This window comes from Streptomyces sp. NPDC005925, assembly GCF_040638805.1.
GTDB lineage: Bacteria > Actinomycetota > Actinomycetes > Streptomycetales > Streptomycetaceae > Streptomyces.
This window is the reverse complement of record NZ_JBEXVL010000027.1, coordinates 1-56,670: the sequence shown is the minus strand read 5'-3', so window position 1 is coordinate 56,670 and position 56,670 is coordinate 1. Positions and strand designations below refer to the sequence as shown.

Below are 56,670 nucleotides of genomic sequence, written 5' to 3'. Positions count from 1 at the left end.
GGCACTCCGGCCGGGTGTCGGAGTCGTAGGTGACGACCTTGATGTCGTTGCTCATGGCCTGCTTGAGGGCGGTGCACAGGGCGCCGGGGTCCTGCGCGGAGACGGCCATCGCGTCGACCTGCTGCTGGGTGAGCGTGTTGACGTAGGACACCTGGCCGGAGGTGTCGGTGCCGCTGGACGGGCCGACCTCCTTGAAGCGGGAGCCGAGTTCTCTCAGGGCTTTCTCGCCTCCCTTGTCGGCGGTGGTGAAGTACGGGTTGTTGACCTGCTTGGGCAGGAAGCCGACGGTCAGGTCCTTCTTCAGCGCGGTGTCGGGGTCGGCCTTGCCGCCCGGCGCGTTCGCGGCGCTCTCGTTGTCCACGTCGTCCTTGGTGGTGCCGGAACAGGCGGTCGCGGCGAGGGCGAGGGCGGTGACGGCGGCGAGGGCCGCGCCGGTCCGGCGGGGGGTCCGGCGGAGGGATGACTTGCGCATCACGGCGTCCTTTACGAGGAGGAGAGCGGGGGCGGAGACGGGCGGGGAGGGCGGCTTGCGGCTACGGCGCCGGGGCGGGCCGCTCGGCCGGTGGTGCCGGGGCGGCTCCGCGTCCGGCCCGCGCCACCGCGACCTGGCGGGCGACGCGCGGACCGAGCACCGACAGGACGAGGAGCACGCCCGTGACGACGATCTGCGACTGCGCGGAGACGTCCTCGAGGCTCATCACGTTCTGCAGGGCGCCCAGCAGGAACACCCCCGCGATCGCGCCGCCGAGCGTACCCCTGCCCCCGTCGAAGTCGATGCCGCCCAGCAACACCGCGGCCACGACGGACAGTTCGAGGCCGGTGGCGTTGTCGTAGCGGGCGCTGGCGTAGTGCAGCGCCCACAGGACACCGGTGAGGGAGGCCGTCAGACCGGTCAGGGTGAACAGGAGCAGCTTCTGCCGCCTGACACGGATGCCGGCGAACCGCGCCGCCTCCACGTTCGCGCCGATCGCGAACAGCGACCGCCCGAACGGCGTGGCGTGCAGCGTCACGACGGCGACGGCGAGCAGGACGAGGAAGGGCAGGAAGGCGTACGGAACGAAGGTGTCGCCGAGGCGTCCTGCCGCGAAGTCCAGGTACGGGGCGGGGAAGTCGGTCACCGCGTCGGAGCCGAGCACGATCTGCGCGACGCCCCGGTAGGCGGCCAGGGTGCCGATGGTGACCGCGAGGGACGGCAGCCCGAGCCGGGTCACCAGCAGCCCGTTGACCAGGCCGCACACCACACCGAGCAGCAGGCAGAGCGGGATGATCGTCTCGATGGCCATGCCCTGGTTCCACAGGGCGCCCATCACGGCGCCCGACAGGCCGGCCGTCGACGCCACCGACAGGTCGATCTCCCCGGCCACCACGAGCATCGTCATGGGCAGGGCGATCAGCGCGATCGGCAGGGTGTTGCCGATCAGGAACGACAGGTTGAGCGCGTTGCCGAAGCCGTCGACGAAACCGAAGGAGGACAGCAGGACCACGACGAGCAGGGAGCCGACGACCGTGTCCCAGCGGACGGCACGCGCGAGTGCGGAGTCAGCCATGGCGGGCGTTCCTCTTCTTCAGGGCGGCGGCCACGCGCACCGCGACGATCCGGTCGGCCGAGATGGCGAGGAGGAGCAGAATGCCATTGATCGCGAGCACCCACACGGAGCTGACGCCGAGTGCGGGCAGCACACTGTTGACGGAGGTCAGCAGCAGCGCGCCGAGCGCGGCGCCGTAGACGCTGCCGGAGCCGCCGGTGAAGACGACGCCGCCGACCACGACCGCGCTGACGACGGTGAGTTCGTAGCCGGTGCCGGTGCCGGAGTCGACGTTGCCGAACCGGGCCAGGTACAGGGCGCCCGCGAGCCCGGCGAGCGCGCCGCAGAAGGTGTACGCGGCGAGGATCCGTCTGCGGACGGGGATGCCGGCGAGCCGGGCGGCCTCGGGGTGGGAGCCGAGCGCGTACAGCTCGCGTCCGCTGCCGTAGTGCTTGAGGTGGTACGCGGTCGCCACCAGCACGGCCAGGGCGATGAGGGCCGGCCAGGGCACGGCCGAGATGCCGTCGGAGCCGAAGTCGACGAAGCCGCCGGGCAGGTCGGCCGCGGTGATCTGACGTGCGCCGACCCAGAGGGAGTCGATGCCGCGGATGATGTAGAGCGTGCCGAGGGTGACCACGAGCGCGGGCACCTGGCCGACGCTGACCAGCAGGCCGTTGAGCAGCCCGGAGCCGACGCCCGTCAGTACGGCGAGCAGCACGGCCACGACGGGGTTGCCGCCGCCCTGGAGGTGGACACCGGCGGCGAAGGCGCTGATGCCGAGGGTGGAGCCGACGGACAGGTCGACGTTGCGGGTGATGACGACCAGGGACTGACCGGTGGCGACCAGGACCAGGATCGTCGCGTTCAGCAGCAGGTCCTTGACGCCCTGCTCGGACAGGAACGCGCTGTTGCGGGCCTGAGTGACGGCGATCATCACCAGGAACACGGTCGCGATGGCGAGTTCACGCATCCTGAAGACCCGGTCGACCAGCCGCGTGCCGCTGGACCGGGGCACCTCGCCGACCGGGGCTTTGCCGGGGGCGGTCACCATCATGCTGCGGCCCTCCGAAGGGGTCTCGTGTTCACGTTCGTACGGTCGGCGCGGCGCTGCGCGGGTCACGCGGCGGCCCCCGGGGGCTTCGCGGCCCTGCGGCCGGTCACCCGGCGGACCCCTCCCGGAGCCGGCCCGGGGGTCGTACGGCCTGTCATGCGGCCCTCCCGGTGGCGGCGGCCATCACCGTCTCCTCGGTGGCCTCGGCGCGCGGGATCTCGGCGGTGAGCCGCCCCTCGTGCATCACCAGCACCCGGTCCGCCATGCCGAGGACCTCGGGCAGGTCGGAGGAGATCATCAGGACGGCCACGCCGTCGGCGGCCAGCTCGCTCAGCAGCCGGTGCACCTCGGCCTTGGTGCCGACGTCGATGCCGCGGGTGGGCTCGTCCACGATCAGTACCTTGGGGCGGGTCGCCAGCCATTTCGCGAGGACGACCTTCTGCTGGTTGCCGCCGGACAGCGTGGAGACGGCGTCCGCGATCCGGGCGTACTTGACGTGCAGTCTCACGGCCCAGTCCAGGGAGCGGTCGCGCTCGGCGCCGCGGTCCATCAGCCCGGCCCGCGCGGTCGTCCGCAGTCCGGTGAGCCCGATGTTGCGCTCGACGGACATGCCCATCACCAGGCCCTGGGCGCGCCGGTCCTCGGGAACGAGGGCCAGCCCGGCGGCCATCGCCTGGGAGGGGGCGCCGCCCACGAGGGTCCTGCCGTCCACGGTGACCTCGCCGGCGTCGTGGCGGTCGATCCCGAACACGGCACGGGCCACCTCGGTGCGACCGGCGCCGACGAGTCCGGCGAGGCCGACGATCTCACCGCGCCGCACGTCGAAGGAGACGTCGGTGAACACGCCCTCCCGGGTCAGCCGCCGGACGCTGAGGGCGACCCCGCCCGGAGTGACCGCCCGCTCGGGGTACAGCTCGGCGAGGTCGCGGCCGACCATGCGGCGTACCAGGTCGTCCTCGGTCATGCCGTCGAGCGGTTCGCCGGCGATCCGGGCGCCGTCCCGCAGGGTGGTGACCCGCCCGCAGATCCGGAAGATCTCCTCGATGCGGTGCGAGACGAACAGCACCGCGGCGCCCTGGTCGCGCAGGGTGCGGACGACGCCGAAGAGGCGGGCGACCTCACTGCCGGTGAGGGCGGCGGTCGGCTCGTCCATGATCAGGACGCGCGCGTCGAAGGACAGGGCCTTGGCGATCTCCACGATCTGCTGGTCGGCGATGGACAGGCCGCGCGCGGGGCGGCCCGGGTCGAGTTCGACGCCGAGCCGCTCCGTCAGGGCGAGGGTGGCACGGTGGGTGGCCCGGTGGTCGATGCGCCCCAGGGTCCGCCGGGGCTGCCGGCCCATGAAGATGTTCTCGGCGATCGACAGGTCGGGGAAGAGCGTCGGCTCCTGGTGGATGACGGCGACACCGGCGTCGCGCGCGTCGCCGGGGCCGTGGAAGACGACCGGTGCGCCGTCGAGCAGCACCTGGCCCGCGTCCGGCCGGTGCACCCCGGCGAGGGTCTTGATGAGGGTGGATTTTCCGGCGCCGTTCTCGCCCGCCAGGGCGTGCACCTCGCCGGGGAGCAGCTCCAGGGAGACGTTCCGCAGGGCGCGGACCGCGCCGAAGGACTTGGAGACGTCCCTGAGCGCCAGGGCCGGGGCCGGGGCCGGGGCCGGACCCGTGTCGGACGGGTGGGTCATGGGGGCTCCTCGACAACGCCGTCCGGAGGGCCGTCCCGACGTCGTGAAAGGTTTCAACTCGATGGCCGGGACGTTAGGCAGCCGGGCCGCACCGCGTCAATGGCCCTGGTCGAAAAACGTCCGGCGGGTCATGCAACGCCCAACGGTGTGATAGCGGCTGGGGCAGTGACCTCGTCCCCACAGCTTGACACCTCGGGGAGCGGATCGTACTTTCCGGTTCTGAATCGTTTCACGTTGGTCGTCAGGACCCGACGTCACAGGAGCCCCACAGTGACCGAGCTCAGCGCGGTGACGGCCGTGAAGGCCGCCCTCACGTCCCAGGCAGTGGAGACGCCGTCGTGGGCGTACGGGAACTCGGGGACCCGCTTCAAGGTGTTCGCCCAGCAGGGCGTCCCCCGCGACCCGTTCGAGAAGCTGGCGGACGCCGCGAAGGTCCACGAGTTCACCGGCGTCGCCCCGACGGTCGCCCTCCACATCCCGTGGGACGAGGTCGAGGACTACGCGGCGCTCGCCGCGTACGCCGGGGAGCGCGGCCTGCGGCTGGGCACGATCAACTCCAACACCTTCCAGGACGACGACTACAGGCTGGGCAGCATCTGCCACCCGGACGCCGCGGTGCGCCGCAAGGCCGTCGGTCATCTGCTGGAGTGCGTCGACATCATGGACGCGACCGGCTCGAAGGACCTCAAGCTGTGGTTCGCGGACGGCACGAACTATCCCGGCCAGGACGACCTCCGCGCCCGTCAGGACCGGCTGGCCGAGGCCCTCACCGAGGTCTACGAACGGCTCGGCGACGGGCAGCGGATGCTGCTGGAGTACAAGTTCTTCGAGCCGGCGTTCTACGCGACCGACGTCCCGGACTGGGGCACGGCGTACGCGCACTGCCTGAAGCTGGGCCCGAAGGCGCAGGTCGTCGTGGACACCGGGCACCACGCCCCGGGTACGAACATCGAGTTCATCGTGGCCACGCTGCTGCGCGAGAACAAGCTCGGCGGGTTCGACTTCAACTCCCGCTTCTACGCCGACGACGACCTGATGGTCGGTGCCGCCGATCCCTTCCAGCTGTTCCGGATCATGTACGAGGTGATCCGCGGCGGCGGCTTCACGCCGGACGTGGCGTTCATGCTCGACCAGTGCCACAACATCGAGGCGAAGATCCCGGCGATCATCCGGTCGGTGATGAACGTGCAGGAGGCGACGGCGAAGGCGCTGCTCGTGGACCGCGACGCGTTGGCCGCCGCGCAGGCTTCCGGGGATGTGCTGGAGGCCAACGGGGTGCTGATGGACGCGTACAACACGGATGTGCGGCCGCTGTTGGCGCAGGTGCGGGGGGAGATGGGCTTGGACCCCGACCCCCTGGGGGCGTATCGCCGGTCCGGGTGGGCCGAACGGATCGTCGCCGAGCGGGCCGGGGGCCGGCAGGCGGGGTGGGGCGCGTAGGCGTCCGCCCGGCTCTGTTTCCCCGCGGGCCGCGGGTCCGTCGTGGCCGATCGCGACGAGCGGCGGAGCCGCACACCGAGACAGTCCCGCGCGCCGTCGGGGCGCTTCCCCTCACCCCTCGTCCGAAAGGAACCGTCACGCCATGTCACCCCACCCCGAGGCCGAGGCCCTCCTCGCCCGTTCGCACCGGCTCGGTTCCGATCCCCGTAACACCAACTACGCCGGGGGCAACACGTCCGCGAAGGGTACCGGCGTCGATCCCGTCACCGGTGGTGACGTCGAGCTGATGTGGGTGAAGGGGTCCGGGGGAGATCTCGGCACGCTGACCGGGGCGGGGCTGGCCGTGCTGCGGCTGGACCGGCTGCGGGCGCTCAGGGGCGTGTACCCGGGCGTGGAGCGCGAGGACGAGATGGTCGCCGCGTTCGACTACTGCCTGCACGGCAGGGGCGGTGCCGCGCCCTCCATCGACACCGCCATGCACGGGCTGGTGGAGGCCGCGCACGTCGACCACCTGCACCCCGATTCGGGGATCGCGCTGGCCTGCGCGGCGGACGGCGAGGAGCTGACCGCCGAGTGCTTCGGCGACTCGGTGGTGTGGGTGCCGTGGCGGCGGCCCGGTTTCCAGCTGGGGCTGGACATCGCCGCGGTGAAGGAGGCCAACCCGGGCGCCGTCGGATGTGTTCTGGGCGGGCACGGCATCACCGCCTGGGGCGAGACCTCCGAGGAGTGCGAGCGCAACTCGCTGCACATCGTCCGTACCGCCGAGAGGTTCCTCGCCGAGCGCGGCAGGCCCGAGCCGTTCGGGCCGGTGATCGAGGGGTACGAGCCGCTGCCCGGGGCGGAGCGCCGGGAGCGGGCCGCCGCGCTCGCGCCGTACATCCGGGCCGTCGCCTCCCAGGACCGGCCTCAGGTGGGGCACTTCACCGACTCCGGCGTGATCCTGGACTTCGTGGCGCGGGCCGAGCACCCGCGGCTGGCCGCGCTCGGCACGTCCTGCCCGGACCACTTCCTGCGGACGAAGGTACGGCCACTGGTGCTGGACCTGCCGCCGACGGCGCCGCTGGACGAGGCCGTGGCCCGTCTGAGGGAACTGCACGCCGCCTACCGCGAGGAGTACGCCGCCTACTACGCGCGGCACGCCGGGCCCGACTCCCCCGCGATGCGCGGCGCCGACCCGGCGATCGTGCTGGTCCCGGGCGTGGGCATGTTCAGCTTCGGCAGGGACAAACAGACGGCGCGGGTGGCGGGCGAGTTCTACGTCAACGCGGTCCATGTGATGCGGGGTGCCGAGGCCGTCTCCCGTTACGCGCCGATCGAGGAGTCGGAGAAGTTCCGCATCGAGTACTGGGCGCTGGAGGAGGCCAAGCTCCAGCGGATGCCGAAGCCGAAGGCACTGGCCACACGCGTGGCGCTGGTGACCGGCGCGGGCAGCGGCATCGGGAAGGCGGTCGCGCGGCGGCTGGTGGCGGAGGGCGCGTGCGTGGTCGTCGCCGACCTGGACGGGGACAGGGCCGCGGCCGTGGCGGCGGAACTGGGCGGCTGCGACAGGGCCGTCGCCGTGACCGCGGACGTCACGAGCGAGGAGCAGATCGCCGGCGCGTTCCGGGCGGCTGTGCTGGCGTTCGGCGGGGTGGACCTGGTGGTGAACAACGCCGGTGTCTCGATCTCCAAGCCGCTGCTGGAGACCGGCGCGGAGGACTGGGACCTCCAGCACGACATCATGGCGCGCGGCTCCTTCCTCGTCTCGCGCGAGGCGGCCCGCGTGATGACGGCCCAGGGCCGGGGCGGCGACATCGTGTACATCGTGTCGAAGAACGCGGTGTTCGCCGGCCCGGACAACATCGCGTACTCCGCGGCCAAGGCCGATCAGGCACACCAAGTACGGCTGCTGGCCGCCGAGTTGGGCGAGCACGGCATCCGCGTCAACGGCGTCAACCCGGACGGTGTGGTGCGTGGTTCGGGGATCTTCGCGGGCGGCTGGGGTGCGCAGCGCGCGGCCGTGTACGGGGTGCCGGAGGAGAAGCTGGGCGAGTTCTACGCTCAGCGGACCCTGCTGAAGCGGGAGGTACTGCCGGAACACGTGGCGAACGCGGTGTTCGTGCTGACGGGTGGAGAGCTGAGCCACACGACCGGGCTGCACGTGCCGGTGGACGCGGGCGTCGCGGCCGCCTTCCTCCGGTGAGCGCGCTCGTGAGGGCGTACGCCGCGGTCGATCTCGGCGCGTCCGGCGGGCGCGTCATGGTCGGCCGCGTCGGCCCCGGCACCCTGGAGCTGACCGAGGCGCACCGCTTCCCGAACCGGCCGGTCCGGCTGCCCGAGGGTCTGCGCTGGGACGTCCTCGGGCTGTACGCCGGGGTGCTCGACGGACTGCGGGCGGCCGGGGAGCTGTGCGGCGGGCGGCTGGACTCGGCCGGCGTCGACAGCTGGGCCGTGGACTACGGCCTGCTCGACGCGGACGGGGCGCTGCTCGGCAACCCGGTGCACTACCGCGACGCCCGGACGGAGGGCCTCGCGGAGCAGGTGTGGGCGACCGTGCCCGCGGCGGAGCTGTACGCGGCGACCGGGGTGCAGTACGCGCCGTTCAACACCCTGTACCAGCTGACGGCCGCCCGCTCCACCGCGCACTTCGCGGGCGCGCGGCGCCTGTTGCTGATGCCGGACCTGCTGGTGTACTGGCTGACGGGCACGCAGGGCACCGAGCTGACGAACGCCTCCACGACGCAGCTGATCGACCCACGCACCCGTGACTGGGCGTACGGCGTCGCGGACCGGCTCGGGATCGACCTCGGCCTGTTCGCGCCGCTGCGGCGGCCCGGTGATCCGGCCGGTGAGCTGCGGCCGGAGGTGCTGGAGGAGACGGGGCTCGCCGGGCCCGTGCCGGTGACGACGGTCGGTTCGCACGACACGGCGTCGGCGGTGGCCGCCGTACCGGCCACGGGCGAGCGGTTCGCGTACATCTGCACGGGTACCTGGTCGCTGGCCGGTCTGGAGCTGGACACGCCGGTGCTCACGGAGGAGAGCCGGGCCGCGAACTTCACCAATGAGCTGGGGCTGGACGGCACGGTCCGTTTTCTGCGCAACATCATGGGCCTGTGGCTGCTCCAGGAGTGCGTACGGGTCTGGGGCGAGCCTGATCTCGGCGAACTGCTGAGGGCGGCGGCGCGGGTGCCGGCGCTGCGGTCCGTGGTGGACGCGGGCGACGCGGCGTTCCTCGCGCCGGGGCGGATGCCGGAGCGGATCGCCGGGGCCTGCCGCGCGTCGGGGCAGCCGGTGCCGCACTCCCCCGCCGAGGTCACCCGGTGCATTCTCGACTCCCTGGCGCTCGCACACCGCAGGGCAGTCGAGGACGCGCAGCGGCTCGCCGGCCGGGAGGTGGACGTCGTGCATGTGGTGGGCGGCGGCACGCGCAACGCCCTGCTGTGCCGGCTGACCGCCGACGCCTGCGGGCTGCCGGTGGTGGCGGGCCCGACGGAGGCCGCCGCGCTGGGCAACGTCCTGGTGCAGGCGCGGACCGGCGGGCAGGTCGGTGATGTGGCCGGGATGCGTGAGCTGTCCGCCCGGACGCAGCCGCTCACGCGGTACGAGCCGCGCGGCGGAACCGCCCGCTGGCGGGCCGCGCAGGCCCGGCTCACCGGGACGTGACGCCAGACTCCCGGCATCGCGGCGGCCCCTCCTGGCCGAGATGCCCTCTCGTCGCCGGGGCCGGTACTACTCTGCACCCGTCCGACGATCGCCCGACCGAGGAGCCGCGATGCGTGTCGCCCTGTTCCTGACCTGCGTCAACGACACGCTCTATCCGGACACCGGGCGCGCGGTGGTGAGACTGCTGAACCGGCTGGGGGTCGAGGTCGACTTCCCGATGGCGCAGACCTGCTGCGGCCAGGCCCACTACAACACCGGGTACCGGCACGAGACCGAACCGATGGCCCGGCACTTCGCCGAGGTGTTCCGCGACTACGAGGCGGTCGTGACGCCGTCCGGGTCGTGCGCGGCGATGGTCCGGGAGCTGTATCCGCGGCTGGGCGAGCGGGCCCGCGCCGAGGGCCGTGGGCAGTCGTTGGCGGCGGCGCTGGCGCCGGTGGTGCCGAAGACGTACGAGCTGACGGAGTTGTTGGTGGACGTGCTGGGGGTGACCGAGGTGGGCGCGTACTACCCGCACCGGGTGACGTACCACCCGACCTGTCACGGGCTGCGTGGGCTCGGCCTGGGCGAGCGCCCGCGGCGGCTGCTCCAGGCAGTGGAGGGTCTGGAGCTGGTGGAGTTGCCGGGTGCCGAGGAGTGCTGCGGCTTCGGCGGCACCTTCGCCCTGAAGAACGCGGACGTCTCGGCGGCGATGGGCACGGACAAGGTGCGCAACGCCGAGTCGACCGGCGCCGACGTGCTGTGCGCGGCCGACAACTCGTGCCTCATGCACATCGGCGGGACGATGACCCGCCTCAAGACCGGCATGCGGCCGGTGCACCTGGCGGAGATCCTGGCCAGTACCAAGGAGGAGCCGGCCCCATGAGCGGAACGCGCCCGAAGGGCCCGAGGGGAAGGGCAGGAACCGGCTCATGAGCGGAACGCGCCACGGAGCACCCGGCGCCGCCGGCGGAACGTTCCTCGGCATGCCGGCCTTCCCGAAGGCCGCGCACGAGGCCGTCCACGACGCGACGCTGCGCGCCAACCTGCGGCACGCCACCCACACCATCCGCGCCAAGCGGGCCGCGGCCGTCGCGGAACTGTCCGACTGGGCGACGCTGCGGGAAGCCGGCAAACGCATCAAGGACCACACGCTGCGCCATCTCGACCGCTATCTGGTGCAGTTGGAGGAGTCGGTGACGGCGGCCGGTGGCGTCGTCCACTGGGCCGCCGACGCCGCCGAGGCCAACCGGATCGTCACCGAGCTCGTCAAGGAGACCGGCGAGTCGGAGGTCGTCAAGGTCAAGTCGATGGCCACGCAGGAGACCGGCCTGAACGAGGCGCTGGAGGCCGAGGGCATCCGCGCCTACGAGACCGACCTCGCCGAGCTGATCGTGCAGTTGGGCAAGGACCGGCCCTCGCACATCCTGGTCCCGGCCATCCACCGCAACCGCGGCGAGATCCGCGACATCTTCACGCGCGAGATGAGCGCGTGGGGCCGCCCGGCTCCCGAGGGCCTGACCGACACGCCCGCCGCACTCGCCGAGGCGGCCCGCCTGCACCTGCGGGAGAAGTTCCTGCGCGCCAAGGTCGGTGTCTCGGGCGCCAACTTCATGGTCGCCGAGACCGGCACCCTCGTCGTCGTGGAGTCCGAGGGCAACGGCCGGATGTGCCTGACCCTGCCGGAGACGCTGATCTCGGTGGTCGGCATCGAGAAGATCGTGCCGGCCTGGCGGGACCTGGGGGTGTTCCTGCAGACCCTGCCCCGCTCCTCCACGGCCGAGCGCATGAACCCGTACACGTCGATGTGGACCGGTACCACGGACGGCGACGGCCCGAAGGCCTTCCACCTGGTGCTGCTGGACAACGGCCGCACCGACACCCTCGCCGACGACGTCGGCCGCCAGGCCCTGCGCTGCATCCGCTGCTCGGCCTGCCTCAACGTCTGCCCGGTGTACGAGCGGGCGGGCGGGCACGCCTACGGCTCGGTCTACCCCGGCCCCATCGGCGCGATCCTCAGCCCTCAGCTACGGGGCACGCAGAGCGAGATCGACGCCTCCCTGCCGTACGCGTCGTCGTTGTGCGGCGCCTGCTACGAGGTGTGCCCGGTCGCCATCGACATCCCCGAGGTACTGGTCCACCTGCGGGAACGCGTCGCGCAGGGCGGCCGGGTCACCCGCGAGGGCGAGAAAGTCGTGTTGAAGCCCGCCAGGGGCCACGCGGCGGAACGGGCCGCGATCAGGGCGACGCGCTGGGCACTCACCCGCCCGGGCGTGCTGCGCGCCGGCCAGCGCCTCGCCTCCCGCGGCCGTCGGCTCGTACCGCGCACACTGCCGGGCCCGGGCCGGGCATGGACCGACACCCGCGATGTTCCGGCACTGCCGGCGGAGCCGTTCCGGGACTGGTGGCTGCGGACGGACGGCGGAAAGAAGGACGTGACGTGAGCGGGCGTGGAGTGAGCGGGCGTGGAGTGAGCGGGCGTGGAGTGAGCAGCAGGGAACGCGTCCTGGGCCGGGTGCGACGCGCGCTCGCGGACGTGCCGGTCGAGGAGGCCCCGGTCGGGCGGGACCGTCCGCGGGAGCACGGCGCGCGCACGACGGCGCAGACGGTCGACCTGCTCGCCGAGAACCTGGCGGACTACCGGGCGATCGTGCACCGCTGCACGGCGGCCGGGCTGCCCGCTTGCCTCGCGGGACTGCTGACCGCGCGGTCGGCGCGGACGGTACTCGTCCCGCCGGGCCTCGACCCCGCCTGGACGGCGGAGGCCGACGCCGAGCGGGTGACGGACCGGACCGGGACCACCCCGCACGAACTGGACCGCGTGGACAGCGTGATCACCGGCTGCGCGGTGGCGATCGCCGAGACCGGCACGATCGTGCTGGACGGCGGCCCGGCCCAGGGCCGGCGCCGCATCACGCTGATCCCCGACCACCACATCTGTGTCGTCCGCGTCCCGGACCAGGTCGTCTCCTCCGTCCCCCTGGCCCTGGAACGCCTCGATGCGACCCGGCCCCTGACCTGGATTTCGGGCCCGTCGGCCACCAGCGACATCGAGCTGAACCGCGTCGAGGGGGTGCACGGCCCCCGTACCCTCGAGGTGGTGCTGGTGAGCGGGCCGGTGTCCTGAACCTCGACGGGACGTCCGCCCCTCCCCGGGCCGCCGAGGTGACCCGGGGGAGGGGTCCGACGCGTGACAGACCAGGTGAACAAGCGCTTAGATAGGCCGGGATATCGCGCAGACCTGGAGGCCCCGTTGCTGTTCACGTCCGTCGACGACGTCTCCGCCCGTCTGGCGGAGGCCGGCTACCTGGCGTCCCCCGCCGTCGCCACGACCGTCTTCCTGGCCGACCGCCTCGGCAAGCCGCTGCTGGTGGAGGGCCCCGCCGGCGTCGGCAAGACGGAACTCGCCAAGGCCGTCGCGCAGGTCGCCGGCGCCCGTCTCGTACGGCTCCAGTGCTACGAGGGCGTCGACGAGTCCCGCGCGCTCTACGAGTGGAACCACGCCAAGCAACTGCTGCGCATCAGCGCGGGCGGCGACGAGACGTGGGACGAGGCGCGCACGGACATCTTCAGCGAGGAGTTCCTGCTCTCCCGCCCCCTGCTGACCGCCATCCGCGGCGACGACCCGAAGGTCCTCCTCATCGACGAGACCGACAAGGCGGACGTCGAGGTCGAGGGCCTGCTGCTGGAGGTCCTCAGCGACTTCCAGGTCACCGTCCCCGAACTGGGCACGATCACCGCGGCGCGCCGCCCGTTCGTCGTGCTCACCTCCAACGCGAGCCGTGAACTGTCGGAGGCGCTGCGCCGCCGCTGCCTCTTCCTCCACATCGGTTTCCCCGAGGAGGCGCTGGAACGCAGGATCGTACGGCTGAAGGTGCCGGACCTGGAGGAGGCGCTGGCGGCGTCGGTGGTCCGGGTGATCGGCGCTCTGCGGGCCATGGATCTGCGCAAGGCGCCCTCGGTCGCCGAGACCGTCGACTGGGCGCGCACCCTGCTCGCGCTCGGTGCCGACCGGCTCGACGAGTCCGTGGTACGCGACAGCCTCGGCGTCGTCCTCAAGCACCAGGACGACGTGCTGAAGGCGGCCGCCAAGCTCGACCTGGACGCCGTGTGACCGGGCCCGCGCCCGGCGGCACCGGTCCTCTCCGAGACACCGGTCCCCTCCGCGACGGCAGTGGCGGCGGCGGTAAGGGCAATGGTGGTCGTGAGGGCGGCGGTGTCGGCGGTGTCGGTGAGCGGCTGACGTCGCTGGTCGGGGCGCTGCGCGCGCACGGCGTCCGCGTCGGCACGGGTGAGACCGTGGACGCGGCGCGCGCGGTGACGGCCCTGGGGCTGGCGGACCGCGAGCTGCTGCGCGAAGGGCTGGCCGCGACACTGCTGCACACGCCGGACCAGCGGCGCCTGTTCGACCCGGTCTTCGACCTGTACTTCCCGCGGGCCGTCGGCGGCCCGGACGGCGAACCGGCGGGACGCGAGGAACTGCGGGACCGGCTCGCGGCGGCGCTCGCCGACGACGACCGGGCACAGATGGAACGGCTCGCCGCCGAGGCGGTCGACGGGTACGGCGGGTACGGCTCCTCGCCCGGCTCGGACGGCTGGTCGGCGTACCAGACGCTGGACCGGATGCGTCCGCAGACGCTGATGGCCCGCGTCCGGGACGCGGTCCGGGGCTCGGGGACCACGGGTGCCGGGTTCACCGACCGGCTGCTGGAGGACGAGATCCGGCGCCGCATCGAGGCGTTCCGGCAGATGGTGGGTACGGAGGCTCGCAGGCGGGTCGCGGAACGGCGTGGCCGGGACGAACTCGCCCGGCGCGCCGTGGGCACGACCCCGGACCGGATCGACTTCCTGCTCGCCGGAAAGGCCCAGCTGGCGGAGTTGCGCAGGACGGTCCAGCCGCTGGCCCGCAAGCTCGCGACGCGGCTGGCGGCACGCCGTCGGCGGGCGTCGCGCGGCTCGATCGACCTGCGGCGCACCCTGCGCGGGTCGCTGTCGACGGGCGGGGTGCCGATGCGTCCGGTACTGCGCCGTCGGCGTCCCGCCCGGCCCGAACTGGTGCTGCTGTGCGACGTGTCCGGCTCCGTGTCCGGTTTCTCGGACTTCACGATGCTGCTGGTCCAGGCACTGCACGACCAGTTCAGCAAGGTGCGGGTGTTCGCCTTCGTCAACCGCGTCGACGAGGTCACCGGCCTCCTCGTGCACGGCACGGCCGACCCGGAAGGGCTCGGCGCCCGCATCCGGGACGAGGCGACCCTGACGGGCTGGCACGGCAGCAGCGACTACGGCACGGCGCTGGGTGAGTTCGCCGAGCGGTACGGCGATGCCGTCGGCCCGCGTACGACGGTGTTCGTCCTGGGCGACGCCCGCACGAACCAGAGCGACCCGAATCTGCCGGCCGTCCGGCAGATCACCGCACGCGCCCGCCATGTCCACTGGTTGAACCCCGAGCCGGTCTCCCTGTGGGGCACGGGGGACTCCGCCGCCCCGGACTACGCCGAACTGGTCGGGATGCACGAGTGCCGCACCACCCGCCAGCTCGGCGCCCTGGTGTCCCGACTGCTGCCGGTGTGAGACCGGCCGGGCTCACACGCCGGCCGGTGTCACGCCGGTATCACTGCCGTCGGCGTCCCGAATAACGGCGCCCTCCCCGGGGAGCCCGTGAGCCCGAGGCGGCCAGGCTCTCAGGGGCCGCGGAAACCGCTGTAGCCCGTGGGCGCCGCGTCGCGCCTACGCCTTCGCGTAGTCCGTCGCCATGCCTCCCGCGAAGTCGTAGAGGACCACCTGTTCGTCGCCGGCCACCCAGGCGTCGTGACCCGGGGTGCAGACGAACGCGTCGCCGGGTCCGACCTCGCCCTCGGCGCCGTCGTCCATCCGGATGTGCATGCGGCCCTGGACGACGTACCCGTTGTGATGGACCTGGCAGCTGTCGGTGCCCGCGATCGGTGCCACGGACTCGGACCAGCGCCAGCCCGGCTCGAACGTCGCGACGGCGAAGTCGAGCCCGGACATGTGAACGGCCTCGAGGTGACCTCTGGGGAAGTCCCGCCGTTCGTCCGGCTTGTCGAGCGTCTTCATCTCCAGCATGACGCTCCTCCTTTCCGGCTGTGTTCCATGCGGCCGGGGCCGGTCTCCGTCTGCCTGGAGGGGCCGGCGGTTCCACCGCCCCACCACTTCATCCTCCGCCCGGCAACCCGGGACTGCCAAACGGGGGAACCGGGGCGATACGGGGACCGTGGCGATACGGGAATCCACGGCGCGATCCGGCGGCCCGGGGCCCAGCTGTTGCCCAGGTGCTGGTCGCGGACGCGCACGCCGGCGCAGTCACGGACACGGAAGCGGACGCAGCCGTGGAAACAGTCGCAGTCGCGCAGCACACGCAGTCACGCGTCGGGGCCGCAGAGCCGGGCGAAGCGTTCCGCGTCGATGTTGCCGCCGGACAGGATGAGACCGATGCGGCGCGGCAGCGGGCCCGCGCGACCGCTGAGCAGCGCCGCCAGGGGGCTGGCACCGCTCGGCTCCAGGGCGATCTTCAGGCGTTCGAAGGCGAAGCGCATGGCGGCGCGGATCTCGTCGTCCGTAACGAGGGCGATCGCGTCGACGAGACGCCGGTTGACCGAGAACGTCAGCTCGCCGGGGATGTGCAGTGCCTGGCCGTCGGCGATCGTGCGCGGGACGGGGATGCCGACGCGGTGTCCCGCCTCCAGCGACCGCTTGGTGTCGTCCCCGGCCTCCGGCTCGACGCCGATGACGCGGATACCGGCGTGGATGCCCTTCGCCGCCGTGGCACTTCCGGCGATCAGTCCGCCGCCGCCGACCGGTACGAGCAGGGCGTCCAACTCGCCGGTCTCTTCCAGGAGTTCGAGGGCGGCGGTGCCCTGTCCGGCCATGACGTCCGGGTGGTCGTACGGCGGGATGAGGCTGAGGCCGCGTTCGGCGGCGAGGGCTTCGGCGAGCGCGACGCGGTCGCCTGTGTAGCGGTCGTAGGTGACGATCTCGGCGCCGTAACCCGCGGTGGCGTTCCGCTTGGACGGCGGTGCGTCCTCGGGCATGACGATGACGGCGGTGCTGCCGAGTTCACGGGCGGCCAGGGCCACGGCCTGGGCGTGATTGCCGGACGAGTAGGCGGCGATGCCCCTGGCCCGTTGTTCCGGGGTCAGCCGGGAGGCGGCGTGGTAGGCGCCGCGGAACTTGAACGCCCCCACCCGCTGGAAGTTCTCGCACTTCAGGTGGACCTCGGCGCCGACCAGCGCGTTCAGGGTGCGGGAGCGCAGGACGGGAGTGCGGTGTACGACGCCCTCGAGCCGGGCGGCCGCGTCACGGACGTCGTCGAGGGTGACGGGCGGGGTGGTGGTCGTCACGCATGTCCTCCGGCAGGGGTGTGAGGGCTCGCACTGGCGGCTTTACGGTCGGTGTCGGGGTACTGGTCACGGTACTTGTCACCGTCCGTTCCCGGAACGCGGTCCGGGTCTGCTTCCGGGTCCGCGATCTGGTCGTTTTCCCGGCCCCGCTCACTCGCCCGTGCCCGGCACAGGTAGCTGTACGCGCAGGCGCGGGAGATGCCGAGCCGGGCCGCGACCTGCTCGACGGAGCGGCGAGCGGCGAAGACCCCGCGCGCGTCCACGCCCGACGAACCGGCCGACAAACCAACGGACCGACCGACGGACCGGCCGACGGATCGGTCGACGAACCGGCCGACGGATCGGTCGGCGGACCGGCTGGCGGACCGGCCGACGAACCGGCCGGCGCCGGGCCCACGCCGGGCCACCCGGCGCTACACGCTGGTCAGCAGCTGCGGTGACAGCTCCTTGATCATGGTGTTGGACCAGCGCATCTGCCGCAACGTCCGCGGATGGCAGGCGGTGGCCAGGGCGAGGAGTCGGTCGTCCCGGGTGGCCTGCGCGGCCTGGGCGAGCATTTCCCAGTGCAGGGAGTTGCGCGCGGCGGCCAGGTGCAGGTCCGTCAGGTCGCGCAGGAGCAGCAGGCCCGTCTGCGGGCGTCGCCCGAACACGTCGGCCGCCTTCTCCCGCAGCGCGCCGAGGACCCCGGATGACGGGTCGTGCCGGGCGCCGCCGAGGTCGAGGTCGTACGCGCGTCCCGTCTCGGCCAGCCGGGTGCCGTGCTCGTGGGACCACCGGGCGAGGTCGGTCAGCACGTGGTGGATCTCGTGGTCGGCGCGGTGCCGTTCGGCGGCTGTCACCAGGTCGCGTTCCAGGTCGAGTTCGCCGTCGTGCAGGGCGCGCAGGGTGAGGCTGATGCCCGTCATGCCGTACTCCCCTCGCGCGCGCCCCGGGCGTCCCGGCCCGCGACCCTGCCCGCGTCGGCACCGGCCTCGGCAGTGCCCCGGCTCGCGACGAGGGTGACGCGGGCCGCGCACGTCTTGAACAGGGGCTGTTTGGACACCGGGTCCCAGTCGGTGATGGTGCCCTCGTTCGCCGCCCGGCCGTCCCCGTGCCCGGGCGGGCCGCTGCCCTCGGGCGTGTCCCAGTAGCCGTAGTGGAACGGCAGGAAGACCATGCCGTCGCGGATCGCGGTGAGTTTCAGCCGGGCCCGTACCGCTCCGCGCGGGGTGCCGATCCGGACCAGGTCCCCGTCCGCGAGCCCCTGTCGGGCGGCCTCCGCGGGGGACATCTCGGCCCACACGTCGGGTGCGGCGGCGTTCAGTTCGGGGGCGCGGCCGGTCTTGGTGCGGGTGTGGAAGTGGTACACGGTACGACCGGTGATCATCTGGATGGGGTACTCCCGGCTGGTGTCCTCGTGGAGCGGCACGTACTCCGCCGCCTTGAGGACCGCCTTCCCGTCGGGGTTCAGGGACCGGTACTCGACCACGTCCATGGACGCCCCGGTGACCAGGTCCTTGCCGTAGGTCTCGCAGACGTGGGAATCGGCGAAGGCGAAACCGTCCGTGTAGAGGCGCTCGGTGCCGTCGGGGGCGTCGTCGGTGCAGGGCCACTGGATGCCGCCCACGTCGCGCAGCCGGTCGTGGCTCAGGCCGGTGTAGTCGCAGGGGCGTCCGGCGCTGCACCTCTGCCACGCGCGGAACGCCGACTCGGGGTCGCGCCAGCCGATGAGCGGGCCGCCGTCCTTGTCACGGAAGTCCATGCGGGCGGCGTAGTCGAGGAAGATGTCGAGGTCGGGGCGGGCCTCGCCGGGCGGTTCGACGGCCTTCTCGGACAGGTGCACGGTGCGGTCGGCGTTGGTGAGGGTGCCGGTCTTCTCGCCCCAGGTCGCCGCGGGCAGCACCACGTCGGCGAGCTGGGCGGTCTCGGTGCAGAACAGGTCCTGGACGACCACGAACAGCCGCTCCTGCCGGAGGATCGAGCGGATGCGGCGCAGTTCCGGCAGGGACACGGCCGGGTTGGTCCCGGTGATCCACAGCATGCGGATCGAGCCCTGCTCGGCGTAGCGGAACATCTGCATCGCGTGGGTGGGCGGCCCGTAGTGCGGGATGGTCTCCGGGGCGACGTTCCACACGTCGGCCAGGTCGGCGACGTGCGCGTCGTTCTGCCAGTTGCGGAAGCCGGGCAGGTCGCCGTTGGCGCCGCACTCGCGGGTGTTCTGCGCGCTGGGCTGGCCGTTCATCTGGAGCAGGCCGCGGCCGGGGCGGCCGAGCATGCCGCGGATCAGGTGCAGGTTGTTCACCTGGACGGCGGCGGCGGTGGCCTGGTGGGACTGGTAGACGCCCTGCAGGACGGTCGACAGCAGTCGCCGCGCGCCGCCGAGCAGGTCCGCCGCCCGCTCGATCTGGGCGGCGGGAACATCGCAGATGGCCGCGGCCCAGCGCGGTGTGCACGGCTCGACGGCTGCGGCGAGTTCGTCGTAGCCGACCGTGTGGGCGTCGATGTAGTCGCGGTCGGTCCGGCCGGTGCGGATGATCTCGTGCAGCAGCGCGTTGAGCAGGGCGACGTTCGTGCCCGCGCGGGGGGCGAGATGGACGTCGGCGCGTTGCGCCACGGGCGTGTGCCTCGGATCCACGCACAGCAGCGCGGGTGGGTCGTCACCGGCGAGGCGGTCCAGGACGCGCATCCACAGCACGGTCTGGGTCGCGGCCATGTTGTGTCCGAAGAGGGCGATCGTGTCGGCGTGGTCGATGTCCGTGTAGGAGCCGGGCTGTCCGTCGGAGCCGAAGGTCTGCTTCAGCGCCTCGGCGGCGGTCGCGGTGCACAGCCGGGTGTTGCCGTCGAGGTGGCTGGTGCCGATTCCGGCGCGGGCGAGAACGGTGAGGGTGTAGTACTCCTCCAGGAACAGCTGGCCGGTGGTGTAGAAGCCGATCGAGCCGGGGCCTCGCTCGTCCAGCAGGTCCCGTGAGCGGTCCACGATCCGGTTCATGGCCGTGTCCCAGTCGCACTCCACCAGGCGCCCGCCGTCGCGCACGAGCGGGCTGGTCAGCCGGTCCGGGGAGTGGTTCGCCTGCCAGCCGTAGAGGTCCTTCGGGCCGAGCCGCCCCCGGTTCACGCGGTCCGTCGCCCGGCCGCGTACGCCGACGATGCGGCCCTGCCGTACGGCGATGTCCATGGCGTCGCCGTTGGAGTGCAGCAGCGAGGCCGACGGCACCCAGCGCTCCACCCCCGCCTCGGTGATCCCGGCCGCGAGATGGGTGTCGGTGCGGGTCGGCCAGTCCGTGCCGGGGCCGTAGGGCGTGCGCTCCCCCCACGGGTCGTCGATACGTGCATCAGCCACGGGGCACCACTCCTCCGTCGGACGGGTAGCGCCCCCGGGTACCCCGTCGCGCCGGTCCCGCACCCGGGCACACGGCGTGGCCTCGCACGACGAGCCGTTGTCAGTGCCCCGCGCTACGGTTTTCCGAACGCTGGTTCGTGTCCGATTTCTGGAGGTTCCCATGGCCTCGCGCCTCAACCCGTACCTCAGCTTCGACGGCGACGCCCGCCAGGCTATGGGGTTCTACAAGGACGTCTTCGGCGGCACGCTCGCCCTCCACAGCTACGGCGACTACGGCCAGGCGGACGCGCCGAACGCCGACAAGGTCATGCACGCGATGCTGGAGACACCCACCGGTTTCACCCTGATGGGGTCCGATGCCCCTCCCGGTGTGGAGCACAGCGCGGGCAACAACTTCTCCGTCAGTCTCAGCGGCGACGACGAGTCCGAGCTGCGCGGCTACTGGGAGAAGCTCTCCGAGCGCGGCACGGTGAACGTACCGCTGGAGAAGCAGATGTGGGGCGACGTGTTCGGCATGTGCGTCGACCGCTTCGGCGTCCCGTGGATGGTCAACGTCGTACAGCCCAAGAGCTGACCGGCCGACCGGCGGGGGGACGGGGACGAAGGCGGGGTCCGGGAGACGGGAGCGGGAGACAGCGGGCTGGGGACGGAAGGGAGCGCCGCGCACGACGGCACGGCGCTCCCGGCCCCGCTTGCGTGCCCGTACGAGCACGGGCTCACGGCCTCCACCATGCCGTGTGGTGCCGTTGCGTCACAGAGCTACGGCGTCACACAACCGACCGTACCGACGGGCCCGTTGTTGCCCGACGACGAGGAGGCGGTGAAGCCGAAGGTCGTCGTGCCGTCGGGGGCGATGGTGCGGTTGTGGTCGACGTTCCTGACCGTGACCGTGCCGTCCGACGCCGTACCCGACGCACCGTTCCAGACACTCGTGAGCCTGGTGCCGTCGCCGGGCTTCCACTGGACGGCCCAGCCGTTCAGCGGTGAGGTGCCGTGGTTCATGACCTCGGCGGAGCCCTGGAAGCCGCCGTCCCAGGAGTTCACGACCTCGTAGACGGCCATGCAGGACCCGGTGTGCGTCGGGTCGGGGTCGGGCGTGCTGGGGTCCGGGTCCGGGTCGGTACCGCTGTCCCGGATGCCCGTGACCTCGCCGTGGCCGCCGTCGAAGACGACGTCGGAGCAGGAGAAGAAGTTCTCCTGACTGTCCGAGCGCACCCACTGGATGAAGATCACCGCATCCCCGGTGCGGGCCGACGGCAGCGTCAGGTCCCAGTAGTAGTGGCCGCCGTCGGTGCCGGGCGAACCGGACTGGGGCGGGTCGGTGACCGTCTGGATCAGCTCCAGGTCGTCCCAGCCCAGCTCGGTGCTCGACGAGTAGCCCGGCTTGGAGACGTAGACGCGGAAGGCGCCCGGGTGCGCGGCCCAGTTGCTGTACTCGACCTTCATCGTCGCGCCGGACGTCAGATGGGTCCGCGGCCAGTCGGAACGGGCCATGTTGTAGGCACGGAAGTCGTACGGCGACCGGTCACCGGCGCTGCACAGCTTCCCGTCCGGCACATAACCGGCGCCGCGTCCGCCCGCGTTGGAGTCCAGCACGGCGAACCAGTTGTAGAGCGCCGAGGCGCCGCTCTGGTTGAGGGCGTCCCGGCAGGCCGGGTTGGTCGGGTCGAGGGCGCCGGTGCCGGTGACGGCGTCCAGCCGGCACAGGTAGGTGCGCGAGCCGGGCATCATCGCCACCCCGTGCGCCTCGGCCCTTCCCTGGCCGAGCAGGGTCAGTCCGAGCGCACCGAGCAGGGTGGCCAGCACCGCCCCCAAGGAGATCACTTTCGTACGTAATGACATGGGCTCTCCTGTCCGGAATGATCATTCGTGCGTACGTGGATCTGCGGTCTTCCGTGCTCACGTGCTCACGTGCTTCCGTGCTTCCGCGTTTCGTGCGCACGCGGTTCTGCTGTGCTGTCGTTCCGCGTTACCCGCCCGCGCAGGCGGTTCCGTCGAGGCTGAAGCCGCTCGGTTTCACGAAGGTTCCGCTGTACGTGCCCTCGAAGCCGAAGGTCTGGCTGCCGTCGGCGGCGATCAGCTTGTTGTGGGAGAGCGGACTCGCCGTGACCGCGCCCGAGGAGGGGCTCACGGTGGCGTTCCAGGCGTTGGTGACGCGCTGCCCGGAAGGCAGGGCGAACGCGAGCTCCCAGCCGTCGACCGGCGCGGACCCGTTGTTCTCGACGGTGACGTCGGCCGTGTAGCCGCCCGGCCAGACGGTCGTCGCGACCGCCACCTCGCAGGCCGCCGCCGGGCCGCCCGGGGTGGTGCCGCCGGTGTTGACGGTGGACGAGAAGGAGTTCACGGCCAGGCCCGCGCCGCCCTGCCAGGGCTCGAAACCGGCCTGGACGCTCGTCAGGTACCAGGTGTCCTGGGCCATGCCCCGCGCCACGGTCGCGTCGACGAAGTCCATGACGTCGAAGTTCCAGCTGTCGATCGCCGACGGGGCGACGAAGGACAGCACGTCGTTGGAACCGTTGCTGCCCTGCCACACCTGCCAGCTGCGCCCGCCCACCCCGGCCGTGCCCACCTGCGAGCCGATCGGCTGGATCGAGCCGACCTTGTTGAACCAGATCATGATCTCGGTGCGGTTCACCCCGTCGGTCTTGGGCGTCGGGTCGAGCCAGATGTCGTACGAGGCGTTGTACACGGCGTCGCCGACATAGCCGTAGGAGATGCTGGAGGGAGCGCTGGAGATGCCGCTGAGCCGCGCCGGGAGGTTGGTGCCCGGCGAACAGTTGGTGTAGTGGCAGCCGTTGTAGACCGAGGGGTACGACTTCGGCGCGCCGTTGGTGGGTACCGAGCCGTCGGCCCGAGCGAGCCGGAAGCCGGTGGAGGTGGCGGTGACGCACTGGGTCTCGCCGGTGCCCCAGCGGTTGTTCTGGACGACGTAGCGTCCCTGGATGGTGGTCGATCCGAACTGCTCGCAGATCGTGGTGTCCGCCTGCGCGGGTGCCGTCGTGGTGAGCACGGCCGCGACGGTGGCGAGAGCGGTGAGGAGCGTTGCCGGCAGTCCGCGAAGCGGGCGGATGTGACGTGGTGACAGTCGCATGCGGGGCCTCTCCCGGGGTCGGGGTCACGAGTGAGCGGGAGCGCTCCCAACTCCCCACGGATGGGAGCGCTCCCATTTCCCATTCGGTGGGGACTGTAGAAGCGGTCCATGTCCCTGACAACCCCGCGCGTCGCCATCGCGTCGAAGCAATTCCGTACCCGCAGGTCGACGAGCGTGACGCAGTACGCCGTCGCGACGACTGGGAGCGCTCCCCGAATATCCGGGGTCACGCGGAGGCGCGCCGCACCAGCTCCGTACGGAGGATGACGTGCCGCCAGGCGACCGCCGGATCCTCCATCTCCTCCAGCAGCAACCGCACCATGGTCCGGCCGATCTCCTCCACCGGCTGACGGACCGTCGTCAACTGCGGATCGGTGTGGCGGGCCAGCCGGAAGTCGTCGAATCCGATCACCGCGACGTCCTCGGGCACCCGCCGGCCCGCCGCGCGCAGCGCGCTCAGCGCCCCCGCTGCCATGGTGTCCGACGCGGCGAGTACCGCGTCGGTCTCCGGTGCCCGCGCGAGGAGTTCGGCGGTGGCCAGGCGACCGCTCCGCTCCGTGAAGTCACCCTCCACGATCCGGGACGGCCGGATCTCGACACCCGCGCGTTCCAGGGCCTCGCGGTATCCGCGCAGCCTGCACTGGGCGACGTACATGTCGAGAGGTCCGGTGATGGTGCCGACGGCCCGGCGTCCCGTGCGCAGCAGGTGGGTGACCGCGCCGCGGGCTCCGCCGGTGTTGTCCGCGTCGACGTAGGTGACGCTCTCGTCGCCCGAGCGCCGGCCCAGCAGGACGGTGGGGAGGCCGGCCTCCGAGAGCATGTCGGGCAGCTGGTCCTTGGCGTGCACCGACATCATCAGGACACCGTCGACGCGGCCGCCGCGCGCGTACTCCACGAACCGCTGCCGTTCGGTGTCCGTGCGGACCAGGGTGAGCAGCAGTTGCACGCCGGTGTCGGTCAGGGCGTCGCCGACCGCGCCGACGACGGCGGAGAAGAACGGTTCGCCGAACTGCCGCCAGTCGGGCTCGGTCATGACCAGCGCGACGGCGTCGGCGCGCCGGCCGGCCAGGGAGCGCGCCGCGAGATTGGGCACGTAGCCCAGTTGGGCGATGGCGCGTTCCACGGCGGCGCGTGTCGAATCGCGCACGCCCGCCGCGTTGTTGATCACGCGGGAGACGGTTCCCCTGCCGACTCCGGCGAGAGCGGCGACCTCTTCCAGCGTCGGTGCGCCGGGGCGCTGCCTGCTGCCCATGTCGACCTCCCCCAAGAGATCATCCGATAGTACGGCCAGGAGAGGCCGCGAACGGGTCCGTCGAGGTCGGCGAGGGGCTCCACGAGCCTCTCCCCGGGTGCTCACCAGGCGGGTCGGCCTCTCAGCCCGGTGGGGCGAGGAGGGTGGGTCGAGCGGGGTGGGGGGTGAGGGCCGGGGCGCCGGTGGCCGCAGTCGTGTGGACTTCGAGAAGGTCGGTCGACATAGTTGACTCCCGGCGCGGCCGACCGCACATTACCTAGCGGTAGAACCAAGCGGTAACTCCGTACGCGTGGTTCGCCCGAGCCGCCCGTTCCAGCGGTCCGGGCCCACGGCTGGGCCGTCCGAGCCGATCCCGCGACCGCTGGAGCCGACGATTCGCCCGCCCGAGCCGACGACGCGCCTGCTCGGACCGTTGTTTTCCGTACCCGGCACACCGGGGGCACGGCCCTGCCCGCCCCCGGTGTGGCGCGGTCCGGAGCCGAGAAGAGAGAGCAGACGCCGATGCCACCCACCCTCCGTAATGTCATGACGGCGACAGCCACCGCCGTGGCGTCCGTGGCCGCGCTCGCGCTGACGGCTCCCGCCACGCACGCCGCCGACACGACCCTCGACTACGTGGCTCTCGGCGACAGTTACAGCGCGGGTTCGGGCGTGCTGCCCGTCGACCTGTCCTCGCCGCTGTGCCTGCGGTCCACGGCGAACTACCCGAAGGTCCTCGCCTCCCGCACCGGTGCCCGTCTCACCGACGTCACCTGCGGTGCCGCGCAGACGAAGGACTTCACCGAGTCGCAGTACCCGGGGGTCGCGCCGCAGATCGAGGCGGTGGGCCAGGACACCGACCTGGTGACGCTCACGATCGGCGGCAACGACAACAACACCTTCGTCGGCGCCATGCTCGCCTGCGGCACCGCCGGGCTCGTCAGCGGCGGCCAGGGCAGCCCGTGCAAGACCCTGTACGGCAGCTCCTTCGACGACAAGATCGACAGCCACACGTATCCGGCGCTCAGGGCGGCTCTGGGGAAGGTGCGGGCGGCGGCGCCGAACGCCCGCCTGGCGGTGCTGGGTTACCCCTGGATCGTGCCGGCCACCGCCGACCCGTCCTGCTTCCTGAAGCTGCCGATCGCCTCGGGCGACGTGCCGTACCTGCGCGCGCTGCAGGCGCACCTCAACGCCGTGGTGGAACGCGCCGCCGTCGAGTCCGGCGCCACCTACGTCGACTTCGCCCGTACGTCGGACGGCCACGACGCGTGCAAGGCGAGCGGCACCCGATGGGTGGAGCCGCTGCTGTTCGGCCGGAACGTCGTGCCGGTCCACCCCAACGCGCTCGGCGAGTCCCGGATGGCCGAGCAGACGATGGGCACGCTCGGCCTGGGCTGACCCGCCGTCTGCCGGGGCGCGGTGACGGCCGAGGTCGGTGCCCGGCGGGAAACCGCCGGCCCGGCCGGCCCCTGCGCCGCGGGGCGGCCCCGTCGCCCGCGGGCAGGGCCGTCCCGCGTTTCCGGTGTTCCTCTTCGTCCGAAACATGTGGGTGCGAACTCCGGTCCCGCGTCGTTGGGTCCGGTATCCGCAGCGCACGCGCACGCGTGGACGACGAAGGAGCCCCGTTGGCCTCATCAGACACCACCCCGCAGCAGCAGGCCGGTCCCGTCCCTCCCCCACCGCCCGCCGAGATCACGTACACGGGCGAGTACTCCGTGAACCCGCTCGGCGACGTCACCTTCCGCACCCTGTGCTCCCGCCTCCCGAAGGTGCTGCGCCGCATCGTCGGCATGTCCTGGCACATCGACCGCCGGGCCGTGCTGCTCCTGCTGGCCTGCCCCCTGGCCACCGGCGTCGCCGCCGCCGTACTGCTGGCCGCGACCGCCCGCGCGATGCGACCGCTGCTCGGCGGCGGGGCCGTCACCGACCGGCTGCACGACGCCCTGCCCGCGCTGGTGGCCGTCGGGATCGCCGCCGGGGTGGCCCGCGTCGCCGACACCCTCGCCGTCTACGCGCAGCGCCGCATCACCCCCCGCCTCATCACCGCGACGGACTCGGCGCTCGTGGAGGCGGTGTGCCGCGTCGAGGCGTCCGCGTACGCCGTGGACGGGTTCGCCGACCGGCAGGAGGCGGCCGAGGTGGGGGTCGTCCGGGCCCATGTGATGGTCACGGACGCCCAGCGTTTCCTGTCGGCGCTGATCCGCATGATCACGGCGGCCGGCGCGCTGTCCGTCCTCAACCCGCTGCTCCTGCCGCTCCTGCTGCTGGCCGTGCTCCCGGCCGGGGCCGGCGCGGTGCTCACCGCCCGCGTGGACTACGAGATCCACTACGCCAACGTCTGCGACCGCAACGTCCGCGGCATGATGCGCTATTGGGCCACCAGCCCCCGGTACGGGGACGAGGTGCGCGCCAACTCCATGACGGACTACCTCACCTACTGGTACCGCACGCTGTCCGACCGCTGCGACCGGCGCACGCTGGCCGCCGCGCCCCGTACTCTGCGCATCGACCTGCTCGCCTCGCTGGTCGCCGGGGTGTTCCTCGTCGCGACGTGGGGAGCGCTCGCCCGGCTGGCCGCGACCGGCCGGATCGAGCCGGCCCTCGCCGCGACCGCGGTGGTGGCCGTCCAGACCACGCTCGCGGCTCTCGCCCAGGTGATCATGAATGGCGCGGCGTTGTTCCACACCAGTCTCTACCTCACCGACATGCAGGCGTTCCTGGACGACGCCCGGGAGCGGGCGCCGAAGCGCGGCACCCGGCAGGTCACCGCGCCGGTGGAGGAGATCCGGCTGGAGGAGGTCGTCTACCAGTACCCGGGCAAGGACCGGCCGGCCGTCGACCGGGTCTCGCTCACCCTGCGGCGCGGGGACGTCCTCGCGATCGTCGGCGCCAACGGCTCGGGCAAGTCGACGCTGACCCGGCTCATCACCGGGATCCACCTCGCCGACAAGGGCCGGGTCACCTGGAACGGCACGGACCTCGCCGGGACGACACCCGAGAGCGTCTGGCGGCACACCGGTCTCGTGCCGCAGATCTTCGCGCAGTGGCCGCTGCGGGCCCGGGAGAACGTCACCCTCGGCCAGCCCCGCGACTACGACGACGACCAGGTGTGGGAGGCGGTGGACGCGGTCGGCATGCGGCAGGCGGTCGAGGAGTTGTCCGCAGGGCTCGACACGCTGCTCGCCCGTGAGGTGTTCGGCGGCGCGGAACTGTCCGGCGGGCAGTGGCAGCGCATGGCCTGTTCCCGCGCCCTGTACCGGCGGCCCGCCCTGCTGATCCTGGACGAGCCCACGTCCCAGATGGACCCGCGGGGCGAGCACCGCATCTTCGAGCGCATCAGGGCCCTCGCCCCGGACCGCATCACGATCGTCATCACGCACCGCCTGGAGAACACGCGGATCGCGGACCACATCGTCGTCATGGAACAGGGCCGCATCACGGAACAGGGCCGCTACGACGACCTGGTGCACGCCGGCGGCACCTTCGCCGAGCTGCTGGAGCTGTCACGGGACCGGTAGGCCCCGCGGCGGGCTCAACCGGGGCCGGACGCGGCGGCCATCGTCGTCACAGGACCGCTGCCGCGCGGGACCGGTGAGCCCCCGGCCGCCGCCCACCCGGGGCCGGACGGCAGGCCCGCCGCCGTCGCGGCCGGGGCGGGCCCGCCGCCGTCGGGTCACGGTGCGTCAGCCGGCTGCCCGTGCGGCCCGCGTGCACGGCAGTCGGGCGGGTGCCGACACGCACAGGACCGTCCACCCGCTCTGGGTGCGGACGGGCCGGAACGTCGCCGGGGCCGCCCGCCCCAGAGCCCTGCGGCCGGGGTCGGGAGGGCGGTCAGCCTGCCTGCGTCCCTGACGTGCTGCCCCGTACGACCAGTCGATGCGGGATCGTCAGATCGGAGGCGGGCACCTCGTTGTCCGGGCTGTAGATGCGGTCCGCCAGACACTGCAGGGCACGCGCGGCGATCTGCCGCTTGTCGGGACAGACGGTGGTCAGCGTCGGGTGGCTGAACCGGCCGTCCTCGATGTCGTCGAAGCCGACGATCGCCAGTTCCTCCGGCATGCGGACTCCCCGCGTGTGCGCCAGGTGCATGGCCCCCAGCGCCAGTTCGTCCGTGAAGGCGAACACGGCGTCAGGAACGGTGCCCCCGTCCAGCAGTTCCGCCATGGCCCGCGCACCTTCCCTCCGGTGCAGCGAGTCGACCGTCCGCTCCCACTCCGGCCGGCGTGGGACCCCCGCGCGTCGCAGCGCCCTGCGGTACCCCTCGGCACGCTGCTCGGCCGTGCCGTTCTGCAGGTGCGGCTGCAGTCCGATGGCGGCTATGTTGCGGCGCCCCAGTGCCAGGAGATGGGTGGTCGCCTCGTCCGCGGCGGCCACGTTGTCCACCGCGACGCGGTCTGCCATGCCCTGAGGGCTGCGCTCTCCGAGCAGCACCATGGGCACCGGGCGCCCGGTGGTCGCCAGATCCTGCGCCTCCAGCGCCCACGGGCTGATGATGAGCCCGTCCATCACCCGGCCCCCGTCGCCGGTCAGCAGCCGCCGTTCCGCCTCCGCGTCCCCGTGCGTCTGGTCGATGATCACCGTCCACGAGCGGCGCCGCGCCTCGTCGACCAGGAGACCGGCGAGCTCGCCGAAGTAGGGCGAGTGCAGCTCCGGGACGGCGAGACCGATGATGCCGGTGCGGCCCGCCCTCAGACTGCGGGCGGCCAGATTGGGCCGGTACCCCAGCTCGTCGATCGCCTCCTGCACCCGCTGCCGGGTCTGCGCCGAGACCCGGGCGGAACCGTTGACCACATTCGACACGGTGCGCGCCGACACGCCGGCGCGGGCGGCTACTTCTTTCAGGCTGCTGCTCACCCGCACATCGTGGCACGCCCGGCCCGGTGCGGACCAAGATCCGCACGAGAGGGTATTGCCACGTTGAATTCATCGATGCAATATGGCTGGGAAGTACCGCTTGCACGTGTAAGGAGGCACGCATGAGCCCGCACGCCTACCCCGGCACCGCCCCTGCCGACCTGGACCTGGACGTGACGGCCGACGTCCAGGCCCTGTACTCGGACGGCATCACGGCCCGCAAGGGTGCCTTCACCCCCGACTGGGCCGACCGGCTCCGCGAGGACATCGAGGTGGCCTTCCGGGAAGCGCTGGCACGGCCGGGCGGAGCCGTCGGACGCGGACCGCACCGCTACTACGTGGAGATCCACCCCGAGCAGCTGCGCGGCTTCGTCGACCTCGTCGACCACCCCTGGGTGCGCTCCGTGTGCACCGCCGCCCTCGGGCCCGACTACCGCATCGTCGAGCTCGGCTTCGACGTGCCGCTCGAGGGCGCCGTCAACCAGCCCTGGCACCGGGACTTCCCCATACCCGAGGAGACCCGCGCCGAGCGGCGGCTGACCTCCCTGGCCTTCAACGTGACGGCCGTCGACACGGAGGAGGACATGGGCCCCTTCGAGATAGCGCCGGGCACCCAGTGGGACGACAGCCCGGAGTTCGCCCACGGCATGTTCCCGCCCCGGTCGCACTACCCGCGCTATGAGGAGCGGGCCGTGCGCAAGTACCCGCAGCGCGGTGACATCTCGGCGCGCACCGCGCTGACCATCCACCGCGGCACCAGGAACAACTCCTCGAAATCCCGGCCCGTCCTGGTCCTGGGCGTGGACGGCCCCGAAGCCACCAACGGCGACCGGCACGACACGGCAGTGACCCGTGCCTACTGGGAGTCCCTGCCCGAGCGGGTCCGGCGCCACCTGGACTGCCCGGTCGTCGACGTGCTGGAACCCATCACGCAGAAGCACACCATCGAGGGTCTGGTCATGGGCGATGCCTGAGCTGACCACGGGGCGCGGACCGGCCGAGGCGCCCGTCGACGACCGGAACAAGGCGCCGGCCATGGTGTACGCGGTCGCGGCGGTGTCCGCGCTGGGCGGCCTGCTCTTCGGATACGACACCGGCATCATCTCCGGTGCCCTGCTGCATCTGCGCGAGGACCTGGACCTGAGCTCCCGCGAGCAGGAGGTCGTCGTCAGCGTGATCCTGCTCGGCGCGATGGCCGGAGCCCTGCTCGCGGGCCGGCTGGCCGTACGTCACGGACGCCGCAAGGTCGTCATCGCGGTCGCGGTCGTCTTCGCCGCAGGGGCCGCGGCGGCGGCGCTGGCACCCGGGGTGGGCAGCCTCATCGCCGCGCGCTTCGTCCTCGGACTCGCCGTCGGCGGCGCCTCGAACATGGTGCCGGTCTACATCGCCGAAGCCGCCCCCGCCAGGATCCGCGGCCGGCTCATGGTGCTGTTCCAGCTGATGGTCGCCTGCGGGCAGCTCATCGCGTACCTGTGCGGCTGGGCGCTGTCGGGCAGTGGTGGCTGGCGCACGATGTTCGCCCTGGCGGTCCTGCCCGCCGTGGCCCTGGGTGCGGGCATGCTGTTCCTGCCGGAGAGCCCGCGCTGGCTCGTGGAGCGCGGCCGGCGGGAGGAGGCGGTGAGCGTGCTGGCCCGGCTCCGACCGGCCGGTACGGACGTGGGCCGGGAGATCGACGAGATCACCGAGGTGGCCACCGCCACCCCGACCGGCGGCTGGCGCGATCTGCGGCAGCGCTGGATGCGCCCCGCCCTGCTGGTCGCCGTGGGCATCGCGGCCTTCTCCCAGCTGACCGGCATCAACGCCGTGGTCTACTACGCGCCGACGATTCTCGTCGACGCGGGCTTCGGCGACTCGGCCGCGCTGCTCACCGGTGTGGGCATCGGCGTGATGCTGGTGGTCGCCGGGGTGGTCGGTGCCATCGCCGTGGACCGGGTGGGCCGCCGGCGGACGATGCTGTGGTTCCTGCCGGGCTCCGGCCTGGCCATGGCGGTCATGGCGATCGCCTTCCTCGGCCCCGAGGGCTCCGCGGCGCAACGCTGGACCGTCATCGTCGCCCTGTTCGCGTACATCCTGTTCAACGGCGTCGGAATCCAGGCCGTGGTCTGGCTCGTCGGCCCGGAGATCCTGCCGCTGAGGGTGCGTGGTCCGGCCACCAGTCTGGCCACCGTCACCGTGTGGGGTGTCGACCTGCTGATCGCGATGACGGCCCTGACCGCGATCCACGCCATCGGCCGCTCCGGCACGTTCTTCGTCTACGCCCTGATGAACGCCGCGTGCATCGCGTTCGTGGCGGCGAAGGTACCGGAAACCCGGGGGAAGTCCCTGGAGAGCATCGAACGCGCCTTGCACCGCGGCGGCTCCTTCCGGAAGGCGCTGGACGGCTCCTGAGCGCAAGGACGGGACCGGCCGGCGGCACGGCCGGCCAGTCCCCCGGGCCGGGGCCTCTTGTGCGGGCCCCGGCCGCGTGCTGGTGAGCGCGCACGATCGTGGGGTCCACGAAACACCCCGGGACACGTCCTCAGCGGCGTGGGTCCGGGCGGTCGGCTCGGTGAGGACCCGCCCCCGGCTGCCGCCCACGGGGCCACCTCCGCAGCCGGTTGCAGACGCCTCCCCGTGGCCGCATGTCTCCGTCGGGTGGACCGGCCGTGTTCCGGTCCGGATGCGCTGGCCTCATACCCCCAGGGGGTATAACCTGGGCGTCGTGCGGGCCGGACGGGCCGGGCCCGCGACGCCGAGCGAGGAGAAGGCCATGGACCCCAGCGCCCACGACCACGGCGGACACGACGCCCATTCCGGCAGCGCCCCCCGCGAAGCCCCCGCCCCCTGGTCCATGGCGGCTAAGGCGACACTCCACTGCCTCACCGGATGCGCCGTCGGCGAGATCCTGGGCATGGCCGTCGGCACGGCACTGGAATGGGGCAACCTGCGCACCATGCTCCTCGCGATCGCGCTCGCGTTCCTGTTCGGCTACTCCCTGACCCTGTTCGCGGTGGTCCGGGCCGGCCTGGACCTCACGTCCGCGGTCAAGGTCGCGCTGGCCGCCGACACCGTGTCCATCGCCGTCATGGAGCTCGTGGACAACGCGATCATCGTGTTCACACCGGGAGCCATGGACGCGCAGCTGTCCGACGGACTGTTCTGGTCGTCCCTGCTGGGCGGCTTCGCCGTCGCCTTCGTGATCACCACGCCGGTCAACAAGTGGATGATCGGCCGCGGCAAGGGCCACGCCGTGGCCCACGCCCATCACTGATCCCTCACCGAGGACCCCGCCGATCGAGAGCGCCGAGAGCCTTCTCGGCGCTCTCAACACGTGAAGGGAAGACGCCCCCGCCCCCTTGGCGCGCCATCAAGGAGTGAACGGCCGCCCGCCGGGGCCGGGCCGCCAGGCCCCGATGGGCCGCGACACGCCCCCGCGCCTGCGCGACGTATTGACACCCGATTACAGGAGTCTTACGTTTCGATCGCCTGAGAGCGCTCTCAGGCGAGGGCTCCCGCGCCACCCCATCGACGGTTCCGCCGTAGTTCCCCGCCATGTCCCCCGGCCCCGCCGGGCACCGGTCCGTGCCCGGGGGCGCACCGCGGCCCGCCGCCGACGAGCCGGAGCCCGCCCCTTCCCTCGCGATGACATGAGGTGTTCCCCATGCCAGCTCCCCGTTCCAGACCGGCCGCCGCGCTGGTCCTGACCGCCGCCCTGGCCGCGGTCGGCCTCGGCCCGGCCGCGACACCCGCGGCAGCCGCCACCGTCCCCGTAGGAGCGGGGAGTTACTCCGACACCCGGCCGGCCGGCACCTCCGGGCCCACGAACAACACCGGCGGACCTGTCACCCCCAAGCTCACCGACGCCGCCCGCGACAAGCCCCTGCCCACCAACGACTGGTGGTCCTCCCTCGCCTTCCAGCGCTACGGCGACAACCCGTACTCCACCCCCATGTACGGCCACCCGCTCACGTACCAGGCCGTCTCCGGCGGTCTTGAGGTCGGCTACCCGACCAGCCCGGCGATCGTGGGCGACGGCCGCCAGTACGAGTACGCCCACAAGCGGGACCTCACCCTCGGCCTGAGCGGGCTGAACTCCCCCGACACCAAGGCCGACGCCTGGTCCGACTGGACGGTCACCCCCTACTGGTCCGACGGCAGCCGCACCCTGCGCACCACCATCGGCCACGGCCTGCCCTTCGTCTACGCGCAGGGCACCGGCGGCAACGCGCAGATCACCACCGCGGCCACGCCGACCGTCTTCGCCGACCAGGGCAACGTGCTCGGCGTCACGATCGGCGGACACCACTACGCCCTGTTCGCGCCGAGCGGCAGCGACTGGAACATCTCCGGTACGACGATCAGCGCCGGCCTCGGCGGCAAGGACTACTTCTCCCTCGCCGTGCTGCCGTCCACCGACGCGCTCGCGACGTTCCGCACGTACGCGTTCAGCTTCGTCACCGGGTCGCAGGTCGACTGGAGCAGCTCGGGCGGCACGGTCCGCGCCACGTACAAGCTCACGACCCAGGCCAAGGAGGGCACCGAGCGCGGCACCCTCCAGGCGCTCTACCGGCACCAGTGGCTCCACACCACCGACGCCCTCACGTCGTACACCTACGTCTCGCCGCGCGGCACCATGAAGGTGCGGGAGGGCACCTCCTTCACGACCGGCCAGAAGGCCGCCCCGGTCCTGCCCGGGCTGCCGAAGACCGGCGCGGTCGACACCGCCCTGCTGCGTACCCGGCTGGCCGAGGTCGCGAACGCCTCCGACCCCTTCTCCGGGGCCACGGACACGTACTGGACCGGCAAGGCGCTCGGGAAGCTCGCGCAGCTGGTGCCGCTCGCGGACCAGATCGGCGAGGGCGCCCTACGCGACAAGCTGATCGGCCAGCTCAAGGGGCGGCTGCAGGAGTGGTTCACGGCGGGCGGGGCGAGCGAGTTCTCCTACGACCGCGACTGGAAGACCCTCATCGGTTACCCCGCCTCCTACGGCAGTGACACCGAGCTCAACGACCACCACTTCCACTACGGCTACTACGTCTACGCGGCGGCGATCGTCGCCCAGTACGACGCGTCCTGGGCCGCCGACTCCGCCTGGGGCGGCATGGTCAAGGCCCTGATCCGCGACACGGCCAACTGGAGCCGCACCGACAGCGCCTTCCCCTTCCTGCGCGGCTTCGACGTGTACGCCGGGCACAGCTGGGCCTCCGGCCACCAGGGATTCGCCGCCGGCAACAACCAGGAGTCCTCCTCGGAGTCCACCAACCTCAGCGCCGCACTGGTGCTCTGGGGCTCGGCCACCGGCAACACGGAGCTGCGTGACCTCGGCAGCTATCTGCTCGCCACGGAGGGCGAGGCGATCGCCCAGTACTGGTTCGACGCCGACGAGCAGGTCTTCCCGTCCTCGTTCGGGCACGACACGGTCGGCATGGTGTGGGGCAGCGGAGCGGCCTACTCCACCTGGTGGACCGCCAACCCGGAGGAGATCCACGGCATCAACGTCCTGCCGGTGACCGCGGGCGGTTCCCCGCACCTCGCCGGGAACAAGGCGGCGATCCGGCGCAACCTCGCCGAGATGGAGCGCGAGAACGGCGGGAGTGCCGTCGAATGGCGCGACATCCTCTGGGAGTTCCAGTCGCTGGCCGACCCGGCCGCCGCGAAGTCCAAGTGGGACGCCGGCAACGCCGGATACACCCCGGAGCAGGGCGAGTCCAAGGCCCACACGTACCACTGGATCACCACCCTGGACGCGCTCGGCGCCCCCGACCCGTCGGTGACCGGCGACCTCGCGACGTCCGCGGTGTTCAGCAAGAACGGCACCCGCACCTACGCCGCCCACAACTACGGTTCCGCGCAGCGCACCGTCACCTTCTCCGACGGCAAGACCCTCACCGTGCCCGCCCGGTCCACCGCGACCGGCACCGGTGCCGGCTCCGACCCGGGCGACCCGGACCCCGAGCCGCCCACCGGCAACACCTTCCAGCTCCGCTCCGGCGGCACCCTCACCACGGCCACCGACGGTACGGCCGGCAGTGACACCGTCGCGTCCGCCGGCGGCCAGAACCACGACGGCACCCCGAACAAGCCGCTGGTGTACGAGGTCAAGGGCGTCAACGGCACCCTCACGTCCGGCGCGAGCACCACGTTCCGCCTGCCGGTGGACGCCGGTACCGCGGTCGGCGTCGGCCAGCAGGCCCGCGTCAGCTACGACCTCACCGGCGACGGCACCTTCGAACGGACGGAGACGTACGCCTACTTCGCCACCGACCCGGTCGCAGGCTGGGAGGACTACACCCAGTCCCGCGGCCTGAAGTCCGCCACCGGCACCCTCGGCGACCTGCGCGGGGGAACGGTCCGGCTGGAGGTCTGGAACGCGATCGGCAACGCGACCTCCCTGCTGCGCACCGGCACGGCCGCGTCCGTGGTCGTCATCCCCTACGAGTGACGCACGCGTCGGCCCGCCGAGAGGAGACGGCGGGCGCCGGGGTCCGTCCCGGCGCCCGCCGTCTCCCGCGCCGCGCCACCCGGCGGCGGGGGCCGGGCGGGCGGCGGGCCCCGCTTGACGCTGGGAAGTCCCCGCTGGTCCACTGCCTGCGATGACCATCACCTGGCCCCGGGCCCCGACAGGGGCGCGCGGACCGAACCGGAAGGGTGCGGCCATGCCGGCTGAAGCGATCGTCCGCCAGTCCGTCGTCGACGTCCTGGAGGAGCGCCTGCGCACGGACATCCTGGACGGCACGCATCAGCCGGGCTCGCTGCTCCCGCCGGAGCGTGAGCTGGCCGCGTCGTACGGCGTGACCCGTACGACCCTCAAACACGCGCTGTCCCGGCTGGAGCAGGCGGGTCTGCTGCGCACCCGGCACGGTGTGGGCACGCGGGTGCTGGACTTCCTCAGATCCGGCGGCGTCGATCTGCTGCCGCTGCTGGTGGGGCAGGACGGCGGGTGGCTGTCCGACGTGTTCGAGGCCCGCCGGTCGATCGGCGGGCTCATCGCGCGCAAGGCGGCCTCGCGCTGCACGTCCGCGCAGGCGGCGCGGCTCCGGAAGGCCGTGGACGAGGTGGGTGACGCCCCGGACCCGGCGGGCGCGCAGCTCGCGGAGGCCGAGGTGCACCGGGAGCTGGCCCGTACGACGGGCAATCGCGTGTACCTGCTGCTCACCAACACGCTGCTCAACGCGTATCTGCCGGTCCGTCACGTCATGAGCGCCCCCTTCGCGGACCCGGCGCGGGCGGCGGACCGCCTGCGGCAGGTGGTGGCACCGGTGGCTAAGCGGTCGGTAGAGGAAGCGGGCCGCGCCGCGGAGGACTACCTGCGGGTGACCGCGGAGGAGATGACCGCGGACCTGGCCGGGCACAAGCGCCGGCGCCGGAAGTGAGACCGCGGCGCCGGTGAGTGGGGGCACGGGGGTGTCCTGGTCCTTTCCGCCCGGTCCGTATCGCCCACCGATCACGAGTGCGGGGACGCCGGGGGGTTGACCCGGGCGGGAGTCGGCTGGTTCTCTGCCTCAAGTGGCTGAGCCACTGAGCCACTGTTCCAGTAAGGGGTGGCCATGCGTCACGCTTCGCCCGTAAGGAGAGGACTCCACACATGGCGATACGGCGGCAAGCGCGCTTCGCGGAGACCATGGAGGGCACGCTGCGGCTGCACTCCTCACCGGGCGAGAGCCGGCCCGTCGCACTCGACCTGCGGGTCGGCGCCCCCGGCCCGCTGCGCCCCTTCGCGTCGACGGCGGCCACGATCACCGGCCGCGTACGCATCAGCGGCTGGGCCGACGATCCCCACGCCACGGGCAGCATGGTCATCGCGCCCCTCTCACGGGGGCGGATCGACTACCGCGTGCGTTTCACGGCCATGGACGGCCACGAGTACGTCGTGCGGGGGCACAAGTCCCCGACATGGCGCAGCCCGCTGCGGTCGATGACGGTCCTGCCGGTCTCGCTGCGGCCGGCCGGCGGCAACGACAGCCGACAGGACGACGGTGCCGACGGAGGTGCCGTCGGCGAGGGGCTCCTCCGCTTCCCCCTGCGCACGTTCCCGTCGTTCGCGGCGAGTTGGCGTTTCCCCGCACCCGCCGAGGACGTGGAAGCCCTCACCGCGCCCCGCGGGGGAGGCACGCGGGACCGTCTGAACGTCTGGTACAGCACGTTCACCGACCCGGAGACCGGTACCGGCTTCTGGTTCCACCACGAACTGGTGCGGCCGGTGCACGGCGCCGTCCACACCCACGGCTGGGCCGCCGTCTACCCGCCGGACGCGCCGCCCGTACTGGAGCGCTTCGGCCCGCACCCGTATCCGTCAGCCGGGGGGACCCTGCCGGAGGACGCATCACCGGGGGCCGTCCCGCCGGAACACAGCTCCCCGCAGGAACCTCCCCCTGGCTTCCACTCCGCCTCCGCCGTGGCGACGGCACACGGACTACGCGGCGCGGCCGGACAGCTGGTGTGGGACGTGACAGTGACGGCGGACTCGCGGCCGCTGCGGACGTTCCCCCGGTCGGCGTGGAAGCGCCGTGTGCTGCCCGCCGTGCACGTCGTCCCCCAGCCGCAGGCCCGCTACGACGGTTTCGTGCGCGTCGGCGGACGGGAGTTCCGGCCGGCCGGCGCCCCGGGAGCGAGTGCCCGAATCGCGGGCCGCGGCAACGCCCACCGATGGGCCTGGCTGCACGCGGACCTGGACGACGACACCGTCCTCGAGGTCGTGACGGCCGTGTCCGGCCTGCCGCTGCTGCGGCGGCTGCCTCCGCTGGTCTTCCTGCGGCTGCGCCGGGCGGGGCGCGACTGGCCGCGCGGTGACTGGCGCAGTGCGCTGGGGGTCGTCGGTGTCGGACGGTTCCGGGCCGAGCCACGGCTGCCGACGTGGACGGTGGACGGACGTGCGGGAAGGCGGCGCATCACGGTGCGGGTGCATCTGCCCGGGGGCGTCCGGGCCGCCGTCGACTACACCGACCCGGACGGCAGCCGGGCGACGTGCCACAACACCGAGCGTGCCGACGTACGCGTCGAACTGGAGCAGTGGCGCGGCCGGTGGCGGCGCGAGGCGCTCTGGGACGTGCGGGGCACCGCGCACGCCGAGGTGGGACTGCGATGACGGCGACCCGCGGCCGGGCCCTGTCGGCGGTGCTGCTGGACCTCGGCGCGGACCCGCACCGCCCGGAGTGGGAGGACGAGGTCCCGGAGCGTCTGCTGCGCTTCCTGTCGTCGCTGCCGCCCACCGTCCGTGCGGGGCTGTGCGCGGTGGACGTGGCGCTCGACGGTTTCTCCGTGGCGACCACGGGACGGCGGGCCCGCCGCCTGCCGCCCCACGCCAGGGCGAGGCTCCTCGGGAGGCTGCTGCGGCTGCCCGGGGCGAGGCCCCTGCTGGACAACGTGAAGATCCCGCTGCTGCTGGCCGCGGGGGCGAGCCGGCACGGCTCCCGGCCGCCCCGGGTGCCGGTGCGGGCGGACCCCTGGCTGGACATGGTGCCGTCGTCCGACTGGCCCGACTCCGCACGGGCGGACGCCGTGGTGATCGGTTCGGGCGCCGGAGGTGCCGTGGCGGCGCTGACCCTCGCCGCGTCGGGCCGCTCGGTGGTCGTCCTGGAGGAAGGCCGGCACTTCTCCACACGGGAACTGGCCTCGCGCCCGCCCCTGGACCGGTTCGCCGACGCCTACCGCGACGGCGGGGCCACCCTGGCCTGGGGCGTGCCGCCGGTGCTGCTGCCGCTGGGCCGCGCGGTCGGCGGCACCACCCTGGTCAACTCGGGCACCTGCTTCCGTACGCCGGAGGATGTGCTGCGGCGCTGGCGCCACACCCACGGTGTCGAACTGGCGGACCCCACCGCCTTCGGGCGCCACCTGAACCACGTGGAGAACCTGCTGGGGGTCGGTGTGCCGGACCCGTCGGTGCTGGGCCGCAACGGCGGGCTCGCCCTGCTCGGCGCGGACCGGCTCGGCTGGTCCGCCGCGGCGCTGCGCCGGAACGCCCCGGGCTGCGGAGGGTGCTGCGAATGCGTCGCGGGCTGCCCGAGCGGAGCCAAGCAGGCGGTGCACCTGTCGGTACTGCCCGCGGCCTGCGCGGCCGGAGCCCGCATCGTCACGCGGGCCCGCGCCACCCGCGTGGTGTCGGAGCACCGGGCGGGGACCCGCCGGGCCACAGCGGTGGAGGCCGTACGCCCGGACGGCACCACGTTCACCCTCCGCACCGACCTCGTCGTCTCGGCGGCCGGGGCCCTGCACACTCCGGCGCTGCTGCGGCGCTCGGGTCTGGCCGGTCACCCCCGGCTGGGCCGCAACCTGGCGATCCACCCGGCCGTCAGCGTCGCGGGACGCTTCGCGGAACCCGTCACCGGCGCGGGAGCGGGCCCCAACGTCCTGCAGAGCGTCGGCGTCGACGAGTGGCACGGGGACGGCATCCTCATCGAGGCGACCGCGGCACCACCGGGCATGACGTCGTTCGTCCTGCCCGGCTTCGGCGGGGAGCTGAAGCGGGAGTTGAACGAGGCCGGTCACCTGGGGCTCCTCGGAGCGATGGTCTCCGACCGCTCCTCCGGCCGCGTCCGCGGAGCACGCCGCCCCGTCGCCTCGTACGCCCTCCACCCGGAAGACGGCCACCGCCTGCTCCAGTCGATCGCGCACATGGGCCGCGTCCTCTTCGCCGCGGGCGCCCGGGAGGTCCTCACCGGCCTGCCGGCACACCCGGCGGCCACCACTCCCGCCGGCCTCGACGACATCGTCCGGCGGACCGGCCCCCGAAGCCTCCACCTGTCGGCGTTCCACCCCACCGGCACAGCCGCCCTGGGCGCGGACGACCAGCGGTTCCCCGTCCGTCCCGACGGCAGACTGCGCGGCGCCGATGGCGTACTCGTGGCCGACGCCTGCCTCCTCCCGTCGTCCCCCGGTGTGAACCCGCAGGTCACGATCATGGCTCTGTCGCACGCGGTGACGGAGGGAGCCGTGCGGCGCTACGGCGGGTGAGCCCCGCATGCCCTTCCGTATCCCGGCGGAGGCGTATGCGGAGCGCCCGCCACGGCCCGCACCGGCCCGTACGGCTCGGCCGGGCCACGCCACGCCACGCCGGACCGGCGCGCGGCACGGTGGGAGGCGGGCCCGGTTGAGGCGCGGCACGGTCAAAGCATGTCAAGGAACGGCCCGTCAAGGCGCGGTCGGCGTACGGCCGGTGCGGTGCGCGACACCGGGTCCGACGACGCACCGTGGCGCGCACGGGAGGGCCGCCCCGCGGGGACCCGCCGCCCCGCCCGGCCGTGGCGCGTACGGGAGCGTCGGGTCCGCGGGGACCCGCCGCCCCACCGGACTCAGGCGCCGGGCTCCCCGCTGTCGGCGCAGTGGGTCCACGGCGGCGCCATCGAGCCGTCGCTCCAGCCCCGCAGCTCCCGCCTGCCCACGCACACGATTCCGCACTGCTCGGCGTAATCCGTGGCCGGACCGGTGAAGTCGCTGGTGGTGACGATGACGGCCACGTCCGCCTCATGGACGGTGAAGCAGGTGCCGCCGAAGCGCTGCAGGTCCTGCGAGCCCACCTTGTTGTCGTCGGTGTAGCGCTTGCACTGGATCACCACCCGTCGGCCGTCCGGTGTCGTCGCCAGCACGTCGGCGCCCAGGTCTCCCGCGCCACCCACGACCTCCACCTGCGGGCAGCCGTCCCGGGCGCAGAGGGCGGCTATCGCCTGCTCGAAATCCGCGGGACTCAGGGCGTCGTGGTCGAGGGCCCCGGGCTCCGCGACTCGGAAGGCCGCCCCGCGCGGGACGACGGCGGTGGCGGCCTCACCGGCCGGCGGAGGGGCCGTCCCGGCACCGCCGCCCGCGAAGCCGGCCGTTCCGGCTTCGCCGCGCAGGAGCAGGGTCGGTTCCGAGGCGTCGGTCGGCGCGCCCGCGTGCCCCTCTCGTGCGCCGGCCGCCCTCGCCCGCTCCGGCGCTCCCGCCCCGTCCGTCCTCTCCGGCGCGGGGTCCGCCCGCTCCGCCCCGAGTGCGTCGAGCGCCGTGTCCGTCGCCTCTTCCAGGGCCGCACCGGTCCGGCGGGCCAGCCTCGCCGCGGAGAACCTGCGGTGCCCCCGCCCGCACGCCACGGCGACGGCCGGTACCAGGATCAGGAGGACGACGGCCCAGGCGGGGCGCCGCTCGACGACGTGTGCCGCCGCGCGCCCGAGCCAGCCCACGAGGCACACCAGCACGGCGACCAGGGCGAAGTACATGGCCGTGGCGCGGAGGTCGAAGGGGCGTTCCCGGTGGGCCCCGCGGGTCCGGCGCTGAGAGACGGTCAAGGCGATCAGTCCTCTCGGGTCGACCAGAACGGAGATCACTGGCGCCCGTCTGCCCGGGAAATGATCGTCTACCGCTGACGTCCGCAAACCCGGCTGAGAACCGCCCCGGCGCCCCTGCCCGTCGGCCCGTCCCGCCGTCTCCACGCGTCGCCGAGGGGGCGTGGGGTACAGGGCAGCGCATGGCGCATGTGGTGCAGGCGGGACTGTGGGGGCTGTTGGCGGGTTCGGCACTGCTGCTCGGTGCTGTGCTCGGGTTCGCCTGGCGAGTGCCGCAGAAGGTGATCGCGGCGGTGATGGCGTTCGGTGCCGGTGTGCTGCTGTCGGCGGTGTCCTTCGAACTGCTCGGCGAGGCGTACGACGAGGCCGGGCTCGGGCCCGCGGTGATCGGCACCCTGGGCGGCGGGGTCGCGTACACCGTCGGCAACCTCTGGCTGGCCCGGCGGGGTGCCCGCCACCGCAAGCGCTCCGGCCACAGCTCGTCGTCGCGGTCTCAGCCGTCGGAGGCCGAACAGCGCGGCTCGGGCACGGCCCTGGCGCTGGGCGCCCTGCTCGACGGGGTTCCGGAGTCGGCGGTGATCGGGGTGAGCCTGTTGAAGGGCGGCGCGGTGAGCCTCGTGACGGTGGCGGCGGTGTTCATCAGCAACGTGCCGGAAGGGCTGTCCAGTTCGGCGGGCATGAAGCGCTCCGGCCGCAGCAAGGGCTACGTCTTCGGTGTGTGGACGGCGATCGCCGCGGTCTGCACGGTGTCCGCCGTGTTCGGTTACACGGTCGTCGGGGCGTTCTCACCGGCCGTGATCGCCGCGGTCACGGCGGTCGCGGCGGGAGCGATCCTCGCGATGACCGCCGACACGATGATCCCGGAGGCGTTCGAGGACACACCGTCGGCCATCGGCCTGATCACCGTGTGCGGCTTCCTGGTCTCGTTCGCCCTCTCCCACGCCTGACCTTCACGCCGCCGCGCGCAAACGGGCCAGGCTCTCGGGCGCGCCGCTGCACCGCACGGCCCGCCCGGGTCAGCGCACCCTCCCCCGTGGTTTCAGCGGTGTCGCCGGCAGCTCGGGGGCCGGCAGCGGAGTCCCGTCGTACCCCTTCACCTCCCCGAAACGTGTCCCGTCCGCCCAGTCCCGGCGGGCCTGGGCGATCTCCTCCTGGGACCGGCCGATCCAGTTCCAGAACATGATCAGTTCTTCCTCGAACGGCTCACCGCCCAGGAGCATCAGGTCCGCGTGCGCGTCCGCCCGCAGCGGCAGTTCGGCGCGGCCGCAGCCGAGGTAGAGCATCGAGCCCGGCGGCACCGGCACGCCGTCGACGTGGGCCTCGCCGGACATGGACAGCACGGCGTACTCGAAGTCCGGTTCCAGCGGCAGGCGGACGTCCGTGCCGCCGGACAGGGCCAGGTCCGCGCCGACGATCGGGGTGTACGTCGTGCCGGGCGAGGCCGTGCCGTCCAGCCCGCCGAGGACGAGCGTGGCGCGCAGGCCCGGTGCCGTGACGACCGGCAGGTCGGCGTGGTGCTCGAAGTGCGGGTCGGTGTGCCGGTGGGCGTCCGGGAGGGCCACCCACAGTTGCGCGCCATGCAGGAAACGGGCGTGTGACCTGGGGCTTTCCTCGGAGTGGCTGATGGCCCGGCCGGAGGTCATGAGGCCCAGTTCGCGCGGCCGGATGGTCTGGAGGCTGCCCGTGGAGTCGCGGTGCAGCACCTCCCCCTCGTGCAGCCAGCTCACGGTCTGCAGTCCCATGTGCGGGTGCGGGGGCACCTGCATGCCGGGCTCGTCGGCGATGTCGTCGGGGCCGTAGTGGTCGACGAAGCACCACGCGCCGACCATGCGCCGGCCGAGGTTGGGCAGCAGCCGCCGGACCTCGGTGGACTCACCGAGTCTCACGTGACGGGGGCTCAGGAGTTCACGTACCGGCTCCGCAGCCACGAAGCCACGGCCGCCGCACACCGCGGGGACCGGCTGCCGATCGAGATTGCTCATACCGCCCACCCAACCACGCCGCGGGCACCGCGTCAGAACCTGGGCGGAGCGGGACGCCTCAGTGGTCCCGGTACTCCTCCAGCAGCCGTAGCCACACCTCGCTGATCGTCGGGTACGGCGGGACCGCGTGCCACAGGCGGCTCACGGGGACCTGGCCCGCGACCACGACGGTGGCCGAATGGAGGAGCTCGCCGACTCCGGGTCCGACGAAGGTGACGCCGCGGACGATCTCCTCCTCCAGGTCGACGACCATGCGGGCGCGGCCCCGGTAGCCGTCGGCGTAGAGGCCCGCGCCCGCGACGGAGGAGAGGTCGACGTCCACGGCGCGGACGCGGTGGCCGGCCTGTTCCGCCTCGGCCAGGGACAGGCCGCAGGCCGCGGCCTCGGGGTCGGTGAAGACGACCTGCGGTACGGCGGCGTGGTCGGCGGTCGCGGCGTGCGCGCTCCAGGCATCCTGGTCCAGGACGCTCGTGCCGGAGGCGCGGGCGGCCATGGCGGCGCCCGCGATGCGCGCCTGGTATTTGCCCTGATGGGTGAGCAGGGCGCGGTGGTTGACGTCGCCGACCGCGTACAGCCAGTCGTGGCCGGTCACCCGGAGGCTGTCGTCGACGTCGAGCCAGGCGCCGGGTTCCAGGCCGACCGTGTCGAGGCCGATGTCGTCGGTGCGCGGGGCGCGGCCGGTCGCGAAGAGGATCTCGTCGGCCTCGACGCGGTCGCCGCCGTCGGTGACGACGACGACGGTGCCGTTCTCGCGGCGCACCGACTCCGCGGAGGTGCCGGTGCGGATGTCGGCGCCGGCTTCCGTGAGCGCCTCGGCGACCAGTTCACCGGCGAACGGCTCCATGCGGGGCAGCAGGCCCTTGCCGCGTACCAGGAGCGTGACCTGCGAGCCGAGGGCCTGCCAGGCCGTGGCCATCTCGACGGCGACCACACCGCCGCCGACCACGGCGAGCCGGCCGGGCACGGTCTTGGCGCTGGTGGCCTCCCGGCTGGTCCACGGCTTCACCGCGTCCAGGCCCGGCAGGCCGGGCAGGGCGGCGCGGCTCCCGGTGCAGACGGCGACCGCGTGCCGGGCGGTCAGGACCCGGTCGGCGCCGTCGGGGCCGGTCACGGTCACCGTGCGCGGCCCCGCGAGCCGCCCGTGCCCGCGGTAGAGGTCGGCGCCGATGCCGTCGAGCCACTGGACCTGGCCGTCGTCCCGCCAGTGGGAGGTGTACGTGTCGCGGTGGGCGAGGACCGCCGCCGCGTCGAGCGGACCGCGCACCGACCGGCTCAGGCCCGGCACGCGGCGGGCCTCGGCGCGTGCGATGACCGGGCGCAGCAGGGCCTTGCTGGGCATGCACGCCCAGTAGGAGCATTCGCCGCCGACCAGTTCACTCTCGACGACCGCGGTGGTCAGGCCGGCCGCGCGGGTGCGGTCGGCGACGTTCTCCCCCACCGGTCCGGCCCCGAGGACCACAACGTCGTACGCGATGGATTCCGTTTCCGTCATGGGGCCAGTGTGGTGGGTGGTGTGTGGCACGGCCACATGGGTACGTGCGCGGACACGTGCCTGTCCGGGCACGGAATACCTGCCTGTACAGCGGTGTTGTGCGGACGCTTCGCCCCCGACACCAGGAAGAGGGATCACGCCATGAGCAGCACCGTGGAGCTCACCAAGGAGAACTTCGACCAGATGGTCACGGACAACGAATTCGTCCTGATCGACTTCTGGGCGTCCTGGTGCGGTCCGTGCCGGCAGTTCGCCCCGGTCTACGAGAAGGCGGCGGGGGAGAACCCGGACCTGGTCTTCGGGAAGGTGGACACCGAGGCGCAGCCGGAGCTGGCCGCGGCCTTCGGTATCCAGTCGATTCCCACGCTGATGATCGTCCGTGACCAGGTGGCCGTGTTCGCCCAGCCGGGTGCGTTGCCCGAGGCCGCGCTGACGGATGTCATCGGGCAGGCGCGGAAGCTGGACATGGACGAGGTCCGCAAGGCGGCCGCGGAGCAGCAGGCCAAGGCGGAGGCGGAGCAGAAGGGCCAGTAGGGCCGTCCGGCCCCGGTTCACGCGCGCCTGTGGGGTCCGTGCGGCCACGTCCTCGGCGTCACGTGGACTCCCGGTGGACGACCGACGCCCCCAGCGCCTTGCGCTGTTCGGGTGCGGTGGCGGGGTCGCGGACGACGCGGTCGACCAGCTCGGCGAGGTCGCGCCCCGAGGGCAGTGCGATCCGGACGGTGCTCAGCCGGGGCCGCAGCAGCCGGCCGAGCATCAGGTCGTCGGCGCCGATCACGGCCGTCTCGCCGGGGACGGCGACGCCCTCGTCGCGCAGGGCGGCCATCAGCAGCATCGCGTACTCGTCGTTGTACGTGAATACCGCGTCGAGGCCGAGGTCCCGCCAGCGGGCGGCGAGCCGGGCGGCCGACTCCTCCTCGTGGGCGAGGGGGAGTTCGGTGACGGTGGCGCCGGTGCCGCGCAGGGCGCGCCGTACGCCTGCGAGGCGGGGCGCGGAGAACAGTTCCAGACCGGTTTCGCGGGGCATGACCACGCCGATGCGGCGCCTGCCTCGCTCGTAGAGGTGGCGGGCGGCGCGGTGGCCGACCGCCTGGTGGTCCATGAGCAGTGCGTGCGCGCCCTCGACGGACTCGGGGCCGAGGGTGACGACGGCGCGGGCGCCGGAGCGTTTGAGGACCGCGACACCCCGGGGGCCGAGCCCGGAGCCGGGCACGAGGACGGCGACCGGCCGCAGTTCGGCCCAGGCACGGGCGGCCTCGTCGTCGTGCGGGCCGGGCGTGCCGTACTGGACGACGGTGTAGTCGAGGCGGCTGAGCGCACACTGCAGTTCGGCGATGAAGCGGCTGTAGAGCGGCCCGACGGGGAAGTCCGGGGCGGGCATCAGGACCATGCGGCTGTGTCCGGCGCGCAGACTGCGGGCGGCGGCGTGCGGGACGTAGCCGAGTTCGCGCGCGGCGGCGTGCACCCGGCGACGGGTGGGTTCGCTGATGCGTACGGCTCTGGTCTTGTTGAGGACGTAGGAGACGGTCGCGCGGGAGACGCCGGCCAGGCGGGCGACATCGGCGCTCGTGGGCACGGCGTGCGGGGGCGACGGGGGTAAGGGGGGTGTCCCCTGCGCGCGCGGCGCCGGGAGGCCGGGATCGGTCGCGAGCGTCTTCGGTATCTGCACCATGGCGTACGGCATCTTGGCAGAAGCGCGGTGCGCGCTCGCGGCCGGGGGAAGCCGTGCGGGAACGTCCTGGTGACGGGCCGGGACCGGATGGGGCGGGCGCTATCGCCGCGTCGTGCGGGTCACCCTGGTGACCAGGTCGAGCCAGGCCGTCTCCAGCCGCTCCAGGGGCATGCCGCGCTGCTGGGTGAGGTGGTGGACGAGCGCCGGGTCGAGCGTGCTCAGCAGGGTGTGGGCGAGGAGTTCGCCGTCCGCGTCCGGGGCCGCCTCGCGCAGCAGCAGGGTGAGGTGGCCGCGCAGGAAGCGTCGGGGGGGCGGGGTGAAGCGGCGGTCCGGGGTGGGTTCGGCGGCGAGTTGCAGGTCGAGTTCGTCGGCCGTGCGGCGCAGCAGTGCGCAGCCGAAGGCCTTCAGACGCTCGACGGCCGGTGCTCCGGGGCCGAGCGGCGGGGGTCCGCCGAGCAGTGCGGCCTGGAACTTCTTCTCGGAGTGGTCCAGCAGGGCCAGGAGCAGGCCGGTGCGGTCGCCGAAGCGGCGGAAGACCGTGCCCTTGCCGACCGAGGCCGCGGCGGCCACCGCCTCCATCGTGAGGCAGCTCGCGCCGTGCTCGGCCACGAGGCGCTCGGCCGCCTCCAGCAGCCGGGCCCGGTTGCGTGCGGCGTCGGCGCGCAGGCAGGGCTCGTCGCCGGCGGAGCCGAGCTGGAGCAGTTCGACCTGCGGTGGGGGCTGGGCCTGCCCGGGGTTCGGGAGGGGACGCGGGGCGGCGGACATGACGCCAGCGTAAAGCATGGGGAACAAAACTGGACCGCGGTCCGTTTCAAGTGCTACAACAGAAGCGGACCTCGGTCCGTATTACTGCGGCGGTGCTACCGCGTTTGGGTCAACCAGGGAGTTCTCACCATGTCTGTTCGCATTCTCGCGCTCGTCGGCAGCCTTCGCGCCGGTTCCCACAACCGTCAGCTCGCGGAGGCGGCCGTCAAGCTCGCCCCCGAGGACGCCGACGTGGACCTGTTCGAGGGTCTGGCGGACATCCCGTTCTACAACGAGGACATCGACGTCGAGGGCTCCGTGCCGGCCGCCGCCGCGAAGCTGCGCGAGGCCGCGGGCTCCGCCGACGCGCTGCTGCTGTTCACGCCGGAGTACAACGGCACCATCCCGGCCGTGCTGAAGAACGCCATCGACTGGCTGTCCCGGCCGTACGGCGTCGGCGCGCTCACCGGCAAGCCGGTCGCCGTGGTGGGCACCGCCTTCGGCCAGTACGGCGGCGTCTGGGCGCAGGACGAGACGCGCAAGGCGCTGGGCGTGGCGGGCGGCAAGGTGCTGGAGGACGTCAAGCTGGCGATCCCGGGGTCCGTGACGCGTTTCGCGCAGACCCACCCGGCCGACGACGCCGAGGTCGCGGCCCAGCTGACCGAGGTCGTGGCCCGCGTGCACGGCCTGGCCGGGAGTTCGGCCGCCGCCTGACCGCCCGTCAGGCCCGCGAACGCCCCGGGAGTCCACGCCTTCGCGACGAGGCGGGTCGACTCCCGGGGCGTTGTCGCGCGCCGACGGCGAGTGACCCGCACCGGACGACGGCCGGCTCGCACGCCCGACCGGGAAGGGGCCGCAGCCGAGGACGGGTGGCCCGCGTCCCGGGACGGGGTGGCCCGCACACCGAGGGCGGACTCGCTCCGTCGCCGGGGTTGACCGTGCGGGCCCCACGTGCCACGTCCGCGGCCGGCGGTCTCTCCTGCGCCACCGCCGCCGACCCCGGCTCCCTCAGCTCGCGCAGGGCCACCTCCACCGCCGAGGTCGGGCGCGGAGGGCGGAGTGGCCGTCGGTCGAAGCGCGTGTCGCCGAGCGGGGGGTCGCGCGGGGTGGCCTTGATGACGGCCAGGTCGGCCGAAGTCGGCCTGGACGCGGACGGAGCGGGTGGCGCACCCTGACGGTGGCGCGACGGCCGGATCGGCGGCCGCCCCGCACCGGGCACCATGGACCGGGCGCACCGCTCGCTGCCGTATCCGCGCCGTGGACCGGGTGCGCCCCTGCCCGGACGCATACGCGTCAAGTCGTCCGCACGTAGCGACGTCACACGCGGAACTCACCGCGCACGACGCACAAGGAGTCTTCATGACCAGTACGACCGGCCCGGTCTGCCCGCACTGCGGCTGGCCGGACGGCGCCGAGCCCTTCCAGGTGGTGTCGTGCCACACCACCGCGGTCGGCAGCACGGTGTGGACGCGTTGCGGCTGCGGGTCGCTCCAGGTCCGTGTGACCGACGCGTGCGGCACCCGGATCGTCTCGCGCAGCAGGCCCCCGCTGAGCGAGTCCAGCCCGGCGTGGCAGTGACGCCGCCCGCCCGGGGCCACTGAGGGCGGCGCCCCGGCCGGGTGCGGGCCGCTGCTCGCCGTGAACGGCGGGCCGTTGCCCGCGATGAGGGCGGGGCCGCCGGGCGCCGTGAACGGTCCGCACCTCTCGCCCCGCGCGGACCTGCCTCTCCGTGTGCGGGCCCTCAGGCCGGCCGTCCCGCTGTATGCGGGCGCGGGTATTTTCGGATGCCCTACTCTGGAGTGCGGCCGTAACGGGATGCGGGTCGCCGGTTCGGACGGAGGACACAGGGACCATGACGGCGACGGATCCGGCACTCACCGCCCTCGCGCAGGGCTGGTGCGCCCTCTCCCTGCTGCACGGCAGGATCGAGGCCCACGTCGAACGCGCCCTGCAGGCCCGCCACGACCTGAGCGTGCGCGAGTACTCCCTGCTCGACGTCCTCAGCCGCCAGCACGACGGCGCCGGCGGACACCTCCAGATGAAACAGGTCGCCGACGCCGTCGTCCTCAGCCAGAGCGCCACCACCCGCCTCGTCACCCGCCTCGAAGACCGCGGCCTGCTCGAGCGCCACCTCTGCCCCACCGACCGCCGAGGCATCTACACCAACGTCACCGACACCGGCCTCACCCTCCTCCAGGAGGCCCGCCCCACCAACGCCGCCGCCCTCCGGGAGGCCCTCGACACGGCCGCCACCGACCCCGGACTCGCCCCGCTGGTGCGTGCGGTGGAATCACTGCACGTCCCCGCGTGAGCATCTGATCGCGTGAGTCCCCGGGATACAGACGTGAGTGCGCCGCGGCAGCCGCTGGCGGGGATCACCGTGGTCAGCGTGGAGCAGGCGGTCGCCGCGCCCTACGCCACCCGGCAGCTCGCCGACCTGGGCGCCCGGGTGATCAAGGTGGAACGGCCCGGCGAGGGCGACTTCGCCCGGCGCTACGACGCGAGCGTGCACGGCCACTCCAGCTATTTCGTGTGGCTCAACCGGTCGAAGGAGTCCCTGACCCTCGACCTCAAGGACCCGCGCGGCCTCGACGTCCTGTACGAACTCCTCGCCGGCGCCGACGTGTTCGTACAGAACCTCGCGCCGGGTGCCACGGAGCGGCTCGGCCTCGGCACGGCCGAGCTGACGCGCCGCTGCCCGCGCCTCGTCCCGTGCACGATCTCCGGCTACGGCACCACGGGGCCGTGGGCCGACCGCAAGGCGTACGACCTGCTGGTGCAGTGCCAGACCGGCCTGGTGTCCCTGACCGGCACGCCCGAGGAGACCGCCCGTACCGGGATCTCCGTCGCCGACATCGCGGCCGGGATGTACGCGTACAGCGGCGTCCTCACCGCGCTCTACACCCGCGCCACCACGGGCACCGCGCACCCGGTGGAGGTGTCGCTGTTCGAGGCGCTGGCCGAGTGGATGGGCCAGCCCGCGTACTACACCCGGTACGGCGGTGGCCAGCCGCCGCGGCTGGGCACGCAGCACGCCACCATCGCGCCGTACGGCACCTACCGCGCCGCCGACGGCAAGGAGGTGCTGTTCTCCGTCCAGAACGCACGCGAGTGGGCCGCCCTGTGCGCCGGCTTCCTCGGCCGGCCGGAGCTCACCGACGATCCGCGTTTCGCGACGGGCCCGGACCGGGTCGCCCACCGCACGGAGCTGAACGCCGTGGTCGCCGAGCGGTGCGCCCGCTCCGACGCCGCCGAGATCCTGACGGAACTCCAGGCCCTCGGCATCGCCTGCGCCGGCGTGAACGACATCGCCGCCTTCCTCGACCACCCGGTGCTGGCCGGCCGGGACCGCTGGCGTGAGGTCGCCGTGCCCGGCGGGGCGAGCGTCGAGGCGCTGCTGCCGCCGGCCGACCTGGCGGGGACGGCCCCGCGTATGGGCCCGGTACCGGCGGTCGGCGAGCACACCGACGCCATCCTGGCCGAGCTGGGGCGCTCCGGCGCCGACATCGCGGCACTGCGGGCGGACGGCGTGGTCTGAACGGCCGCCCCCGTGCACCCGCGCAGTCCTGCGCCCCTGCGGGCGGACGGCACGGTCCGAACGTCCGCCCGCGCACCCGTGGATCCCCGCGCGCCTCTGCTCACCTGCACACACGTGCACCTCTGGTGCGAGGCGGCATGGGCCCGCTCCCGACCCTGGCGGTCCGGCGCCCTAGCCTCGTCCCACCGTCCGCCCGGCGTGCAGGGCATCCAGTACGTCATCGTCCGTGAGCTGCTCGAAGTCGTCGTACCACTGGCCGACGGCCATGAACGTGTCCGGCCGGTGCGGGCAGACGACGAGATCCGCCTCGGAGCGGAGTGCCCTCGCCGCCTCCGGGGCGCCGACCGGCACGGCCAGCACGGTGCGTGCGGGGGCCCGGCGACGCAGGGCGCGCAGGGCGGCGCGGGCCGTCGACCCGGTCGCCAGCCCGTCGTCGACGACGATCACGGTGCGGCCCCGGACCTCCGGGGCGGGGCGGCCCTGCCGGTAGCGCTGCTCGCGGCGCCGCAACTCGGTCCGCTCCCGTTCCGCGACCGGCGCCAGATCGTCCGGGCCGAGGCCCAGCCGGTCCAGGGCGGCGCCGTCGTAGAGAGGCTCGCCGTCGCCGGCGAGCGCGCCGACGCCGTACTCCTCGTGGTGGGGCGCACCGATCTTCCGCACGACGAGTACGTCGAGGGGGGCGTGCAGGGCGTGGGCGACCTCGCGGGCCACGGGGACACCGCCGCGCGGCAGGGCGAGGACGACGGGGTCCGGCAGGTCGCCGCCGTCCTGGAGTTTCCGCAGCTCTTCGGCCAGTTCCCGTCCGGCCTGGCGACGATCACGGAACAGCATGGCCGTGGCGCCTCCTTCCCGCCTCCGCGTCCGTACGCGTATACGCGTCCGCGTCGAGGGCGAGATGCTGCCCGCCCCGCGGACGGGCCCCGCGTACCCCTCCTCCGCCGGCCGATGCACTCCGGGGTGCCGCGCCGACGCACGCCGGGCGCCGGGGCGCACGGCGGGAATGTCCCCGGTTCGGGCGCGTTTCCCGTGGGGCGGGTGAGGCAACCCGGCCACCTGCGCGGGCGAGGCACCCGCCACCGCGCCCGCCCGATCCCACCGACGCCCGGCCCCGGCGGGCGGAAGACCGCCCGAGCCACTGACGGGAGACCCCCGGATGACCACTCCACCCTCGCATCCGCCGCCCGACCGGCCGGCCCCGCGCATCGGCCTGCTCGGTTCCTACGGCGGTTTCAACATCGGGGACGAATCGATCCTGTCCTGCGTCCTGAACTGTCTGCGGTCCCAGCGGCCCGACGCCCAGCTGGTGGTGTTCAGCCGCGACGCCGAGCACACCCGGGCCCATCATCAAGCCGCCGACCAGGTGCTCGGCTGGGAAGGCGTGAGCCTCAGCCACGTGCTGGACACGCTGGCCTCCCTCGATCTGCTGGTGCTGGGCGGCGGCGGCATCCTCTACGACGGTGAGGCGCGCCGCTACCTGCGGCTGGTGCGGGCCGCCCAGGAACGCGGCGTGCGCACCTTCGCGTACGCGGTGGGCGCGGGGCCGCTGCGCGAGCCGGACGACCGGGAGGCCGTGCGGACCGTGCTGGCGGCCATGGACGACGTCGTGGTGCGCGACGAGGAGTCCCGGCTGGTGCTGGAGGAGGTCGGCCTGGAGCGGGACGTCGTCGTCACGGCGGACCCGGCGCTGCTGCTGACGCCCGAGCCGTTCACCGACACCATGATGCGCGACGAGGGCATCCCGACCGGTGCCCGGCTGGTCGGGATGTCGGTGCGGGAGCCCGGCCGGGCGGCGGAGAAGCTCGACGAGGGCGACTATCACGCGCTGCTCGCCGACGTCGCCGACTTCCTGGTGCGGCGGCTGGACGCGCACGTGGTGTTCCTGCCGATGGAACGGCACGACGTCCGGCACGCGCACGCCGTGCTGTCGCACATGACCGCACCCGGCCAGGGCCGCATCCTGCACGGCTCGTACAGCCCGGGGCAGGTGCTGGGCTTCATGCGCCATCTGGACCTGGCGGTCGGCATGCGGCTGCACTTCGTGATCTTCGCGTCGCTGGCCGGTCTGCCGGTGCTGCCGCTGCCGTACTCGGGGAAGGTGTTCGACTTCGCGCGCCGTACGGGTGCCCCGGCGCTGGTCGGGGTGGCGCGGGAACAGGCGGGGCTGCTGCTGGCGGAGGTGGACCGGCTGTGGGACGAGTTCCCGCAGCGACGGGAGGCTCTGCGCGTCCGCGTACAGGAACTGCGGGCGACGGCGACGGAGACCTGCGTACGGTGCGGGAACCTGCTGGACGACATCGACGACGAACGCGCGGACGCGGCCCCACGACCGTCGGAACCGGTGGCTGCGAACGAGCCGGGGGAACGGGCGGAGCCGGCCGCCCCGGTCGATGTCGCCGTCTCGTCGGCGGGCTCGCTGAGCGTGTGACCGGGCCGAAACGGAACGAGCCGGGCCGGACGATGGAGGGGAAGGACACAGATGCCGATCCTGCGAGAGCCGCCGCATCCGGAGTTCGTGACGCTGCCGCCCCGCCGAGCCCAGCACGGCGGCCGTACCGACGTCCTGGTGGTGGGCGGCGGCCCCGCCGGGTGCGCCGCTGCGGTGGCAGCCGCGGACGCCGGGGCGGACGTGGTGCTGGTGGAGCGGTACGGCTTCCTCGGCGGGAACGCGACCGTGGCGCTCGTGATGCCGCTGATGTCCTTCCACAACGAGCACAAGCAGGCCGCGTTCAGCGAGGCCGGTGACAACGCCCGGCTGCTGCCCACCGACCACGGCGAGGGCGAGCCGGTCGTCGCGGGCGTGCTGTGGCGGCTGATGGACCGGCTCCTGTCGCGCGGCGGCGCGCTGAAGCCGTCGCCCAGGACCGGGTACACGGTGCCGTTCGACCCGGAACTGTTCAAGATGGTGCTGCTCGACATGATGGACGACTCGGGCGTGCGGCTGCTGTTCCACGCGTTCGCGTCGACCGCGGTCGGGCTGGACGACGGCTGGCGGGTGGTGTTCGAGACCAAGTCGGGGCCGGTCGTCATCGACGCCGGGGTGGTGGTGGACTGTACCGGGGACGGCGACGTCGCGGCCGCCTGCGGGGCGCCGTACGAGATCGGGCGGCGGGAGGACGGGCTCGTACAGCCGATGACGCTGATGTTCCGCGTCGCGGACTTCGCCCGGCCGGACTTCGCGGACTACGTGCACGCCCATCCCGACCAGTGGCGCGGCGTACACGGCCTGTGGGACCTGGTGGAGGAGGCGCGGGCGGACGGCGACCTGCGGCTGCCGCGCGAGGACATCCTCTTCTTCGGCACGCCGCATCCGCGCGAGGTCAGCGTCAACAGCACTCGGGTGAACCGGGTGCTCGGCACCAGCGTGTGGGACCTGACCCGCGCCGAGTACACCGCCCGCCGCCAGCTCGCCCAGATCGACCGCTTCCTGCGCACGCGCGTGCCCGGCTTCGAGGAGTCGTACGTCGTGCAGAGCGGCACGCACATCGGTGTGCGGGAGAGCCGGCGGGTGCTGGGCGACTACCAGCTCACCGGTAACGACATCCTGAGCGCCCAGGCGTTCCCCGACGTGATCGCCCACGGCGCGTACCCGGTCGACATCCACAACCCGCGGGGCGCGGGCACGGTCCTCAAGCGCGTGCCGATGGGCCAGTTCTACGACGTCCCGCTGCGCTGTCTCGTGCCGCGCGGCACGGAACGGCTGCTGGTGGCGGGGCGCTGCATCTCCGGCACGCACGTCGCGCACTCCTCGTACCGGATCATGCCCATCGCGATGGCGACCGGACACGCCGCGGGGGTGTGCGCGGCCCTGACGGTCCGCCACGGCCACGGCCCCCGGGGGGTGCCGTACCGGCTGGTGCAGAAGGAACTGCTCCGCCAGGGGGCGCGGTTGCGGCTGGACACGTCGGCGGGTGAGTGAGGCGCGTCCGTCGTCCCCGCGACCGGCGGGCCCCGGTCCGCGCGGTGGCCCGGCAGGATGCCGCTGACGGAGCCGTCGTCAGTCCGTGGGGGCTCCGACGCGCTCCTCGCACCAGTGGCGGGCCACTGCGGCGACCTGTTCCAGCGCACCGGGTTCTTCGAACAGGTGGGTGGCGCCCGGCACCACGTGTACCTGGTGCGGGGCGCGCAGGCGCCTCGCCGCCTCCTCGTTGAGACGCAGCACCTCCGGGTCGTCGCCGCCGACGATCAGCAGGACGGGTGCGCGTACCGCGTCGAGGGCGCCGTACGCCAGGTCGGGCCGGCCGCCCCGGGACACCACGGCCACCACCCGGTCGGGGCGCTCGGCGGCGGCGACCAGGGCCGCGGCGGCGCCGGTGCTGGCGCCGAAGAGGGCGACGGGCAGCGCGGCCGTCCCGGGCCGGCCTGCGAGCCAGTCGATCGCCGCGACGAGCCGGCGGCCCAGCAGGGGGATGTCGAAGCGGTGCTCGGCGGTCAGCAGGTCCCGCTGCTCCTCCGGCTCGCTGAGCAGGTCCATCAGCAGGGTGCCGAGGCCCGCGGTGCGCAGGTCGGCGGCCACCCGACGGTTGCGGGGGCTGTGCCGGGAGCTGCCGCTGCCGTGGGCGAACAGCACCACGCCGCGTGCGGCGGCCGGCAGATCGAGGTCGCCGGCGAGCGACGTACCGCCGACGGGAACCCGGACCAGGTGGGAGATCATCGCGATCGCCCCTTCTCGGGTGGGGTGGGGGGCGTGGGGTGTGGTGCGGCCGTACGGCCGTCCGTCCCTGCGGCCGGGTACCCAGGAAGGCCGTCGGCAGGGCCGGTGTCCGGTCGCTTCCGCGCGGGGGCAGCATGCGTGCCGCGTGTCAGGGAAGTCGGTGGGCATGGTGGGTGAGGCGGACGACGACCGGCAGGTACGGCGGCAGGGCGAGAGCGGGCATCGCGCCGTGTCGCACCCCGAGGACATCCGCGTCGAGGCGTGGGCCGCGGACCGCGAGCGGTGTCTGGCGGAGGCGGTGGTGGGCATGGTGGAGTGCTTCGCCGACGTCTCCGGGGTACGGGCCACGGACGTGGACCGGCTGCGGCTGGACGACGGCAGCGACGACGATCTGCTGGCCACGCTGCTCGACGAGGTGATCTACCGGCTCGAGGTGCACGGGCAGGTCCCTGTGGACGTCGAGGCGGAGGACGCCGAGGGTGGCCTCGACATCCGGCTGTCGGTCGCCGGCCTCGCGGAGGTGCGGGTCACCGGGACCGCCCCGAGGTTCGTCGACTGGCAGGACCTGCACATCGGGCCGGACGCCTACGGGTGGTCGTGCGCGGTGACGCTGGACGCGTGAGGCGTGCCCGGGGCATCGGCCGGGCTGGTGCGTGACCGGGGCCGGGCGGTGCGGGCGATCAGGTGGGTCCGTCGCCCCGCTCGCGGCGCAGGCGGCGGCCGAGGACCCACAGGTTGACGGCCGCCAGCAGGGCGAACACCCCGCACATGACTGCCAGGACGACCAGATCGCCGCGGTCGAGGGCGTCGCCGGGTTCCGCCTCGGCGGCCAGTACGGCGAACAGGACGGCGGCCGCGGCGAAGAGCGGCAGGAAGAGGGCCGCCAGCAGCCGGCGGAGCCGGACCGCGCTCTGGGCGGTCACCGGTTCCGTGCCGGTACGCGGCCGGCGGCGCCCGAACGCGCCGGACCGTGATCTGGGCACCGGCGGCCGGGGGCGGCGGTCGGGGCGCCGAGTACGCACGCGGCCTCCTCACCCTGCTCGTCCGTCCCCACGGGGACTCCCGTCACCCGTGGACTCCTGCCCGCGTAGCCAGCACGCGGGCGCCCAAACCGGCCGGGGGCGACCCGCGCCGCGCCGGGGGCGACCCGCGCCGCGCCGGGGGCGACCCGCGCCGCGCCGGGGGCGAC

General features: G+C 73.2%; 47 protein-coding genes and 1 pseudogene (1 of these 48 only partly in view). 27 read left to right on the top strand and 21 right to left on the bottom strand.

What is annotated here, in order from left to right; all coding sequences use genetic code 11:
- The 4 genes from rhaS to ABZ354_RS24000 all read right to left on the bottom strand — a co-directional run.
- Positions 1 to 472 carry the 5' portion of a rhamnose ABC transporter substrate-binding protein gene (gene rhaS, locus ABZ354_RS24015; protein ID WP_358659946.1) on the bottom strand. Its footprint begins 623 nt before the window's first position, so 472 of the gene's 1,095 nt are visible here — the first part of the coding sequence; the start codon lies at positions 470 to 472; its stop codon lies off the left edge, out of view.
- 61 nt (positions 473 to 533) lie between these two features.
- Complete coding sequence (locus tag ABZ354_RS24010) at positions 534 to 1,547, bottom strand: ABC transporter permease (protein ID WP_358659944.1); 1,014 nt, start codon at positions 1,545 to 1,547, stop codon at positions 534 to 536.
- Positions 1,540 to 2,580 carry an ABC transporter permease gene (locus ABZ354_RS24005; protein WP_358659942.1) on the bottom strand — a complete coding sequence of 347 codons (1,041 nt, stop codon included), beginning with the start codon at positions 2,578 to 2,580 and terminating at the stop codon, positions 1,540 to 1,542. Before ABZ354_RS24005 ends, ABZ354_RS24010 begins: the two co-directional genes overlap by 8 nt.
- A gap of 151 nt (positions 2,581 to 2,731) precedes the next feature.
- On the bottom strand, positions 2,732 to 4,258 hold the full coding sequence (locus ABZ354_RS24000; protein WP_358659940.1) for a sugar ABC transporter ATP-binding protein: 1,527 nt from the start codon (positions 4,256 to 4,258) through the stop codon (positions 2,732 to 2,734).
- 270 nt (positions 4,259 to 4,528) lie between these two features.
- Here ABZ354_RS24000 and rhaI point away from each other — a divergent pair, with 270 nt between their 5' ends.
- The 8 genes from rhaI to ABZ354_RS23960 all read left to right on the top strand — a co-directional run bounded on the left by rhaI (position 4,529) and on the right by ABZ354_RS23960 (position 14,890).
- Positions 4,529 to 5,698 (top strand): L-rhamnose isomerase, encoded by a 1,170-nt coding sequence (gene rhaI, locus ABZ354_RS23995; protein ID WP_358659939.1) that lies wholly within the window; start codon positions 4,529 to 4,531, stop codon positions 5,696 to 5,698.
- A gap of 142 nt (positions 5,699 to 5,840) precedes the next feature.
- On the top strand, positions 5,841 to 7,880 hold the full coding sequence (locus ABZ354_RS23990) for a bifunctional aldolase/short-chain dehydrogenase (protein ID WP_358659937.1): 2,040 nt from the start codon (positions 5,841 to 5,843) through the stop codon (positions 7,878 to 7,880).
- 56 nt (positions 7,881 to 7,936) lie between these two features.
- The gene (locus tag ABZ354_RS23985) at positions 7,937 to 9,340 is read left to right on the top strand and encodes a rhamnulokinase family protein (protein WP_358659982.1); all 1,404 of its coding nucleotides are present in this window, start codon (positions 7,937 to 7,939) and stop codon (positions 9,338 to 9,340) included.
- Between the two features lie 109 nt (positions 9,341 to 9,449).
- Positions 9,450 to 10,205, top strand: coding sequence for a (Fe-S)-binding protein (locus ABZ354_RS23980; protein WP_358659935.1), 756 nt, complete (start codon positions 9,450 to 9,452; stop codon positions 10,203 to 10,205).
- A 46-nt stretch (positions 10,206 to 10,251) separates the two neighbouring features.
- Positions 10,252 to 11,763 carry a lactate utilization protein B gene (locus ABZ354_RS23975; protein WP_358659933.1) on the top strand — a complete coding sequence of 504 codons (1,512 nt, stop codon included), beginning with the start codon at positions 10,252 to 10,254 and terminating at the stop codon, positions 11,761 to 11,763.
- Positions 11,764 to 11,804: 41 nt separating this feature from the next.
- Positions 11,805 to 12,446, top strand: coding sequence for an LUD domain-containing protein (locus ABZ354_RS23970; protein WP_358659931.1), 642 nt, complete (start codon positions 11,805 to 11,807; stop codon positions 12,444 to 12,446).
- Positions 12,447 to 12,575: 129 nt separating this feature from the next.
- Positions 12,576 to 13,433, top strand: coding sequence for a MoxR family ATPase (locus ABZ354_RS23965; RefSeq protein WP_358659980.1), 858 nt, complete (start codon positions 12,576 to 12,578; stop codon positions 13,431 to 13,433).
- Positions 13,434 to 13,558: 125 nt separating this feature from the next.
- Positions 13,559 to 14,890, top strand: coding sequence for a VWA domain-containing protein (locus ABZ354_RS23960; protein ID WP_358659978.1), 1,332 nt, complete (start codon positions 13,559 to 13,561; stop codon positions 14,888 to 14,890).
- 156 nt (positions 14,891 to 15,046) lie between these two features.
- Here the strand turns inward: ABZ354_RS23960 and ABZ354_RS23955 are convergent, their stop codons facing one another.
- The 5 genes and pseudogenes from ABZ354_RS23955 to ABZ354_RS23935 form a co-directional block, all read right to left on the bottom strand.
- Positions 15,047 to 15,403 carry a cupin domain-containing protein gene (locus ABZ354_RS23955; protein ID WP_358659929.1) on the bottom strand — a complete coding sequence of 119 codons (357 nt, stop codon included), beginning with the start codon at positions 15,401 to 15,403 and terminating at the stop codon, positions 15,047 to 15,049.
- 296 nt (positions 15,404 to 15,699) lie between these two features.
- Positions 15,700 to 16,677, bottom strand: coding sequence for a pyridoxal-phosphate dependent enzyme (locus ABZ354_RS23950; protein WP_358659927.1), 978 nt, complete (start codon positions 16,675 to 16,677; stop codon positions 15,700 to 15,702).
- Positions 16,674 to 16,943 (bottom strand): annotated as a pseudogene (locus ABZ354_RS23945) (helix-turn-helix domain-containing protein); the annotation flags it as partial. The pseudogene ABZ354_RS23945 and the gene ABZ354_RS23950, both read right to left, overlap by 4 nt.
- A 147-nt stretch (positions 16,944 to 17,090) precedes the next feature.
- On the bottom strand, positions 17,091 to 17,582 hold the full coding sequence (locus ABZ354_RS23940; RefSeq protein ID WP_358659925.1) for a hypothetical protein: 492 nt from the start codon (positions 17,580 to 17,582) through the stop codon (positions 17,091 to 17,093).
- Positions 17,579 to 19,996 (bottom strand): nitrate reductase, encoded by a 2,418-nt coding sequence (locus ABZ354_RS23935; protein WP_358659923.1) that lies wholly within the window; start codon positions 19,994 to 19,996, stop codon positions 17,579 to 17,581. The genes ABZ354_RS23940 and ABZ354_RS23935 overlap by 4 nt, the downstream gene beginning before the upstream one ends.
- Positions 19,997 to 20,156: 160 nt before the next feature.
- Here ABZ354_RS23935 and ABZ354_RS23930 point away from each other — a divergent pair, with 160 nt between their 5' ends.
- Positions 20,157 to 20,570 carry a VOC family protein gene (locus ABZ354_RS23930; RefSeq protein WP_358659921.1) on the top strand — a complete coding sequence of 138 codons (414 nt, stop codon included), beginning with the start codon at positions 20,157 to 20,159 and terminating at the stop codon, positions 20,568 to 20,570.
- 185 nt (positions 20,571 to 20,755) lie between these two features.
- Here the strand turns inward: ABZ354_RS23930 and ABZ354_RS23925 are convergent, their stop codons facing one another.
- The 3 genes from ABZ354_RS23925 to ABZ354_RS23915 all read right to left on the bottom strand — a co-directional run bounded on the left by ABZ354_RS23925 (position 20,756) and on the right by ABZ354_RS23915 (position 24,339).
- A complete protein-coding gene (locus ABZ354_RS23925; RefSeq protein WP_358659919.1) occupies positions 20,756 to 21,838 on the bottom strand; it encodes a lytic polysaccharide monooxygenase in 1,083 nt (360 codons plus the stop codon).
- Between the two features lie 127 nt (positions 21,839 to 21,965).
- Complete coding sequence (locus tag ABZ354_RS23920) at positions 21,966 to 23,087, bottom strand: cellulose binding domain-containing protein (protein ID WP_358659917.1); 1,122 nt, start codon at positions 23,085 to 23,087, stop codon at positions 21,966 to 21,968.
- 226 nt (positions 23,088 to 23,313) lie between these two features.
- The gene (locus ABZ354_RS23915; RefSeq protein WP_358659915.1) at positions 23,314 to 24,339 is read right to left on the bottom strand and encodes a LacI family DNA-binding transcriptional regulator; all 1,026 of its coding nucleotides are present in this window, start codon (positions 24,337 to 24,339) and stop codon (positions 23,314 to 23,316) included.
- 501 nt (positions 24,340 to 24,840) lie between these two features.
- On the opposite strand from ABZ354_RS23915, the gene ABZ354_RS23910 reads away from it, so the two are divergent.
- Both ABZ354_RS23910 and ABZ354_RS23905 read left to right on the top strand, forming a co-directional pair.
- The gene (locus tag ABZ354_RS23910; protein WP_358659913.1) at positions 24,841 to 25,716 is read left to right on the top strand and encodes an SGNH/GDSL hydrolase family protein; all 876 of its coding nucleotides are present in this window, start codon (positions 24,841 to 24,843) and stop codon (positions 25,714 to 25,716) included.
- Positions 25,717 to 25,943: 227 nt separating this feature from the next.
- Entirely contained in the window at positions 25,944 to 27,836 is a 1,893-nt protein-coding gene (locus tag ABZ354_RS23905; protein WP_358659911.1) for an ABC transporter ATP-binding protein, read from the top strand.
- Between the two features lie 313 nt (positions 27,837 to 28,149).
- On the opposite strand, the gene ABZ354_RS23900 is transcribed toward ABZ354_RS23905, so the two are convergent.
- Entirely contained in the window at positions 28,150 to 29,172 is a 1,023-nt protein-coding gene (locus ABZ354_RS23900; RefSeq protein ID WP_358659909.1) for a LacI family DNA-binding transcriptional regulator, read from the bottom strand.
- A 122-nt stretch (positions 29,173 to 29,294) separates the two neighbouring features.
- Between ABZ354_RS23900 and ABZ354_RS23895 the strand changes: the two genes are divergently transcribed.
- The 7 genes from ABZ354_RS23895 to ABZ354_RS23865 all read left to right on the top strand — a co-directional run bounded on the left by ABZ354_RS23895 (position 29,295) and on the right by ABZ354_RS23865 (position 40,101).
- Entirely contained in the window at positions 29,295 to 30,146 is an 852-nt protein-coding gene (locus tag ABZ354_RS23895) for a phytanoyl-CoA dioxygenase family protein (RefSeq protein ID WP_358659908.1), read from the top strand.
- Positions 30,139 to 31,560: a sugar porter family MFS transporter gene (locus tag ABZ354_RS23890; protein ID WP_358659906.1), complete on the top strand. Its 1,422-nt coding sequence runs from the start codon at positions 30,139 to 30,141 to the stop codon at positions 31,558 to 31,560. The genes ABZ354_RS23895 and ABZ354_RS23890 overlap by 8 nt, the downstream gene beginning before the upstream one ends.
- A 361-nt stretch (positions 31,561 to 31,921) precedes the next feature.
- On the top strand, positions 31,922 to 32,422 hold the full coding sequence (locus ABZ354_RS23885) for a DUF4396 domain-containing protein (protein WP_358659904.1): 501 nt from the start codon (positions 31,922 to 31,924) through the stop codon (positions 32,420 to 32,422).
- Positions 32,423 to 32,812: 390 nt separating this feature from the next.
- Positions 32,813 to 35,593 carry a glycosyl hydrolase gene (locus ABZ354_RS23880; RefSeq protein ID WP_358659902.1) on the top strand — a complete coding sequence of 927 codons (2,781 nt, stop codon included), beginning with the start codon at positions 32,813 to 32,815 and terminating at the stop codon, positions 35,591 to 35,593.
- 214 nt (positions 35,594 to 35,807) lie between these two features.
- Positions 35,808 to 36,524: a GntR family transcriptional regulator gene (locus ABZ354_RS23875; protein WP_358659900.1), complete on the top strand. Its 717-nt coding sequence runs from the start codon at positions 35,808 to 35,810 to the stop codon at positions 36,522 to 36,524.
- 212 nt (positions 36,525 to 36,736) lie between these two features.
- Entirely contained in the window at positions 36,737 to 38,236 is a 1,500-nt protein-coding gene (locus tag ABZ354_RS23870) for a hypothetical protein (RefSeq protein WP_358659898.1), read from the top strand.
- Positions 38,233 to 40,101 (top strand): GMC family oxidoreductase, encoded by a 1,869-nt coding sequence (locus tag ABZ354_RS23865; RefSeq protein WP_358659896.1) that lies wholly within the window; start codon positions 38,233 to 38,235, stop codon positions 40,099 to 40,101. Before ABZ354_RS23870 ends, ABZ354_RS23865 begins: the two co-directional genes overlap by 4 nt.
- A 338-nt stretch (positions 40,102 to 40,439) precedes the next feature.
- Here the strand turns inward: ABZ354_RS23865 and ABZ354_RS23860 are convergent, their stop codons facing one another.
- Positions 40,440 to 41,405: a restriction endonuclease gene (locus ABZ354_RS23860; RefSeq protein ID WP_358659894.1), complete on the bottom strand. Its 966-nt coding sequence runs from the start codon at positions 41,403 to 41,405 to the stop codon at positions 40,440 to 40,442.
- 179 nt (positions 41,406 to 41,584) lie between these two features.
- On the opposite strand from ABZ354_RS23860, the gene ABZ354_RS23855 reads away from it, so the two are divergent.
- Positions 41,585 to 42,349, top strand: a complete 765-nt coding sequence (locus tag ABZ354_RS23855; RefSeq protein ID WP_358659892.1) for a ZIP family zinc transporter — start codon at positions 41,585 to 41,587, stop codon at positions 42,347 to 42,349.
- Positions 42,350 to 42,418: 69 nt separating this feature from the next.
- Here ABZ354_RS23855 and ABZ354_RS23850 read toward each other — a convergent pair whose 3' ends face one another.
- Together ABZ354_RS23850 and ABZ354_RS23845 are read right to left on the bottom strand one after the other, a co-directional pair.
- The gene (locus ABZ354_RS23850; protein WP_358659890.1) at positions 42,419 to 43,384 is read right to left on the bottom strand and encodes a pirin family protein; all 966 of its coding nucleotides are present in this window, start codon (positions 43,382 to 43,384) and stop codon (positions 42,419 to 42,421) included.
- Positions 43,385 to 43,442: 58 nt separating this feature from the next.
- Entirely contained in the window at positions 43,443 to 44,876 is a 1,434-nt protein-coding gene (locus ABZ354_RS23845) for an NAD(P)/FAD-dependent oxidoreductase (RefSeq protein WP_358659888.1), read from the bottom strand.
- Between the two features lie 141 nt (positions 44,877 to 45,017).
- Between ABZ354_RS23845 and trxA the strand changes: the two genes are divergently transcribed.
- Positions 45,018 to 45,410, top strand: coding sequence for a thioredoxin (gene trxA / locus ABZ354_RS23840; protein ID WP_358659886.1), 393 nt, complete (start codon positions 45,018 to 45,020; stop codon positions 45,408 to 45,410).
- Positions 45,411 to 45,468: 58 nt separating this feature from the next.
- On the opposite strand, the gene ABZ354_RS23835 is transcribed toward trxA, so the two are convergent.
- Both ABZ354_RS23835 and ABZ354_RS23830 read right to left on the bottom strand, forming a co-directional pair.
- Complete coding sequence (locus tag ABZ354_RS23835) at positions 45,469 to 46,560, bottom strand: LacI family DNA-binding transcriptional regulator (protein WP_358659884.1); 1,092 nt, start codon at positions 46,558 to 46,560, stop codon at positions 45,469 to 45,471.
- An 87-nt stretch (positions 46,561 to 46,647) separates the two neighbouring features.
- On the bottom strand, positions 46,648 to 47,313 hold the full coding sequence (locus ABZ354_RS23830; RefSeq protein WP_358659882.1) for a helix-turn-helix domain-containing protein: 666 nt from the start codon (positions 47,311 to 47,313) through the stop codon (positions 46,648 to 46,650).
- A gap of 129 nt (positions 47,314 to 47,442) precedes the next feature.
- On the opposite strand from ABZ354_RS23830, the gene ABZ354_RS23825 reads away from it, so the two are divergent.
- The 4 genes from ABZ354_RS23825 to ABZ354_RS23810 all read left to right on the top strand — a co-directional run bounded on the left by ABZ354_RS23825 (position 47,443) and on the right by ABZ354_RS23810 (position 50,830).
- Positions 47,443 to 48,006 (top strand): NAD(P)H-dependent oxidoreductase, encoded by a 564-nt coding sequence (locus ABZ354_RS23825; RefSeq protein WP_358659880.1) that lies wholly within the window; start codon positions 47,443 to 47,445, stop codon positions 48,004 to 48,006.
- A 645-nt stretch (positions 48,007 to 48,651) separates the two neighbouring features.
- Entirely contained in the window at positions 48,652 to 48,870 is a 219-nt protein-coding gene (locus tag ABZ354_RS23820; RefSeq protein ID WP_358659878.1) for a hypothetical protein, read from the top strand.
- Positions 48,871 to 49,144: 274 nt separating this feature from the next.
- The gene (locus tag ABZ354_RS23815; protein WP_358659876.1) at positions 49,145 to 49,603 is read left to right on the top strand and encodes a MarR family transcriptional regulator; all 459 of its coding nucleotides are present in this window, start codon (positions 49,145 to 49,147) and stop codon (positions 49,601 to 49,603) included.
- A gap of 33 nt (positions 49,604 to 49,636) precedes the next feature.
- Positions 49,637 to 50,830 (top strand): CaiB/BaiF CoA-transferase family protein, encoded by a 1,194-nt coding sequence (locus ABZ354_RS23810; protein ID WP_358659874.1) that lies wholly within the window; start codon positions 49,637 to 49,639, stop codon positions 50,828 to 50,830.
- A 171-nt stretch (positions 50,831 to 51,001) separates the two neighbouring features.
- On the opposite strand, the gene ABZ354_RS23805 is transcribed toward ABZ354_RS23810, so the two are convergent.
- The gene (locus tag ABZ354_RS23805) at positions 51,002 to 51,661 is read right to left on the bottom strand and encodes a phosphoribosyltransferase family protein (RefSeq protein WP_358659871.1); all 660 of its coding nucleotides are present in this window, start codon (positions 51,659 to 51,661) and stop codon (positions 51,002 to 51,004) included.
- Between the two features lie 322 nt (positions 51,662 to 51,983).
- Here ABZ354_RS23805 and ABZ354_RS23800 point away from each other — a divergent pair, with 322 nt between their 5' ends.
- Entirely contained in the window at positions 51,984 to 53,255 is a 1,272-nt protein-coding gene (locus tag ABZ354_RS23800) for a polysaccharide pyruvyl transferase family protein (protein WP_358659869.1), read from the top strand.
- A gap of 51 nt (positions 53,256 to 53,306) precedes the next feature.
- Positions 53,307 to 54,746, top strand: coding sequence for an FAD-dependent oxidoreductase (locus ABZ354_RS23795; RefSeq protein ID WP_358659867.1), 1,440 nt, complete (start codon positions 53,307 to 53,309; stop codon positions 54,744 to 54,746).
- 78 nt (positions 54,747 to 54,824) lie between these two features.
- On the opposite strand, the gene ABZ354_RS23790 is transcribed toward ABZ354_RS23795, so the two are convergent.
- Positions 54,825 to 55,481: a dienelactone hydrolase family protein gene (locus ABZ354_RS23790; RefSeq protein WP_358659865.1), complete on the bottom strand. Its 657-nt coding sequence runs from the start codon at positions 55,479 to 55,481 to the stop codon at positions 54,825 to 54,827.
- 166 nt (positions 55,482 to 55,647) lie between these two features.
- On the opposite strand from ABZ354_RS23790, the gene ABZ354_RS23785 reads away from it, so the two are divergent.
- Positions 55,648 to 56,103, top strand: a complete 456-nt coding sequence (locus tag ABZ354_RS23785; protein ID WP_358659976.1) for an archease — start codon at positions 55,648 to 55,650, stop codon at positions 56,101 to 56,103.
- A 58-nt stretch (positions 56,104 to 56,161) separates the two neighbouring features.
- Here the strand turns inward: ABZ354_RS23785 and ABZ354_RS23780 are convergent, their stop codons facing one another.
- Positions 56,162 to 56,464: a DUF6343 family protein gene (locus ABZ354_RS23780; protein ID WP_358659974.1), complete on the bottom strand. Its 303-nt coding sequence runs from the start codon at positions 56,462 to 56,464 to the stop codon at positions 56,162 to 56,164.
- Between the last annotated feature and the right edge of the window lie 206 nt (positions 56,465 to 56,670).

What these genes read in the sequence shown, in the direction of transcription:
- ABZ354_RS24010 (WP_358659944.1), bottom strand. Translation starts at nt 1,547, where the DNA reads ATGGCTGACTCCGCACTCGCGCGTGCCGTCCGCTGGGACACGGTCGTC.
- ABZ354_RS24005 (WP_358659942.1), bottom strand. Translation starts at nt 2,580, where the DNA reads ATGATGGTGACCGCCCCCGGCAAAGCCCCGGTCGGCGAGGTGCCCCGG.
- ABZ354_RS24000 (WP_358659940.1), bottom strand. Translation starts at nt 4,258, where the DNA reads ATGACCCACCCGTCCGACACGGGTCCGGCCCCGGCCCCGGCCCCGGCC.
- ABZ354_RS23990 (WP_358659937.1), top strand. Translation starts at nt 5,841, where the DNA reads ATGTCACCCCACCCCGAGGCCGAGGCCCTCCTCGCCCGTTCGCACCGG.
- ABZ354_RS23985 (WP_358659982.1), top strand. Translation starts at nt 7,937, where the DNA reads ATGGTCGGCCGCGTCGGCCCCGGCACCCTGGAGCTGACCGAGGCGCAC.
- ABZ354_RS23980 (WP_358659935.1), top strand. Translation starts at nt 9,450, where the DNA reads ATGCGTGTCGCCCTGTTCCTGACCTGCGTCAACGACACGCTCTATCCG.
- ABZ354_RS23975 (WP_358659933.1), top strand. Translation starts at nt 10,252, where the DNA reads ATGAGCGGAACGCGCCACGGAGCACCCGGCGCCGCCGGCGGAACGTTC.
- ABZ354_RS23955 (WP_358659929.1), bottom strand. Translation starts at nt 15,403, where the DNA reads ATGCTGGAGATGAAGACGCTCGACAAGCCGGACGAACGGCGGGACTTC.
- ABZ354_RS23940 (WP_358659925.1), bottom strand. Translation starts at nt 17,582, where the DNA reads ATGACGGGCATCAGCCTCACCCTGCGCGCCCTGCACGACGGCGAACTC.
- ABZ354_RS23930 (WP_358659921.1), top strand. Translation starts at nt 20,157, where the DNA reads ATGGCCTCGCGCCTCAACCCGTACCTCAGCTTCGACGGCGACGCCCGC.
- ABZ354_RS23925 (WP_358659919.1), bottom strand. Translation starts at nt 21,838, where the DNA reads ATGTCATTACGTACGAAAGTGATCTCCTTGGGGGCGGTGCTGGCCACC.
- ABZ354_RS23920 (WP_358659917.1), bottom strand. Translation starts at nt 23,087, where the DNA reads ATGCGACTGTCACCACGTCACATCCGCCCGCTTCGCGGACTGCCGGCA.
- ABZ354_RS23915 (WP_358659915.1), bottom strand. Translation starts at nt 24,339, where the DNA reads ATGGGCAGCAGGCAGCGCCCCGGCGCACCGACGCTGGAAGAGGTCGCC.
- ABZ354_RS23910 (WP_358659913.1), top strand. Translation starts at nt 24,841, where the DNA reads ATGCCACCCACCCTCCGTAATGTCATGACGGCGACAGCCACCGCCGTG.
- ABZ354_RS23895 (WP_358659908.1), top strand. Translation starts at nt 29,295, where the DNA reads ATGAGCCCGCACGCCTACCCCGGCACCGCCCCTGCCGACCTGGACCTG.
- ABZ354_RS23890 (WP_358659906.1), top strand. Translation starts at nt 30,139, where the DNA reads ATGCCTGAGCTGACCACGGGGCGCGGACCGGCCGAGGCGCCCGTCGAC.
- ABZ354_RS23885 (WP_358659904.1), top strand. Translation starts at nt 31,922, where the DNA reads ATGGACCCCAGCGCCCACGACCACGGCGGACACGACGCCCATTCCGGC.
- ABZ354_RS23880 (WP_358659902.1), top strand. Translation starts at nt 32,813, where the DNA reads ATGCCAGCTCCCCGTTCCAGACCGGCCGCCGCGCTGGTCCTGACCGCC.
- ABZ354_RS23875 (WP_358659900.1), top strand. Translation starts at nt 35,808, where the DNA reads ATGCCGGCTGAAGCGATCGTCCGCCAGTCCGTCGTCGACGTCCTGGAG.
- ABZ354_RS23870 (WP_358659898.1), top strand. Translation starts at nt 36,737, where the DNA reads ATGGCGATACGGCGGCAAGCGCGCTTCGCGGAGACCATGGAGGGCACG.
- ABZ354_RS23865 (WP_358659896.1), top strand. Translation starts at nt 38,233, where the DNA reads ATGACGGCGACCCGCGGCCGGGCCCTGTCGGCGGTGCTGCTGGACCTC.
- ABZ354_RS23855 (WP_358659892.1), top strand. Translation starts at nt 41,585, where the DNA reads ATGGCGCATGTGGTGCAGGCGGGACTGTGGGGGCTGTTGGCGGGTTCG.
- ABZ354_RS23850 (WP_358659890.1), bottom strand. Translation starts at nt 43,384, where the DNA reads ATGAGCAATCTCGATCGGCAGCCGGTCCCCGCGGTGTGCGGCGGCCGT.
- ABZ354_RS23845 (WP_358659888.1), bottom strand. Translation starts at nt 44,876, where the DNA reads ATGACGGAAACGGAATCCATCGCGTACGACGTTGTGGTCCTCGGGGCC.
- trxA (WP_358659886.1), top strand. Translation starts at nt 45,018, where the DNA reads ATGAGCAGCACCGTGGAGCTCACCAAGGAGAACTTCGACCAGATGGTC.
- ABZ354_RS23835 (WP_358659884.1), bottom strand. Translation starts at nt 46,560, where the DNA reads ATGCCGTACGCCATGGTGCAGATACCGAAGACGCTCGCGACCGATCCC.
- ABZ354_RS23830 (WP_358659882.1), bottom strand. Translation starts at nt 47,313, where the DNA reads ATGTCCGCCGCCCCGCGTCCCCTCCCGAACCCCGGGCAGGCCCAGCCC.
- ABZ354_RS23825 (WP_358659880.1), top strand. Translation starts at nt 47,443, where the DNA reads ATGTCTGTTCGCATTCTCGCGCTCGTCGGCAGCCTTCGCGCCGGTTCC.
- ABZ354_RS23820 (WP_358659878.1), top strand. Translation starts at nt 48,652, where the DNA reads ATGACCAGTACGACCGGCCCGGTCTGCCCGCACTGCGGCTGGCCGGAC.
- ABZ354_RS23815 (WP_358659876.1), top strand. Translation starts at nt 49,145, where the DNA reads ATGACGGCGACGGATCCGGCACTCACCGCCCTCGCGCAGGGCTGGTGC.
- ABZ354_RS23805 (WP_358659871.1), bottom strand. Translation starts at nt 51,661, where the DNA reads ATGCTGTTCCGTGATCGTCGCCAGGCCGGACGGGAACTGGCCGAAGAG.
- ABZ354_RS23800 (WP_358659869.1), top strand. Translation starts at nt 51,984, where the DNA reads ATGACCACTCCACCCTCGCATCCGCCGCCCGACCGGCCGGCCCCGCGC.
- ABZ354_RS23795 (WP_358659867.1), top strand. Translation starts at nt 53,307, where the DNA reads ATGCCGATCCTGCGAGAGCCGCCGCATCCGGAGTTCGTGACGCTGCCG.
- ABZ354_RS23790 (WP_358659865.1), bottom strand. Translation starts at nt 55,481, where the DNA reads ATGATCTCCCACCTGGTCCGGGTTCCCGTCGGCGGTACGTCGCTCGCC.
- ABZ354_RS23785 (WP_358659976.1), top strand. Translation starts at nt 55,648, where the DNA reads ATGGTGGGTGAGGCGGACGACGACCGGCAGGTACGGCGGCAGGGCGAG.